General features: G+C 69.7%; 51 protein-coding genes, 1 tRNA gene and 1 pseudogene (2 of these 53 running past the window's edge). 30 read left to right on the top strand and 23 right to left on the bottom strand.

Annotation, left to right across the window (positions count from 1 at the left end; all coding sequences use genetic code 11):
• The 4 genes from AB0M67_RS27740 to AB0M67_RS27725 all read left to right on the top strand — a co-directional run.
• A protein-coding gene (locus AB0M67_RS27740; RefSeq protein WP_365749737.1) for an NAD(P)H-binding protein crosses the window boundary here: on the top strand, positions 1-597 show its 3' portion. Its footprint begins 246 nt before the window's first position; 597 of the gene's 843 nt are visible here — the last part of the coding sequence; the start codon falls outside the window, past its left edge; its stop codon occupies positions 595-597.
• 322 nt (positions 598-919) lie between these two features.
• Positions 920-2,170: a histidine kinase gene (locus AB0M67_RS27735; protein ID WP_365749779.1), complete on the top strand. Its 1,251-nt coding sequence runs from the start codon at positions 920-922 to the stop codon at positions 2,168-2,170.
• Positions 2,167-2,826 (top strand): response regulator transcription factor, encoded by a 660-nt coding sequence (locus tag AB0M67_RS27730; RefSeq protein WP_365749735.1) that lies wholly within the window; start codon positions 2,167-2,169, stop codon positions 2,824-2,826. Before AB0M67_RS27735 ends, AB0M67_RS27730 begins: the two co-directional genes overlap by 4 nt.
• A gap of 126 nt (positions 2,827-2,952) precedes the next feature.
• Positions 2,953-3,546 carry a Uma2 family endonuclease gene (locus AB0M67_RS27725; protein WP_365749733.1) on the top strand — a complete coding sequence of 198 codons (594 nt, stop codon included), beginning with the start codon at positions 2,953-2,955 and terminating at the stop codon, positions 3,544-3,546.
• Between the two features lie 71 nt (positions 3,547-3,617).
• Here AB0M67_RS27725 and AB0M67_RS27720 read toward each other — a convergent pair whose 3' ends face one another.
• Both AB0M67_RS27720 and AB0M67_RS27715 read right to left on the bottom strand, forming a co-directional pair.
• The gene (locus AB0M67_RS27720; protein ID WP_365749731.1) at positions 3,618-5,237 is read right to left on the bottom strand and encodes an ABC transporter permease; all 1,620 of its coding nucleotides are present in this window, start codon (positions 5,235-5,237) and stop codon (positions 3,618-3,620) included.
• A complete protein-coding gene (locus AB0M67_RS27715) occupies positions 5,234-6,169 on the bottom strand; it encodes an ABC transporter ATP-binding protein (RefSeq protein ID WP_365749729.1) in 936 nt (311 codons plus the stop codon). The genes AB0M67_RS27720 and AB0M67_RS27715 overlap by 4 nt, the downstream gene beginning before the upstream one ends.
• A gap of 246 nt (positions 6,170-6,415) precedes the next feature.
• Between AB0M67_RS27715 and AB0M67_RS27710 the strand changes: the two genes are divergently transcribed.
• Entirely contained in the window at positions 6,416-6,856 is a 441-nt protein-coding gene (locus AB0M67_RS27710; protein ID WP_365749776.1) for a MarR family transcriptional regulator, read from the top strand.
• A 58-nt stretch (positions 6,857-6,914) separates the two neighbouring features.
• Here AB0M67_RS27710 and AB0M67_RS27705 read toward each other — a convergent pair whose 3' ends face one another.
• On the bottom strand, positions 6,915-7,808 hold the full coding sequence (locus AB0M67_RS27705) for a diacylglycerol kinase (RefSeq protein ID WP_365749727.1): 894 nt from the start codon (positions 7,806-7,808) through the stop codon (positions 6,915-6,917).
• A gap of 217 nt (positions 7,809-8,025) precedes the next feature.
• Here AB0M67_RS27705 and AB0M67_RS27700 point away from each other — a divergent pair, with 217 nt between their 5' ends.
• Positions 8,026-9,309, top strand: coding sequence for an adenylosuccinate synthase (locus AB0M67_RS27700; RefSeq protein WP_030353207.1), 1,284 nt, complete (start codon positions 8,026-8,028; stop codon positions 9,307-9,309).
• A gap of 85 nt (positions 9,310-9,394) precedes the next feature.
• On the opposite strand, the gene AB0M67_RS27695 is transcribed toward AB0M67_RS27700, so the two are convergent.
• Entirely contained in the window at positions 9,395-9,808 is a 414-nt protein-coding gene (locus tag AB0M67_RS27695; protein ID WP_365749725.1) for a hypothetical protein, read from the bottom strand.
• A gap of 1,241 nt (positions 9,809-11,049) precedes the next feature.
• Complete coding sequence (locus tag AB0M67_RS27690; RefSeq protein WP_365749723.1) at positions 11,050-11,721, bottom strand: DUF4232 domain-containing protein; 672 nt, start codon at positions 11,719-11,721, stop codon at positions 11,050-11,052.
• Between the two features lie 462 nt (positions 11,722-12,183).
• On the opposite strand from AB0M67_RS27690, the gene AB0M67_RS27685 reads away from it, so the two are divergent.
• Positions 12,184-12,861: a DUF4232 domain-containing protein gene (locus AB0M67_RS27685; protein WP_365749722.1), complete on the top strand. Its 678-nt coding sequence runs from the start codon at positions 12,184-12,186 to the stop codon at positions 12,859-12,861.
• A gap of 71 nt (positions 12,862-12,932) precedes the next feature.
• Positions 12,933-13,076, top strand: a pseudogene (locus AB0M67_RS27680) (transposase); the annotation flags it as partial.
• Between the two features lie 35 nt (positions 13,077-13,111).
• On the opposite strand, the gene AB0M67_RS27675 reads toward AB0M67_RS27680, so the two are convergent.
• Positions 13,112-14,155: an NlpC/P60 family protein gene (locus tag AB0M67_RS27675; RefSeq protein WP_365749720.1), complete on the bottom strand. Its 1,044-nt coding sequence runs from the start codon at positions 14,153-14,155 to the stop codon at positions 13,112-13,114.
• A gap of 413 nt (positions 14,156-14,568) precedes the next feature.
• On the opposite strand from AB0M67_RS27675, the gene AB0M67_RS27670 reads away from it, so the two are divergent.
• A complete protein-coding gene (locus AB0M67_RS27670; protein ID WP_365749719.1) occupies positions 14,569-15,255 on the top strand; it encodes a hypothetical protein in 687 nt (228 codons plus the stop codon).
• A 431-nt stretch (positions 15,256-15,686) separates the two neighbouring features.
• Positions 15,687-16,763 (top strand): helix-turn-helix domain-containing protein, encoded by a 1,077-nt coding sequence (locus AB0M67_RS27665; protein WP_365749717.1) that lies wholly within the window; start codon positions 15,687-15,689, stop codon positions 16,761-16,763.
• A gap of 36 nt (positions 16,764-16,799) precedes the next feature.
• Here AB0M67_RS27665 and AB0M67_RS27660 read toward each other — a convergent pair whose 3' ends face one another.
• Positions 16,800-17,783, bottom strand: coding sequence for a helix-turn-helix domain-containing protein (locus AB0M67_RS27660; RefSeq protein WP_365749716.1), 984 nt, complete (start codon positions 17,781-17,783; stop codon positions 16,800-16,802).
• Between the two features lie 281 nt (positions 17,784-18,064).
• Here AB0M67_RS27660 and AB0M67_RS27655 point away from each other — a divergent pair, with 281 nt between their 5' ends.
• Positions 18,065-18,637 carry a dihydrofolate reductase family protein gene (locus tag AB0M67_RS27655; protein WP_365749714.1) on the top strand — a complete coding sequence of 191 codons (573 nt, stop codon included), beginning with the start codon at positions 18,065-18,067 and terminating at the stop codon, positions 18,635-18,637.
• A 44-nt stretch (positions 18,638-18,681) separates the two neighbouring features.
• On the opposite strand, the gene AB0M67_RS27650 is transcribed toward AB0M67_RS27655, so the two are convergent.
• Both AB0M67_RS27650 and AB0M67_RS27645 read right to left on the bottom strand, forming a co-directional pair.
• Positions 18,682-20,634 carry a serine/threonine-protein kinase gene (locus AB0M67_RS27650; RefSeq protein WP_365749774.1) on the bottom strand — a complete coding sequence of 651 codons (1,953 nt, stop codon included), beginning with the start codon at positions 20,632-20,634 and terminating at the stop codon, positions 18,682-18,684.
• A 164-nt stretch (positions 20,635-20,798) separates the two neighbouring features.
• Positions 20,799-21,464, bottom strand: coding sequence for an HD domain-containing protein (locus AB0M67_RS27645; RefSeq protein ID WP_365749712.1), 666 nt, complete (start codon positions 21,462-21,464; stop codon positions 20,799-20,801).
• A 164-nt stretch (positions 21,465-21,628) separates the two neighbouring features.
• Between AB0M67_RS27645 and AB0M67_RS27640 the strand changes: the two genes are divergently transcribed.
• Positions 21,629-22,606 carry a DJ-1/PfpI family protein gene (locus tag AB0M67_RS27640; RefSeq protein ID WP_365749710.1) on the top strand — a complete coding sequence of 326 codons (978 nt, stop codon included), beginning with the start codon at positions 21,629-21,631 and terminating at the stop codon, positions 22,604-22,606.
• Positions 22,607-22,705: 99 nt separating this feature from the next.
• Here the strand turns inward: AB0M67_RS27640 and AB0M67_RS27635 are convergent, their stop codons facing one another.
• Positions 22,706-23,227 (bottom strand): hypothetical protein, encoded by a 522-nt coding sequence (locus tag AB0M67_RS27635; RefSeq protein WP_365749708.1) that lies wholly within the window; start codon positions 23,225-23,227, stop codon positions 22,706-22,708.
• A gap of 33 nt (positions 23,228-23,260) precedes the next feature.
• Entirely contained in the window at positions 23,261-23,683 is a 423-nt protein-coding gene (locus tag AB0M67_RS27630) for a MerR family transcriptional regulator (RefSeq protein ID WP_365749772.1), read from the bottom strand.
• A gap of 154 nt (positions 23,684-23,837) precedes the next feature.
• Here AB0M67_RS27630 and AB0M67_RS27625 point away from each other — a divergent pair, with 154 nt between their 5' ends.
• The 5 genes from AB0M67_RS27625 to AB0M67_RS27605 all read left to right on the top strand — a co-directional run bounded on the left by AB0M67_RS27625 (position 23,838) and on the right by AB0M67_RS27605 (position 30,467).
• Positions 23,838-24,803, top strand: coding sequence for a chlorophyllase (locus tag AB0M67_RS27625; protein ID WP_365749707.1), 966 nt, complete (start codon positions 23,838-23,840; stop codon positions 24,801-24,803).
• 138 nt (positions 24,804-24,941) lie between these two features.
• Positions 24,942-26,351, top strand: coding sequence for an aspartate aminotransferase family protein (locus AB0M67_RS27620; RefSeq protein WP_365749705.1), 1,410 nt, complete (start codon positions 24,942-24,944; stop codon positions 26,349-26,351).
• Positions 26,352-26,458: 107 nt separating this feature from the next.
• Positions 26,459-27,142 (top strand): GntR family transcriptional regulator, encoded by a 684-nt coding sequence (locus tag AB0M67_RS27615; RefSeq protein ID WP_365749703.1) that lies wholly within the window; start codon positions 26,459-26,461, stop codon positions 27,140-27,142.
• A complete protein-coding gene (locus AB0M67_RS27610; protein ID WP_365749701.1) occupies positions 27,139-29,694 on the top strand; it encodes a dolichyl-phosphate beta-glucosyltransferase in 2,556 nt (851 codons plus the stop codon). Before AB0M67_RS27615 ends, AB0M67_RS27610 begins: the two co-directional genes overlap by 4 nt.
• A 122-nt stretch (positions 29,695-29,816) precedes the next feature.
• Positions 29,817-30,467 (top strand): hypothetical protein, encoded by a 651-nt coding sequence (locus AB0M67_RS27605; protein ID WP_351393433.1) that lies wholly within the window; start codon positions 29,817-29,819, stop codon positions 30,465-30,467.
• A gap of 160 nt (positions 30,468-30,627) precedes the next feature.
• Here AB0M67_RS27605 and AB0M67_RS27600 read toward each other — a convergent pair whose 3' ends face one another.
• A complete protein-coding gene (locus tag AB0M67_RS27600; RefSeq protein WP_365749698.1) occupies positions 30,628-31,398 on the bottom strand; it encodes an SLATT domain-containing protein in 771 nt (256 codons plus the stop codon).
• Positions 31,399-31,759: 361 nt separating this feature from the next.
• On the opposite strand from AB0M67_RS27600, the gene AB0M67_RS27595 reads away from it, so the two are divergent.
• From AB0M67_RS27595 to AB0M67_RS27565, 7 genes are all read left to right on the top strand, one after another.
• Entirely contained in the window at positions 31,760-32,095 is a 336-nt protein-coding gene (locus AB0M67_RS27595; protein WP_351393537.1) for a YbaB/EbfC family nucleoid-associated protein, read from the top strand.
• 150 nt (positions 32,096-32,245) lie between these two features.
• The gene (gene recR, locus AB0M67_RS27590) at positions 32,246-32,845 is read left to right on the top strand and encodes a recombination mediator RecR (protein ID WP_365749696.1); all 600 of its coding nucleotides are present in this window, start codon (positions 32,246-32,248) and stop codon (positions 32,843-32,845) included.
• Positions 32,838-33,506 carry a DUF5063 domain-containing protein gene (locus AB0M67_RS27585; protein ID WP_365749694.1) on the top strand — a complete coding sequence of 223 codons (669 nt, stop codon included), beginning with the start codon at positions 32,838-32,840 and terminating at the stop codon, positions 33,504-33,506. The genes recR and AB0M67_RS27585 overlap by 8 nt, the downstream gene beginning before the upstream one ends.
• Before the next feature lie 281 nt (positions 33,507-33,787).
• Positions 33,788-35,059 (top strand): aspartate kinase, encoded by a 1,272-nt coding sequence (locus AB0M67_RS27580; RefSeq protein ID WP_365749692.1) that lies wholly within the window; start codon positions 33,788-33,790, stop codon positions 35,057-35,059.
• A 34-nt stretch (positions 35,060-35,093) separates the two neighbouring features.
• The gene (locus AB0M67_RS27575) at positions 35,094-36,152 is read left to right on the top strand and encodes an aspartate-semialdehyde dehydrogenase (RefSeq protein ID WP_365749689.1); all 1,059 of its coding nucleotides are present in this window, start codon (positions 35,094-35,096) and stop codon (positions 36,150-36,152) included.
• Positions 36,153-36,468: 316 nt separating this feature from the next.
• Entirely contained in the window at positions 36,469-37,131 is a 663-nt protein-coding gene (locus AB0M67_RS27570) for a SigE family RNA polymerase sigma factor (RefSeq protein ID WP_365749687.1), read from the top strand.
• Entirely contained in the window at positions 37,128-38,429 is a 1,302-nt protein-coding gene (locus AB0M67_RS27565) for a hypothetical protein (protein WP_365749685.1), read from the top strand. The genes AB0M67_RS27570 and AB0M67_RS27565 overlap by 4 nt, the downstream gene beginning before the upstream one ends.
• A gap of 53 nt (positions 38,430-38,482) precedes the next feature.
• Here AB0M67_RS27565 and AB0M67_RS27560 read toward each other — a convergent pair whose 3' ends face one another.
• The 3 genes from AB0M67_RS27560 to AB0M67_RS27550 all read right to left on the bottom strand — a co-directional run bounded on the left by AB0M67_RS27560 (position 38,483) and on the right by AB0M67_RS27550 (position 41,818).
• Positions 38,483-39,235, bottom strand: a complete 753-nt coding sequence (locus AB0M67_RS27560; RefSeq protein ID WP_365749684.1) for an SURF1 family protein — start codon at positions 39,233-39,235, stop codon at positions 38,483-38,485.
• Between the two features lie 48 nt (positions 39,236-39,283).
• Entirely contained in the window at positions 39,284-41,065 is a 1,782-nt protein-coding gene (locus AB0M67_RS27555) for a prolyl oligopeptidase family serine peptidase (RefSeq protein ID WP_365749770.1), read from the bottom strand.
• A 111-nt stretch (positions 41,066-41,176) separates the two neighbouring features.
• Entirely contained in the window at positions 41,177-41,818 is a 642-nt protein-coding gene (locus tag AB0M67_RS27550) for a helix-turn-helix domain-containing protein (protein WP_365749682.1), read from the bottom strand.
• A 126-nt stretch (positions 41,819-41,944) separates the two neighbouring features.
• Here AB0M67_RS27550 and AB0M67_RS27545 point away from each other — a divergent pair, with 126 nt between their 5' ends.
• Positions 41,945-42,622 (top strand): hemerythrin domain-containing protein, encoded by a 678-nt coding sequence (locus AB0M67_RS27545; RefSeq protein ID WP_365749680.1) that lies wholly within the window; start codon positions 41,945-41,947, stop codon positions 42,620-42,622.
• A gap of 135 nt (positions 42,623-42,757) precedes the next feature.
• Here AB0M67_RS27545 and AB0M67_RS27540 read toward each other — a convergent pair whose 3' ends face one another.
• A complete protein-coding gene (locus AB0M67_RS27540) occupies positions 42,758-44,074 on the bottom strand; it encodes an FAD-dependent monooxygenase (RefSeq protein WP_365749679.1) in 1,317 nt (438 codons plus the stop codon).
• Between the two features lie 251 nt (positions 44,075-44,325).
• Here AB0M67_RS27540 and AB0M67_RS27535 point away from each other — a divergent pair, with 251 nt between their 5' ends.
• The 3 genes from AB0M67_RS27535 (at position 44,326) to AB0M67_RS27525 (ending at position 48,083) form a co-directional block, all read left to right on the top strand.
• Complete coding sequence (locus AB0M67_RS27535; RefSeq protein ID WP_365749768.1) at positions 44,326-44,607, top strand: twin-arginine translocase TatA/TatE family subunit; 282 nt, start codon at positions 44,326-44,328, stop codon at positions 44,605-44,607.
• Between the two features lie 148 nt (positions 44,608-44,755).
• Positions 44,756-45,112: a metalloregulator ArsR/SmtB family transcription factor gene (locus AB0M67_RS27530; protein ID WP_365749767.1), complete on the top strand. Its 357-nt coding sequence runs from the start codon at positions 44,756-44,758 to the stop codon at positions 45,110-45,112.
• 67 nt (positions 45,113-45,179) lie between these two features.
• Positions 45,180-48,083, top strand: coding sequence for an HAD-IC family P-type ATPase (locus AB0M67_RS27525; protein WP_365749678.1), 2,904 nt, complete (start codon positions 45,180-45,182; stop codon positions 48,081-48,083).
• Positions 48,084-48,147: 64 nt separating this feature from the next.
• On the opposite strand, the gene AB0M67_RS27520 is transcribed toward AB0M67_RS27525, so the two are convergent.
• Positions 48,148-49,617, bottom strand: coding sequence for an LCP family protein (locus tag AB0M67_RS27520; RefSeq protein ID WP_365749676.1), 1,470 nt, complete (start codon positions 49,615-49,617; stop codon positions 48,148-48,150).
• 82 nt (positions 49,618-49,699) lie between these two features.
• On the opposite strand from AB0M67_RS27520, the gene tatA reads away from it, so the two are divergent.
• Complete coding sequence (gene tatA, locus AB0M67_RS27515) at positions 49,700-50,038, top strand: Sec-independent protein translocase subunit TatA (protein WP_365749674.1); 339 nt, start codon at positions 49,700-49,702, stop codon at positions 50,036-50,038.
• 58 nt (positions 50,039-50,096) lie between these two features.
• On the opposite strand, the gene AB0M67_RS27510 is transcribed toward tatA, so the two are convergent.
• The 5 genes from AB0M67_RS27510 to AB0M67_RS27490 all read right to left on the bottom strand — a co-directional run bounded on the left by AB0M67_RS27510 (position 50,097) and on the right by AB0M67_RS27490 (position 54,002).
• The gene (locus AB0M67_RS27510) at positions 50,097-50,339 is read right to left on the bottom strand and encodes a hypothetical protein (RefSeq protein WP_365749672.1); all 243 of its coding nucleotides are present in this window, start codon (positions 50,337-50,339) and stop codon (positions 50,097-50,099) included.
• 130 nt (positions 50,340-50,469) lie between these two features.
• The gene (gene htpG, locus AB0M67_RS27505; RefSeq protein WP_365749671.1) at positions 50,470-52,413 is read right to left on the bottom strand and encodes a molecular chaperone HtpG; all 1,944 of its coding nucleotides are present in this window, start codon (positions 52,411-52,413) and stop codon (positions 50,470-50,472) included.
• Positions 52,414-52,599: 186 nt separating this feature from the next.
• Positions 52,600-52,752 (bottom strand): hypothetical protein, encoded by a 153-nt coding sequence (locus AB0M67_RS27500; protein WP_365749669.1) that lies wholly within the window; start codon positions 52,750-52,752, stop codon positions 52,600-52,602.
• A 57-nt stretch (positions 52,753-52,809) separates the two neighbouring features.
• A tRNA-Pro gene (locus AB0M67_RS27495) sits at positions 52,810-52,883 on the bottom strand.
• A gap of 180 nt (positions 52,884-53,063) precedes the next feature.
• Positions 53,064-54,002 carry a metallophosphoesterase gene (locus AB0M67_RS27490; protein ID WP_365749667.1) on the bottom strand — a complete coding sequence of 313 codons (939 nt, stop codon included), beginning with the start codon at positions 54,000-54,002 and terminating at the stop codon, positions 53,064-53,066.
• A gap of 77 nt (positions 54,003-54,079) precedes the next feature.
• Between AB0M67_RS27490 and AB0M67_RS27485 the strand changes: the two genes are divergently transcribed.
• On the top strand, positions 54,080-54,544 hold the full coding sequence (locus AB0M67_RS27485) for a GatB/YqeY domain-containing protein (RefSeq protein WP_030353246.1): 465 nt from the start codon (positions 54,080-54,082) through the stop codon (positions 54,542-54,544).
• A gap of 265 nt (positions 54,545-54,809) precedes the next feature.
• On the opposite strand, the gene AB0M67_RS27480 is transcribed toward AB0M67_RS27485, so the two are convergent.
• Positions 54,810-56,235 carry the 3' portion of a transglycosylase domain-containing protein gene (locus tag AB0M67_RS27480; RefSeq protein WP_365749664.1) on the bottom strand. Its footprint extends 893 nt past the window's final position, so the window shows 1,426 of its 2,319 coding nt (coding positions 894-2,319); its start codon lies off the right edge, out of view; it ends in the stop codon at positions 54,810-54,812.

Below are 56,235 nucleotides of genomic sequence, written 5' to 3'. Positions count from 1 at the left end.
TTCGCGCCGTTGGAGACCGGACCCGAGATCGTGGAGCTGGCGCGGAAGGCCGGCGTCCGGCGGGCGACCGTCCTCTTCGGTGGTGAGGAGACCCCGCTCCAGCGGGCCGTCGAGGCGAGCGGGCTGGACTGGACGGTGGTGCAGCCCGTCGAGTTCATGTCCAACGCGCTGGAGTGGGCGGAGGCGATCCGTACGGAGGACACCGTGGCCGAGCCGTTCGCCGGCCGGCTGAGCGCCATGATCCACGAGGCCGACATCGGCGCGGTCACGGCGGTCGCGCTCACCGAGGAGGGGCACGCGGGCCGTACGTATCTGATCACCGGGCCCGAGACCCTCACCCTCCAGGACAAGGTGGACGCGCTGGCGGCGGCCCGGGGGCGGGAGATCGCGCTCGTGGAGCTGAGCGAGGAGACGGCGAAGGAGCGGTGGCGCGCGGCGGGCCGGCCCGAGGATGTGATCGACTTCCTGATCATGGTCTACCGGGACACTCCGCCCGAGGGCAGGACCGTGGTGGGCACGGTCGAGGAGGTCACCGGCAGGCCGGCCCGTACGTTCGCGGAGTGGGCGGCGGAGCACGCGGCGGCGTTCCGGGCCTGATCCCGACCGCCGCCGCCTACCGCCGCCTACCGCCGGCCACCGCCGGCCACCGCCGGCCACCGCCGGCCACCGCCGGCCACCGCCGGCCACCGCCGGCCACCGTTTCGAGCGGCTTCCGACAGCTTCCGACAGCCTCCGGCCGCCGCCCACCGTCTCCGGCGCACGTCATCCCTGGTGAGTGCCGGAGACGCGCAGTAGTACCTGGGACGGACGGGCAAGGATCCGCTTCGCTGGTGACGACCCCGTCCCTCCCTCCGCTTACCGTGGCAACGTGACCGAGACAGATACCGGGAAGACCCGGAGCCCCGAGTTCCGCTTGGCCATGGGAGCGCTTGAGGGCATGCGCCAGGACCTCTTCCACGACGCTTTCGCCTACCGTCCGCTCGAACCCATGCGGACGGACGGCCCGATCACCCGCCGGCTGCCGGGCCGGATACGTGAGCACGCGGTCTGGACCCCGCATGTCCTGATCACGGCGTCCGCGCTGATGGTGATGTTCGTCGGCTTCGCCGATGAGGGCAGTCTGTTCGGCTTCCTTCCGGCGATCCCGGTCCTGCTCACCATGGTCAGGCCGGTGGGTGCCCTGTGGCTGTCGATGGCGGTCTCCGCCGCGCTGGGCGCCTTGTCGTACGACGCGTGGCCCTGGGGGGCCGCCAGTTTCCTCGGTTACCTCACCGTGCTGACGGTGGCCGCGATCCGTACCCGCCCGCGCACCGGCGCCTATATGTGGGTGCTCACGGCGGCGTACGCGTTCTGCATGGAGATCCTCTTCAACCGCGGCTACGGGACCGGAGGAGCCCCCACCTCGTTGATGATGCTCTTCCTCTCCGCGCTCGTCCTGCTGACCGTGACCGTGCTGCATGTCCGCCGCGAGGCGGAGCAGGAGGTCGCCGCGCAGCAGAGCGTCACCGCCGTCGAACGCGACCGGCGCACGCTGCTGGAGGAGCGCACCACCATCGCCCGCGAGCTGCACGATGTGGTTGCCCACCACATGTCGGTCGTCGCGATCCAGGCCGAGGCGGCCCCGTACCGCGTGGAGAACCCGCCGCCCGAGCTGGAGCAGGCGTTCGTCACGATCCGGGAGAACGCCGTGGCCGCGCTGACGGAGCTGCGCCGGGTCCTCGGGGTCGTACGGGCGGAGGACTACGAGGCGCCCGACGCCCCGCAGCCCACGCTCGCCGATCTCGACGGACTGCTCGGGAACGTCCGTGACGCGGGGCTGACCGTGGAGAAGACGATCACCGGATCGGTGCGCTCACTGCCGCAGGGTGTCGAGCTGTCGGCGTACCGCATCGTTCAGGAAGCCCTCAGCAACGCGCTCAGGCACGCGCCCGGCTCGACCGCGCGGGTCGAGATCTCGTATGTGCTGGGCGGGCTCGGTCTGCGGATCGTGAACACTCCGCCGCGCGGTCCGGTCAAACCGTCGCCCGGCTCCGGGCACGGCATCACGGGGATGCGGGAGCGTGTCACGATGCTCAACGGCGAGATGACCGCGGACCTCCTGGAGGACGGCGGCTACGAGGTCGCGGCCTTCATTCCGGTGGCCGCCGTGCGGGACGGGGACGCGTCATGACCATCCGGGTACTGATCGTCGACGATCAGGTGATGGTCCGCGAGGGCTTCTCGGTCCTGCTGAACGCGATGCCGGACATCGAGGTCATCGGCGAGGCGGTGAACGGCCGCGAGGCCGTGCGCCAGGTCGCCGTGCTCCACCCCGACGTGGTGCTGATGGACATCCGGATGCCGGAGCTGAACGGTATCGAGGCGACCCGCGAGATCGTCGCGGCGGACGCCGACGCGAAGGTCCTCGTGCTGACCACCTTCGACCTCGACGAATACGTCTACCAGGCGCTGCGCGCCGGCGCCTCCGGCTTCCTGCTGAAGGACGCCTCGGCCCGCCAACTGGCGGACGGTGTACGGGTGGTGGCCTCCGGCGAGGCGCTGCTCGCGCCGACCGTCACCCGCCGTCTGATCACGGAGTTCTCCAAACTCTCGGAGACCCCGCGCGCCCCGGCGATGGCCAGGATCGGTGATCTCACGGAGCGCGAGACGGAGGTCCTGGTCCTGATCGCGCAGGGGCTGTCGAACGCGGAGATCGCCGAGCATCTGGTGGTCGCGGAGTCCACGATCAAGACGCATGTGAGCCGCATCCTGGTGAAGCTGGGGCTGCGGGACCGTACGCAGGCGGCGGTGTTCGCGTACGAGGCTCGGCTGGTGACACCGAGCTGAGCCGAGTCCGAGCGGGGTGGCGAGTATCGGTCATGTGATCACTCGCACGAGTGATCGCACCGGAAAGAACCGTTTCGTCCGCTCGGGGGCACGCCACGCTGGTGTCCACCTGACAGGAGGTGCACCATGACAGTTATGGCAGAGCGCGCGGTCCAGATGTCCGTCGAGGAGTTCGAAGAGATCGCCAAACTCATCGAGAGGCAGTCCGACACCGTCAGGTTGGAGTTCATCAACGGACGGATCGGGTTCAAGGGCGTGACGGATGGCGACCACAGCGAGATCGTCAGGTGGCTGCAGAAGCGCTGCATGCAGGTTCGGTCCGACCTGTGGCTTTATGCGGGGGGCGAGTTGGGGCTGCTGGTCGAGGCATACCGCAAGGGCCGGGCCAAGCCCGATGCCGTCCTTGCCCCGGAGGGGAATTTCGCGGGGCAGGGAGACTGGGCCGACCCGGCGCGCGTCTTGATGACGGTCGAGGTGACGTCGTACGACTCGGACACTGATAAGCGGGACCGGAAAGAGAAGCCTCTCGCTTACGCCGTCGCGGGGATTCCTCTCTATCTGCTGATCGACCGCGACGACTGCACGGTCACCGTCCACAGTCGGCCGGCGCCTGAGGGCTACCGCTGTCGCCAGGTGGCGAACTTCGGAGAGACGGTCACTCTCCCCGACCCCGTCGGTATCGAGCTGGACACCGAGATCCTGAAGCACTACGTGCGCTGACGCGCGCAGCGCCACACATCGGCCCGCCTTGTCCACAGGCTGTGGACAAGGCGGGCCGCCCGCGTCTCCGGTCAGTTCAGCAGGTCGCGGCGGCGCAGCCCCGCCAGGCCCGCCGCCACCAGCGCCACCGCGAGCGCCGTCAGCACCACCGCCGGTGTCCAGGCCATCTCCTCGCCCGGCAGCTTCGGCAGGTGTCCGAACGGCGAGAGGTTCATCACCGACTGCGGCAGCTCCAGCACCGGGCCGATCCAGCCCAGGGCCAGGGCCAGGCCCGCGACTCCCCACGCGGCCACGGCCGCCTTCGGGAAGACCCCGTACAGCAGGACCGCCAGCGCGCCGAGGACCCAGATCGCGGGCAGTTGGACCAGGGCGGCGCCGAGGATTCCCGGCAGATCGTCGCCGTAGCCGAGGAAGAGTCCGAGCCCGCCGAGCACCATGATCAGGACCGCGCCGCCGAAGGCGATCGCCAGATGCCCGGCGGCCCAGCGGAGCCGGCCGACCGCGCCCGCGAGGACCGGTTCCGCGCGCCGGCCGGTCTCCTCGGCGTACAGCCGCAGTACGGACGCGACCACGTACAGAGCCGCGACCATCCCCAGCATGCCGACCATCGCGGCCAGGAAGGCGTCGGTCAGTCCCTGCTGGCCGCCCATCCGCTGGATGATCCGCTGGGTTCCCTCGTTGTCGCCGACCAGATCCGCCGCGCCGTCCGTGATACCGCCGAACATGATCCCGGAGAGCAGGAAGCCGATTCCCCAGCCGAACACGCTGCCGCGCTGGAGGCGCCACGCGAGCCCGCCCGCCGTGTCGATCGCGCCCGTCGCGGGTCCCGGTCGCGCGGGGAGGAAGCTCATGCCGAGGTCGCGCCGGCCCGCCAGGGTGTACGCGAGGACGGCCTGTACGGCGATCGCGGCCAGCAGGACCAGCAGCACCCACCAGCGTTCGTCGGCGTAGGCGCGTACGTTCTCGGCCCAGCCGATCGGGGAGAGCCAGGTCAGTACGGACGAACCGTCGTCGGTCGACGCGTCGCCCGCCGCTTTGAGTACGAACGCGGCGCCGATGACGGCGGCCGTCATGCCCTTCGCGAGCCGGGCGTTCTCGGTGACCTGCGCGGCGATGGCGGCGGTGCAGGCGAAGAGCATGCCGACCCCGCCGGTCGCGAGGCCGAGCGCCAGCGCGCCGGTGGCGGCCTCCCCGTTGCCGACGAGCCCGGCGGTGACCGCCAGGACCAGCGCGGCGTTCGCGATCAGCGCCGTGAGCAGCGCGGCGGTCAGCGGCGCCCGGCGCCCGACCATCGCCGCCGAGAGCATCTCCTGACGGCCCGTCTCCTCTTCCTCCCGGGTGTGCCGTACGACGATGACCAGGCTCATCACCGCCGCGAGCGCGGCGCCGAAGGCGATCATGCGCCAGGAGGTGAGCCCGCCCACGGAGTCGCTGAAGACGGGTCCGTACAGGGCGCGCAGTGAGCCGTTGGCGGACATCGACTGGATGAGATCGGCCCGTTTGGCGTCCGTGTCGTACAGCGTCGAGACGGACTGCGTGACGGACAGGAACGAGGCGCCGAGCACCAGCACCCACACGGGGACGATGATCCGGTCCCGGCGCAGAGCGAGCCTCAACAGCGTCCCGGTGCCGGCGAGTTGCCGGGTGCCGCCGGTGCGTGCCAGCGGCACGGCCAGGGTGGTGGCGGTCATGACGCGACCGCCGGATCGGTCGCGGGCGCGCCCTCGGCCGGGTAGGCGTCGTCGGCCGCGTAGTGGCGCATGAACAGCTCCTCCAGGGTGGGCGGGGTGCTGGTCAGCGAGCGGATGCCGGACTCGGAGAGGGAGCGCAGTACGGCGTCCAGCTTGTCGGTGTCGACCTGGAGCCTGATCCGCTTCCCCTGGATGTCGAGGTCGTGCACACCGGGGAGCCGGCCCAGTCCGTTCGGCTCGCCGGAAAGCTCCGCGCTCACGCTCGTACGGGTCAGATGGCGCAGCTCGGAGAGCGAACCCGACTCGACGGTCACACCCTTGCGGATGATGCTCACCCGGTCGCAGAGCGCCTCGACCTCGCTCAGCACATGGCTGGAGAGGAGCACGGTCCTGCCCCGGTCGCGCTCCTCCTCGACGCACCGCTGGAAGACCCCCTCCATCAGCGGGTCGAGCCCGGAGGTCGGCTCGTCGAGGATGAGCAGATCGACGTCCGAGGCGAACGCGGCGACGAGGGCGACCTTCTGGCGGTTGCCCTTGGAGTACGTACGCCCCTTCTTGGTGGGGTCCAGTTCGAAGCGCTCGACGAGATCGGCCCGCCGGGCCGGGTCCAGCCCTCCGCGCAGCCGCCCGTACAGGTCGATGACCTCGCCGCCGGAGAGGTTCCGCCACAGGGTCACGTCCCCGGGTACGTAGGCCACGCGCCGGTGCAGTTCGACCGCGTCCTTCCACGGGTCGCGGCCGAGCAACTGGGCCGCCCCCGAGTCGGCGCGCAGCAGTCCGAGGAGGACTCTGATGGTGGTGGACTTACCTGCTCCGTTGGGGCCGAGGAAGCCATGGACCTCGCCGGTCTCGACGGCGAGGTCGAGGCCGTCCAGCGCGTGCGTCCGGCCGAACGACTTGTGCAGTCCGGCGACGGTGATTGCCTTCGTCATGTTTCGGAACGTACGCTACTTTCACAAAATTATGAAGTTAAGGAAGCGTAAAAAGCGTTCGGGTTAAGATCGAAGTGGACGCCGAGCAGGGGAGACGATGGGCCGATGAGTAGCGAGGACCAGAGCCGCGAGGGCCGGCCCCGGGGCGCGAGCGGGAGTGAGAGCGGTCAGGCGAGCGGAAGCGGGGACGGTACGCCGCGGGACGAGGAAGCCGTGTCCCGCTTCGTGGAGCGCTTCGCGGCCGACATGACCGAGGCCGGGATGCAGCGCACGGCCTCCCGGGTCTTCGCGGCGCTGCTCGCCTCGGACGACGCGAGCATGACCTCCGCCGAGCTGAGCGAGAAGCTGCGGATCAGCCCCGCGGCCGTCTCGGGGGCGGTCCGCTACCTCACGCAGGTCAGCATGGTCGGCAGGGAACGTGACCCCGGCTCGCGCCGGGACCGCTACCGGCTGCACAACCAGGGCTGGTACGTCACCATCACCCAGCGCGACTCCGTACTGAGCCGCTGGGAGAACACCCTGCGCGACGGCGCCGAGACGCTCGGCCGCGACACCCCGGCGGGGGCGCGGGTGGCGGAGACCGTCGAGTTCTTCGAGTTCCTCCAGCAGGAACTGCTCGCGCTGATGGACCGCTGGAAGGACCACCAGGAGACAAAACGCGCGGCGGAAGCCGGCGGCGCGGGCTGAGGGGGCGGGTGGGCTTGAGGGGGCAGTGAGCGGGCCGAGGAGCGAAGGGGCTATCCGACTATCCGAAGCCCGCCCCCGCCCCCGCTCCGGCCCCCGGACCCGCCACCGCCCCCGCCGGAAGCGTCAGCTGCCACGCCTCCGGCCGGAGCGTCCAGGTCCGGGTCCGTACCGGGCCCGTGACCCGGGTGTCCGCGCGGTAGCGGAAGTCGGCGCCCGAGACCGTGACGGACAGCGCGCTGGCGCGCACCGGCTCCTCCGAGGCGCGCGTACGGATCACGACCTCGGCGCGGCCCCCGCGGGAGGACACCCGTACGCCCTCGACCGGCTCGTCCAGATCGTTCAGCACTATGCCGTCCGCCTCCACCCTCAGCCGGTGGTGCGCATGCGCCGCGAACACCGGCGGGACCGGCCGTACGAGCGTACGGACCAGCGAGCGGCAGGTGTGCCAGACCGATGCCACCGACGCCGCGCCAGGGACCGCGCCCAGGACCGCGCCCGTCGCGGGCAGCGCCGGGATCCGCAGATCCCCCAGCACCACCCCGTCGCTGTCGTCGACCAGCAGATCGAGCCGGCGGGCCGCGCCGTCCAGTACGGCCCTCGCCGCCGCCACCGCGCCCGTGGGCACGCCCAGGGAGCGGGCCAGCTCCACGGAAGCGCCGATCGGCACCAGCGACAGGGCACCGGAGGCCAGCTCCCGTTCCCGGTGGAGCAGGGCGACGGTCCGCAGCAGCGCCCGGTCGTCGCCCACGACCACCGGCCGTCTGCTGCCCCGCCGGGCCAGCGCCCGGGCGAATTCCTCGGGGCCGTCGGGAAGACAGAGCTTCACCCCCGCACCCGCACTGAGCACGTCCTTCGCGATCCGGACCGATTCGCCGTCGGTCCTGCGGGCGAAGGGGTCGATGACCACCAGAAGCTGTCGCGCACCGTTCTCGGCGGGCTCTGCAGCCGACACCTCGGTCCTTCCTCGGGTAGCATCTTTGTGCAAGAGCCCCTTGCGCTATTGCGCCAGGGGCTTCGTCTATTCCGGGGCATCCGGTTCGACGGTCAGGACCGCGTCGTACAACGTCGTGCGGTGTCATACGCGTAGATATGGCGTACACGCGCCGTATGAACGGCGTTTGCGCGCCCCCTGGCCTTGGACATGCCCCGCCCGGAAGGGGTGTACGCCTGTGCCCGCACTTGTGCTGCTCGGTGCTCAGTGGGGTGACGAAGGCAAGGGAAAGGCCACCGACCTGCTCGGTGGGTCCGTGGACTATGTCGTGCGCTATCAGGGCGGCAACAACGCCGGTCATACGGTCGTCGTGGGCGACCAGAAGTACGCACTGCATCTTCTCCCTTCCGGAATCCTCTCACCGGGGTGCACCCCGGTGATCGGCAACGGAGTGGTCGTCGACCCGGCTGTCCTGCTCTCCGAGCTGAGCGGGCTCAACGAGCGCGGTGTCGACACATCCAAATTGCTGATCAGCGGTAACGCGCACCTGATCACGCCGTACAACGTAACCGTCGACAAGGTGACGGAACGGTTCCTCGGCAAGCGGAAGATCGGTACGACCGGCCGTGGCATCGGCCCGACCTACGCGGACAAGATCAACCGCACCGGTATCCGCGTCCAGGACCTCTACGACGAGTCGATCCTGGAGCAGAAGGTCGAAGCGGCGCTGGAGTCCAAGAACCAGCTGCTCGCCAAGGTCTTCAACCGGCGCGCCATAGAGTCCGGGAAGGTCGTCGAGGAGCTGCTGACGTTCGCGGACCAGCTCAAGCCGTACGTCGCGGACACGACACTGATCCTCAACAACGCGATCGACGAGGGCAAGGTCGTCCTCTTCGAGGGCGGCCAGGGCACGCTGCTCGATGTGGACCACGGCACGTACCCCTTCGTCACCTCGTCCAACCCGACGGCGGGCGGCGCCTGCACGGGCGCGGGGGTGGGGCCGACGAAGATCAGCCGGGTCATCGGCATCCTCAAGGCGTACACGACGCGCGTCGGCGCGGGACCGTTCCCGACGGAGCTGTTCGACGAGGACGGCGAGGCGCTGCGCCGCATCGGCGGCGAGCGGGGCGTCACGACGGGCCGCGACCGCCGCTGCGGCTGGTTCGACGCGGTGATCGCGCGCTACGCGACGCGGGTCAACGGCCTGACGGACTTCTTCCTCACCAAGCTGGACGTGCTCACGGGCTGGGAGCGGATCCCGGTGTGCGTGGCGTACGAGATCGACGGCAAGCGCGTCGAGGAACTCCCGTACAGCCAGACGGACTTCCACCACGCGAAGCCGGTGTACGAGTACCTGCCGGGCTGGTCCGAGGACATCACGAAGGCGAAGACCTTCGCCGACCTGCCGAAGAACGCGCAGGATTACGTGAAGGCGCTGGAGGCGATGTCGGGAGCGCCGATCTCGGCGATCGGGGTGGGTCCGGGCCGTACGGAGACGATCCAGGTCAACTCGTTCCTGTAGGAGCTGCTAGTTCCTGTGGGACTCGTGGGACCTGTAGGACCGGGAGGAAAACGGGGTCCCCGGGGGAGAGACCCCGGGGACCCGGTCACACCATCCCGGCGAAGAGGAAGCTACCGGGCTGCGCGGGGTCGGCGACCAGGAGGACCTGGTCGCCGGCGCGCGGGATCGCGAGCTTCGACACGATGGTCTGGAGCGTGACGTGGTCCGCCGCTCCGGCCGGCTGGACGACGAGGTCCACGATGGGGTCGAAGTTGACGAGCTTGCCCGTGTCGCTGATCGATACGACGGCGGCGACGGTGGTGGGCGCGCCCATGGCGATCAACTGCTGAACGCCGGCAGCGGAGTTGTACGCGCCGATCGCCCCCTGAAGCTGGGCGAAGTCCTCACGGCCGACGAACGCGCGTGTGGTCCGTCCATAGAAACCCTTGCCACTGGCCACCTTGTTCGCGATCTCGGCGGCGCGCTCTTCGCGGCTCTTGCGCTTCCCGAAGATACCCATGACGTCCATCCTTCTGCGGCGTGGTGTGTTGCCTGGTGAGATGGACGCTAGGGGCGCGACGGGACCTACCGATCCCAGGTTCGGGGTGGGTGGGGACGGGGGTGGTCGGGGTGGGCTGGGGGGAGGGGTCCCCGGAGGGCTGGGTTCGTGGGGCGGGTTCGTTCCCGGCCCGCTGGCCGGTGGGTGGTCTGCGCGGGAGTGGAGTGGGGCGGCCCGGCCCCGGCTCAGCGGCTGGCTCCCGTGGGTGGCTGGGATTCATGCCCGGCTGGTGGCGGTTCGACTCCGGCGGTGGGTTCGTGCCGAGGGGTAATCGGGGTGACCCGGAGCGTTTGGTGTCGGGTGGGGGCCGCCCCTAGGTTTCAGTTTCGCGGTTGCGGGTTGGGCGTCAAGGGCGCTCCTTTGTCGCGTCGGCTGCGCCGATTGCGCTTCGCTTCACCCTGGACACCCAACCCTCCACCGCAAGTGCAGCTTTGAAGGGGGGCGGCCCGGGGGGAGGGGTCCCCGGGGAAGCTCCCTTGTCCAAAGGTCCGCTCCCGGCTTTCAGCCCGGTGGGCCCTGCGGGGCGCGCGGCAGTGGAGTGGGGCGGCCCGGCACCGGCTCAGCGAGCTGATGTGGGTGGGGTGTTGGGACTCATGCCCCGCTGGTGACACTCCATTGACGGGTGCACCTGTAAGTCGAGGCAGACGGGCCTGTCACCTGCCCCCAATGTCCCACTTTGGAAGGGCTTTGGGGAGTGCTCCGGCGGGTGATGCGTCCTGCGTTCGGTTAAGTCGTCCCCACGACACATCACCTCCTCTGACTGGCCCACTCGGCGCCTCGTCAGTCACAGCCACCCCACCACCCACACAGCCTCACCAGCGGGGCATGAATCCCGACCGTCCACGGGGGTCAGTCGCTTTGCCGGTGCCGGGCCGCCCCATTCCACTGCTGCGCAGACCACCCACCGGCCCGAGGCCGGGAGCGGACCCTCCGCACATGGGAGCTTCCCCGGGGACCCCTCCCCCCGGGCCGCCCCCCTTCAAAGCTGCACTTGCGGTGGAGGGTTGGGAGTCCAGGGTGAAGCGAAGCGGAATCGGCGCAGCCGACGCGACGAAGGAGCGCCCTTGACGCCCAACCCGCAACCGCGAAACTGAAACCTAGGGGCGGCCCCCACCCGACACCAAACGCTCCGGGTCACCCCGATTACCCCTCGGTGTGAACCCCCGCCCCCGCGCCCCGCCCCCGCGCGCAGTTGCGGTTCGTCAGACGATGACGGGGATGGTCTCGGAGGGGTTGGTGGACCAGTTGGTGACGATGGGCTTGTCCACGGTGGCGGTGTCCGGGAGCTTGAGCTCGGCGGGGTTGGGGTCTTCTTCGGCGACGGCGATGATGACGTTCTCGAACTCCGTACCGTCATTGCTGTCGGTGGTCTTGGGGTTGATACCCGTGTATGCGACGGCGGAGCCGGTGAGCTTGATGGGGTCTTCGCCGCCCTGTCCGACAGGGGAGGCGACGCCGTCGGCGTCGGAGCCGAAGGACACGGTGGGGGTGTTGATGTCCAGGTAGCAGGTGATGCCGGACTTCGCCTTGGCGGTGACGCGGTAGTAGCCGCCCGCCTGGGACTCCGAGGTGACCGTGAAGTCCAGGTCGTTGGTGCCGCAGGACTGCCCGTAGCCGCTCTTCCCGCCGTCGCCGGAGTCGGACTTGTCGGTGGAGCCACTGGAGTTGGAGTCGGAGCCGCTGGAACCGGAGTCGCCGGTCGAGGAGTTGTCGCTTCCGCCGGTGCCGGCGGAGGCGGCGGCGGAGGGGGCCACGGTGCTGCCGGCGTCCGAGCCGTCGTCGGGGTTGCAGGCGGTGGTGGTGGCGGCGAGGGCCGTCACGGCCGCGGCGGCCAGGACGAGGCGGGCGGAACGGGCGGCGAGACGCGAGCGCATCTTGATCTCCAGCGGCTGTCGGTTGCGGTGCTTCCTGCTGACACCGATGACACTAGGGCTGGGTCGATCCTGAAATGATCCTGTACATGTCCGGGTTCTGTCTCAGCGACTCCGGTCCAAGTAACAGCGCTGGATTGCACAAACCCCAGCTCATCTGACCGCGTCGAGCCGTGCGGGGCCGGACTGCGGGCGGCCCCGCTCCGGCGCACGCGGACCAGGTGAGGAACCGTGCCCAGGCGTCGGGGCGATGGCGAAGGTGGGGCCTTCGGCGTTCTTCGAGTCACGGACGTGGACGGCGTGGGGGCAGGTCGGCTTCCGGCTCTCCGCGCTCGACGGCCGTGGCGGACCGTGCGGCCAATGCGCCTGTGACAGAACGAAGACGGCGCGGAAGACCGCCTGTAACTCGGTGCGGGATACAAATACTTCCGACCACATGCACCGCACAGGTTCTGGAGGAACACCGTGAAGTACACCCGCCTCAGTGCTCTCGCCGCCCTCGGGGTCGCCGCCACCCTCTCGCTCACCGCCTGTGGCAACGGGGGCTCCGGGAAGGACTCGTCCTCCAGCGTCTCCTCGTCCTCGTCCTCGTCTTCTTCGTCCTCGGACGGTAGCTCGAAGTCGGAGGGCGGCTCGGGCTCCGGCGGTTCGGAGGCGAGCAACGCGAAGTCGAGCTCCGGTGAGGACACCGAGGCCCGCGTCGGCGCCGCGAACGGCGCGACGGAGACCGGCGGTCAGGTCAAGTTCTGCAAGACGGAGGACCTGGCCATCGATGCCAGGGACGCCGCGCCCGACGAGGTCTCCGGCAGGATCGACATCACCATGATCAACCGGGGTTCGACCACCTGCTCGGCGACGGGCTTCGCGGGCGTCGACATCAAGGACGCCGACAACACCTCGAACCCCATCGAGCGCGGCCAGGCCCAGCCGCGTATCACCACCCTGAAGCCCGGCGACGCCGCTGTCTTCAACCTCGCCTACGACATCGACAACAGCGGCGACAGCCTTTCGGACCCGACCAACATCGAGGTGACGCCCCCGAACGAGACCCACACCGTGAGCCTGAACTGGCCTGCGGGCGCGGGGGAGATCAAGGGCGCGTACACCGACGTCGAGGTCTACCCCACGCACACGACCGAGTAGGGACGAGCGCCGCCCCGGCGTCCCGCGAGCAACCGGGTGAGCGGCCTCGTTCGAAACCCATTTCAACGGAATTCCGCTTCGCGCGACAGACTCTCGACTGGACAACCCCGAAGCTCCGCACCCCCGAGACCGGGGACCGCTGGACCTGGCTCCCGATCGTTTCCCACCCCCAGCTCCGGCCGGCCCGGCCCCTCGCCGAAGACCTCCGCCCCCCCCCGGGTCCGCCGGGGGTTGGCGGCTTCGGTTTCTGTCACGGTGTGATGTGGCGGTAGCTGACGACCCCGGACGGGCTGGGGAGTTGTGCGGTGGTGACTGTACGGCCGGTGCCGGGCGAGTGGATGACCTTGCCGTCGCCGATGTAGAGCTGAACGTGCCCGCCGTTGTTGCTGATGATCAGGTCGCCCGGCATCAGTCCCGCGCGGGTTGTGGCTTTGCCGGCCTTCACCTGGCCCCAAGTGGTACGAGGGAGCTCCACCCCGGCTTTCTCCCAGGCCCGCATCACCAGACCTGAGCAGTCGTAACCGCGCGGGCCGGTGCCGCCCCAGACGTAGGGCTTGCCGAGCTGGGTCCGCGCGAAGGCGACCGCCTTCGCCCCCGCCTTCGGTGCCTTCTCGGGTGCCTTCTTCTTCGGCGGGTCGGACTTCGGCGAGTCCGACTTGGGCGGGTCGGCCTCCCGGAACTCCGGCTCAGGCAGCTCCCGTTGTGCTTGCGCTTGCGCTTGCGCGGAGTGCGGGGTCGCTGGGACGCGCAGGGCGTCTCCGGCGTAGATGAGTGTCGAGGTCCCCAGATCGTTCAGCCCCTGGAGGACCTTCACGCTCGTGCCATGAGCGCCGGCCAGGGCGTAGAGCGTGTCACCGGGGCGCAGGGTGACCTTCTCGGCGGCCGTCGTGCCGGCCCCCGTGGTGTCGGCCCCGGCCGGGGTGGCCGGCTTCTTCGGCGTCTCCTTCACGGGCTCGGGTATGACCGGCCCGTACGGTGTCTGCGGCGAGGGAACGGGCGCCGGCCGGACCTCCAGGGACGACGGCTCGGACGGGCCGTGCACTGCCAGCAGCACCCCGCACACCAGTGAAAGCACGAACATCACCACCAGCGAGGCCACCGACCACAGCCTGTCGGCACGGCTGCTCCGAGTCCGCGGCTTGCGGTGCGACACCGGCCCCTTGGCCTGTGCCTGTTTCTGTTCCTGTGCCTGTTCCTGTGCCTCTGCTTGTGCCTGAACCTGTGCCCGCGCCGTCCGCGGCCGCTCGTGCTGCGCAGCCTGCCGCGCGGGCCTGAGCAGCGTCTGCTGCGCCATCACAACCTCCCTCTCGGGCCGCGACCCCCGCGGCTCCGGGATGAGGCTGTATCGCCGTCGTGGTGTCCCGCCAGATCCTCACGCGTCCCGGACAGTCCCGGTCCGTCCGAGCTTCCGAACCCTGTTGGGACAGACCGTCCGACCATCCCCGGACGCCCCCTCTGACCAGCACGGACGATCCCGGACTGTCCCAGCCGCGGCAATCCATTGCCGCAACCCGATCCCGGCGACGACGCTTCTGTCACCGCCCCGCACCGACGGGTGACGCCCTGGTCGAAGGCGTCGCCACACCACTGCCGGGCCGGCCCAGCCACCGGTGTCGACGACCGCAGGCGGGCCAGACAGCAGCCGAGGCGCTTCGAGAGAAGCAGCCCGGTCTCATCCCACTCAGCCCTTACACAAGGAGCATCAGCATGCGCAGCACACGAGCCCGCTCACTGGCGGTGGCCGCTGTCGCCGCAGGTCTGCTGGCCGGTGGCATCACCGCCGGCACCACCGACGTGTTCACCGGCGACAAGCCCACCGACACGATCGCCAACGCGGCTGCGGAAGAGTCGCAGAACCAAGCCAGGACCGCGATGAAGCCGCCGTGGAGCGCGAAGAATCCGCCGTGCATCGGCGAGAAGAAGATCGCGAACAAGAAGTTCGTCAAGACTGTCTACGAGTGGCCGGACGACCCCGCTCACGTGCAGAGCATGCCCGGACCGGCGAAGACCACGTGGGAGTACAAGGTCGACCTCACCGGCAAGGTCAGCGCCACCTTCGGCATGAGCTACAAGGTGATCAACGCCGGTCTCGGGTTCGAGATCAACAAAACCCAGACCGTCAGCAAGAAGGTCGAACTCAACCTGAAGGACAAGACTCACTACCTGGTCCGCGCGGGAAAGGTCTACAAGCAGTACCAGTTCGACGTCTACGAGCAGCAGGCCCAGTTTGCCTGGGTGACCTCGACGGATGCCCGCTGCAACCCCTACACCTGGGTGAAGATCGGCAGCGGTACCGCCCTCAGGCCGTGGACGGACACGTACAGGGTCACGAAGGTCACCAAGCCAAAGACTCCCGCCGGACCCGCTCAGCAGTCGCAGGGGCTTGCCCAGTAAGTACAGGTGTCCTGGGGCAACAGCGCCGCCACCCCGAAGATCCGCGTCATGTCGACCTCGCCCGACGCTCTCCTGTCGAAGGTCAGCTTCTCGTACTGACCAGACCCGGGGAGCGAGCCCGGTCGGACCTGTCAGGCCAACAGGTCCGACCGGCTCACCGGTGTCGACGACCGCGGGCAGTGCGAAACCCGCCGAGGGCGACCCCGCGCAAGGGTCCGCCCGGCTGCCCGGAACTCACTCATCCCAGCAAGTCGGGTCGCCCGGGGGGTGCCTCGCTGTCCTTGACGAAGGACAGCGAGGCACCCCCCGGATCCGCGTGGCCCTCGGTCCGGCAGGGTGCCGAAGCACAGCGGCCGGCGCGCTCTCCTAAGCTGCCCCGTGGATGACTGATCTCCGACAAAAGAGATGGGGGAACCGGCGTGGACGGGGGAATGCCGCAGCCGCACGACGTCAGGAATTCCGCGGAGTTCGTGGCGGTCATGCGTCAGTTACGGCAGTGGGCGGATCTGAGCTATCGGGAGTTGGAGCGCCGCGCGGGGGCGGTAGGGGACGTGCTGCCGCGCGCCACCCTCTCCGGCGCGCTGAGCAGGCAGGAACTCCCCCGCGAGGACCTGCTGCCCGCTTTCGTCCGGGCCTGCGGCGGTGATGAGGCCACGGTCGAGGCCTGGGTGAAGGTCCGCAAGCGTCTGGCTGTCGAGGCCGAGCGGTATGCCTCCGCCGCCGGGTCTCCGGCGGACTCGGCGCCCGCCGCGCAGGACCCGCGGCAGGACCCGCGGCAGGACCCGCACGGCGGACCGGTGGAAGAGGCCCCGGACGGTGCCGACGACGAGGCAGGCGACACAGACACCGCCGAAGCGGCGGGCGAAGCCCGAGAGGCCGCTACCGGTGCGCGGGCCCAGGAGTTGGAGGCCGCGCCTCCCACGGCCGCTGAGCCGGTGGCTGACGTTGACCCCGGTCTCCTCGCCGAGGATGTGGTGCGGGAAGGCTCCGCCACCGCGCCGGGGAGAGCGAACTCCGCCTCAGCGGGGTCGAAGGCGGCCCCGCGCCGTGTCCGGCGGGGAGGCGTGGTCATCGCGGTCGCAGCCGCGATCGTGCTCCTGGCCGCCACGGTCACCGGCATTCTCCGCCCGGGCCGGGACACCGCGGAGCCGCAGGACACCCGGACGAGCGGACCGGCGGTCTCGGTCTCCCCGGAAGACACGGCCAGTCGTTCCCCGGCCGGCAGGGCATCCAGCGGCACTTCCCCGAAGCCCGCCGAGGACGAACCCGTATCCGGCCGGACGCGGGATGTTGTGCGGCCGACCCCGGCCACGAAGACGACGCGCCCCGCACAACCGCAGCCGACACCGAGCTCCTCGACTCCGCAACCGCCCCCGTACGAACCGCCCCCGTACGAACCACCGCCGTCGACTCACACGCCTCCTCAGGATGACGGCGGTGGCGGTGGCGGCGGTGGCGATCCCTTCCCGGAGGAGACCTGCTGGGACGTCACCAACGACTGCGTCTGAGCGTGTCCGCCCTCTTCGCCCGGGTTCCTCGGAGCGTCAGAGGACCTGGTCGTCGATGCCGACGAGCCGGTCGGCCGCCTGTCGGTAGTCCCTCGGCGGAACGCCGTAGGCGGAGTGGAAGGCGCGGGTGAAGGCGGCGTGGTGGCTGAACCCCCAGCGGGTTCCTATGTGGTGGACCGGGACGGTCCGCTGGGCGGGGTCGGCGAGGTCGCGGCGGGCGGCCTCAAGCCGCTGGTGCCGGATCCAGGCGGCGACCGTGGTGGTCTCGTCGTGGAGGCGGAAGAGGCGGTGGAGGTATCCGATGGAGATGTGATGGGCCTCGGCGATGGTGGCGGGGGTCAGCTCCGGGTCGTGGAGTCGCCGCCGGATGAATGACCGGATGCGCAGGATCAATGTCCGGTGGCGTGCTTCGGGCGGGAGCGTGGTCTCGGCGTCGAGGTGATGGGCGAGTACGGCAGAGAAGAGGTCGGCCAGGACCGTTTCCAGCCGAGGCGCGTCCGAGGGCCCGTACGAGTCGGTGTGCCGGGCGAGGCCGGTGAGGTAGTTCGCCAGCAGGGCACCGATGCCCTCGCCTCCCGGCAGCGGCCGGTCGACCAGCCGGCCGACCGTGTCGAGGGGGAAGGGCACAAGCGCCTTGGGGAACTCGACACCGATCAGTCGGACCTCTCCCCGGTCGCCGACCACATCCAGCGAATAGGGCTGTGATGTGTCGGTCATATGCATCTCATAGGGGCCGAATCGCCGCCCGGTCAGCATGCACCGCTTGGTGCCCCGCAGCATCAGCGTGAGGTGGTACTGCTCAGGATCGCTCTGCCGGATCAGCCGGGGTGTGCGCCACATACGCGCCGGCTGGATGGTCGCGGGCCACACACAGAGCCGACCGAGCTGGACGAAACGCATCTCCGCCGAGAAGTCATCGGCATGGGTGCTGCCGAGGTGCGCCGACGCGTGCACTTTGATCATGCTCTCGCGGAAAGCGTCGAACCGGTGCTCCGTCGGCACCTCGTCGGTTCTGAACACCGTCTCGATCATCAGGCCCCCCGACTCTGAACACGGCAACCACCGGATCGGACTCTACGGGCGCGGGGAAATCCGGTTCAAGCGCGGTGGCTTGCGCGGCTGCGCCGTTCCGTCCGAGCCGACAACTTTAGCTTCCTTGACAATTATTTTCGTCGGTCGCATCCTGGAGGGGTGCTGGACGTCGCTGTGAGCGCACGACGAGCACGCCTTCGGGGCCGCGACCACCGTGTGATCGTCGGGGTCCATCAGAAACCCGCGACAACGATCAGAGGAATAAACCCATGCGTACGGTGATCAGCACGGCCTTCATCTCGCTCGACGGCGTCGTCGAGGGGCCCGGCGGCGAACCCGGCTACCGGAACTCCGGATGGACCTTCAAGGACGTCGAGTTCATCCCCGAGGCGTACGAGATCAAGGGGCGCGAACAGGAGGAGTCCACCGCGATGCTGCTGGGCCGGGTCAGCTACGAGGCGTTCAGTCCCGTGTGGCCGGACATGGCGGATTTCGCGCGCTACAGGACGGTGCCGAAGTATGTCGTCTCCACCACCCTCACCGAGGACAAGCTGGTCTCCAACTGGGGCGAGACCACCATCCTGCGCTCCCTCGACGAGGTCGCCGCCCTCAAGGAGAGCGACGGCGGCCCGATCATCGTCCACGGCAGCGCCTCGCTGAACCACGCCCTCTCCGACGCCGGCCTGATCGACCGCTACCACCTGCTCGTCTTCCCGCTGCTGCTCGGCGCCGGCAAGCGCCTGTTCAGCACCGCGGACAAGGACACCCAGAAGCTGCGGCTGATCGAGCACGAGGTCTACGGCAACGGTCTGCAGAAGCAGGTCTTCGACGTCGTCCGCTGACGGCGGCGCTGGGGCTGCCGGAAGAGAAGGCGTGAACTCCCGGCTCAGTTCCCCTTGGTGTACGTCAGCGACTCGCCGCTCGTCGTCACGCGGCGCAGGCTGCCGTCCGACTGGAGCGTCAGTTCCGTCGGGGTGCCCGGGGTGCAGGAGGACATGGGTTCGCCGGTGGTGACCTTGGAGGGGCCGATCCGTAGCGGTCCGTCCGAGGACGGCGCCGAGGCCAAGGTGGCCTCGAAGACGCAGTGGTACGTGCCGTTGCCGGGCGGACCGTCCACCGTCAGGGAGAGGACCGCATCGCCCACCTCGCCCTGCTGGATGACGAGTCGGCGGGCACTGTAGCCCGCGTCGGTGGTCACCCCGCCGGTCCAGGTGCCCACGAACTCGGTGGGTACCTCGCCCTGCTTCTCCTCCTCGGAGGGGGCGGCGGAGGGTTTCGACGAGGGGCCCGCCGGATCGTCGGCCGTGGGCGTCGGGTCGGCCGTACCGCTCACCCGCGAGCTCTTGTCGTCCTTCGTGCCGTCGCCGTCCATGAAGGCGTACACCGAACCGCCCGCGCCGATCGCGACGATGACCGCCACGGCGATCAGCGCGATCGTGGCGCGGGTGCTGCGTGGTGTGGGCCCGGGCTCCGGGGGCGGGGTGTACGTCGGTGCCACTCCGTACGGAGGGGTGGGGCCGAAGGCCGGGGGCTGCTGCGTGTGCTGCTGGTGCTGGGCGTAGTACTGCGGGGGAGGGGGCGGCAGTTGTCCGTATCCCGGCTGCGGATAGCCGTACGGCTGCGGCTGCGGGGTCGGAGCCTGGTTCTGTGCCTGCGCCTGGTTCTGTGCCTGTGCCTGGGGCTGCGCCTGAACAGTCGGGGTCGGCGCGGGCGCCGCAGTCGGCATCACCTGCGTGGGCTTCGGAGCCGGGGCGGGGGCCGGCGGGGTCGGCGCAAGCCGCAGCGTCTGCTCCGCCGGCACCTCCACGTTCGATCCGGGCCTCGGCCCCGGCCCCTGGTCCTGCACCGTGTCCGGTCCCGGTCGCCGCAGCTGGCCCGTCGGGTCCTCGTACTCCAGCAACTCCACCGCGTGCCGCCCCAGCTGGGCCAGCAGCCCGCCGGGCAGCCATGGTTCCCCGCCCGCTCCCGCCCCCGAGTCCGGCGCCTCGCCCACCCGGGCCAGTACGTCCCGTGTCGTGGGCCGTGCGGACGGGTCCTTCTCCAGGCAGCCCCGTACGAGCTCGACCAGGCCCTCGGGCAGTCCGGTCAGGTCCGGTTCCTCCTGGGCGATACGGAACATCAGCGCGTGCGCACCCGTGTCCGCCGTGCCGAACGGGAAACGGCCCGTCGCGGCGTACGTCAGGACCGAGCCCAGGCAGAACACGTCGCACGCCGCCGTCACCCGTTCGCCGCGTATCTGCTCCGGTGCCATGAACCCGGGCGAGCCGATCAGCGAGCCGGTCCGGGTGAGGCCCTCGTCGGCGACCGGTTCCAGCGCGCGGGCGATGCCGAAGTCGATGACGCGCGGTCCGTCGATCGTCACCAGCACGTTGGACGGTTTGAGGTCGCGGTGGATGAGGCCCGCCGCGTGGATGTCCTGGAGGGCGTGGGCGAGACCCGACGCGAGGATACGGACGGAACGTTCCGGCAGCGGACCCTGGCCGCCACCGGCCGCGTCGCCGGACCCGGCCGGCCGGGCAGGCCCGCTCGAAATGACCGTGAGGAGGGACGGACCGGCCACATATCCCGTCGCCAGCCACGGCACCGGCGCTTCCGTATCCGCGTCCAGCACCGGTGCCGTCCATCTGCCGCCGACCCGTCGCGCCGCCGCGACCTCCTGCCGGAACCGGCTGCGGAACTGTTCCTGCTCGGCCAGCTCCTGGTGGACGAGCTTGACCGCGACCGTACGGCCCCGGTCGGAGCGCGCCAGATAGACCTGGCCCATCCCGCCCGCGCCGAGGCGCGCCAGCAGCCGGTAGGCGCCTATGCGTTGCGGATCGTCAGCTGCGAGTTTCTCCATGGCCGGCCGGCCCTTCCTGGTCGTCACGCCTCGGATCATCTCGCATGACAGGGCCGAACTCATCGTCTATCTCGAACGAAACCTCTATGGACCGGTGTTCGCCGGAGTGAGGGACTCCGTTCCGCCCACTCCTCCGCCCACTCCGGCCGGGACCGCGCACCCGCTCACTCGGGCCAGGCCGAGTTCTCGATCACATCCACGAAGTCCGTCCGTACGAACCCGGGCGAGAAGCGCGCCAGCACATCCGCCTTCACATTGCCGAAGGCCGTTTCCGGCCGGTGTTCGATCCCCTCCGTGAACGCCTGGAGGATCCGGCGCTTGAAGTCGGGCCGCGGATGCGCCGCCACGACCTCCTCCCTCACCTTGTCCGGTACGGAGTCCAGCCCCATCCCCAGCACATCGAACTCCACCCCCGCCGTGACCAGCGCGACCTCGGGTTCCATCTGGGACGGGATGCCCGGCGTCGTGTGCAGGGCGATCGCGGTCCACACGATCCGCGCGCTGTCCGGCGAGAGCCCGTGGCCCAGCAGGAAGTCGCGGGCGGCGTCGGCGCCGTCGAGTTCGAAGCGCTGCCGCGAGGCGCGGTAGCTCTCGGTCAGGCCGAGGTCGTGGAACATCGCGCCGATGTAGAGCAGCTCGGGGTCGTAGGTGAGCCCGCGCCGCCGGCCCTGGAGCGAGCCGAAGAGGAAGACCCGGCGGGAGTGGTCGTACAGCAGGGGGCCGGCGGTGTCCCGCACCAGCTCGGTGGCTTCCTTGGCGAGGGCGCTGTCGGGGATCTCGATATCGGCGATGCGTTCCGCTGAGGTCGAGGCCGAGGCTGAGGCTGACATGGCGGTGTCCTTTCGCGAGGGGAGTTTTCCGCGGTGGTGCTTCCGCTTCCACTTCCGTTTCCCACTTCCGCCTTCCACTCTCCGCCCGGTCACGCCTCCCTTGCCATGTCTATCCGGACGTACATCCCACACATATGGCCATGGATCCGGGCTACCGTTGCCGTATGAGTGCGGGAGAGCGCAGAGAGATCACTGTGTTCGTGTACGACGGCGTTCGGCTGATGGATGTCGCCGCGCCGCTTGAGGTGTTCGGTACGGCGGCCGGGCTGGGCGGCGCGTACAGCACGGCGGTCTGCTCGACGGACGGCGCCCCGGTGATCACCTCGACCGGCACCCGGCTGCACGCCGATGTGGCGGTGGCCGAGGTCGGCCGTACGCACACGCTCGTCGTCCCCGGCTCCGACGATCTGCCGCACCGCCCCCCGCCGGCCGGGCTCCTGGACGCGGTGGGCGCACTGGCCGGCGGGGGGAGATCCCGTCGTATCGCGTCCGTCTGCACCGGCGCCTTCGCGCTGGCCGCCGCCGGGCTGCTGGACGGCAGGCGGGCCACCACCCACTGGCGGTACGCGGCGGCCCTCGCCCGGCGCTATCCCGCGATCACCGTGGACCCGGATGCGATCTTCGTACGGGACGGCCTGACGTACACCTCGGCCGGGGTCACCGCCGGCATCGATCTCGCGCTCGCGCTGGTCGAGGAGGACGAGGGCGCCCGACTGGCCCGTGAGGTCGCCCGCGATCTGGTGGTCTTCCTTCAGCGGCCGGGCGGGCAGTCGCAGTTCTCCGTGGCCGCCCGTACGCCGAGCCCGCGCCACGACGGGCTGCGCGGACTGCTGCGGGAGGTGACGGCGGATCCGGCGGCCGACCACTCGCTGCCCGCACTGGCCAGACGCGGCGGGCTGAGCCCGCGCCATCTGACGCGGCTCTTCAACGAGCAGGTGGGCACCACACCGGCGGCGTACGTCGAGTCCGTGCGGCTGGAGGCGGCGAAGGCGCTGCTGGAGGCGGGGGAGACGGTGACGGGCGCGGCGCGGCGCAGCGGGCTCGGCAGCGACGAGTCACTGCGACGGGTCTTCCTGCGGCAGCTGGGCGTGACGCCGTCGTCGTACCGGTCGCGCTTCCGGACGACCACCCCCGCGAGCTGAGTCGACCCGCGAGCTGAGCCGACCCGCGAGCCGAGCCGACCTGCGAGCCGAGCACGACCCGTGACCGCCTGAGAAATCCCGTTGGGATGGTTCCTGTGATCACTGGTAGTCGTCGGGGTGGTCCTGCATCCAGACGTTGATCCGGTCGCGGACGCCGATCAGCTCTGTGCGGTGGGTTTCCAGGTTCTCCGTGGAGGTGTCGCCGTCGAGCGTCGTGCGGAGGCCGGCGATCCACGCGATGGGCTCCGGGAAGTGGTCCGGGCCCTTCGGGTCCGCCTTCATCGCCGCGTCGAGGCCCATCACTTCTTCGTGGACCCTGCCCAGGAAGTACGCGCAGTCTCCCGAGGCCGGTGTGCAGGTGTCGTTGAGCGTGGCCTGGAGGCCGGCGAAGGCGTCACGGACCAGTTCCGGCCCCGGGGACGCCGCCGGGTCCGGGCCGGTGGCGGTCTCCCGCACCGCGTCGTCCGCCGTTGCCGTGACGGACGAGGAACGGGAGGTGTCCCGCGTCCCGACGCCCCCGGAGGTGTCGTCCGCGCCCGCGGAACAGGACAGCAGACAGGCGGTGAGTGACAGTGTGGTTATCGCTGTGCGCCGGACATGCCGGACACGCTTGATCTGCATGAGGCCCCCCTTGCCGTGATCACGTTGTAGTGATCACGGCGACTTTACTGCGGCGGCCTGCGGCAGGGGGGCCGGTTGTCCGGTGACTTCGATTCGGCAGGGCCGGCCTGTGCGCAGTTGGGTGCCGGCTCCCGCGATGACGGAGTCGAGCCTGTTCCGGGCGCTGACCATATCGGCGATGTGACTGTCGATACGGTCCCGTTCCACTGACAGGCGATCCAGCAGTTCCGGTGTGGCGTTCCCGTCGACGACGCACGGCATGAGCTTCACGATCGTTCTGCTCGACAGGCCGGCGGCGTACAGCTGCTGGATCAGCTGGATGCGGTCGACGGCGCTCTCCGGGTACTGCCGTTGGCCCCCGGGGCTGCGTTCCGAGGTGAGCAGGTCCTGTTCTTCGTAGTAGCGCAGTGCCCGGACGCTGGCCCCTGTCCTCGTGGCGAGTTCGCCGATACGCATCATGCACCCCTTTTGCGATCTGGATCACATCGACTTGCATCTGACGTCGGCGTCAGGTTTTAGCGTAACTCGTGCCCCACGCACCACCAACGCAGCAGCCACCAGCCAGCAGCCGGCACCAGCCGGCAACAGCCAGCGAGAAGAGCGCCTTTCCATGACCACCACGTCAGACGCGGTGACGACGAACGTCGCCGCCACCACCACTCCCACCCCCGTCGTCTCGGTCAAACCGATCGTGCTGCCGGCGTCGGCGTCGGCGCGTGGCGCGGACCTGCGCGTACGCGTGTCCGCGCCCGTGACCGGACGCGACCTGCCGATCGTTCTGCTCGCCCACGGCTTCGGCTCCTCGCTGGACGGCTACGGGCCGCTGGCCGACTACTGGTCCGCCCACGGCTTCGTGGTGATTCAGCCCACCCATCTCGACTCCAAGACGCCGGGGACGCCGGGCGTGCCCGCGGACGATCCCCGCAAGCCGCACTTGTGGCGTTTCCGCGTCGAGGACATGAAACGCGTCCTCGACAGCCTCGACGTACTGGAGGCGGCCGTCCCTGGCCTGAGCGGGCGGCTGGACCGAAGCCGCATCGCCGCCGCCGGACACTCCTTCGGCGGCCAGACGGCAGGCATTCTGCTGGGGCTGCGCGTTCGTGACCCGGGGACAGGACAGGCGGAGGACCTGTCCGACCCACGCGTCAAGGCGGGCGTACTGCTGGCCACGGCCGGCAAGGGCGGCGACGACCTGACACCCTTCGCGGCCGAGAACTTTCCGTGGCTGAGGCATCCGGACTTCGGGCACATGACCACCCCCGCCCTCGTGATCTCGGGGGACGAGGACGCGCTCCCGCTGACCGTCCGGGGAGCGGACTGGACGACCGATCCGTACGTGCTGGCTCCCGGCGACAAGAGCCTGCTCACTCTGTTCGGAGCCGAACACTTCCTCGGCGGTATCTCCGGCTACCGGGCCGCGGAGACCACCGACGAGAACCCCGAGCGCGTCGCCTTGATCCAGCGGGTCACCGTGGCCTACCTGCGCCACGCGCTCGGCATCGACAGCACCGACTGGACAGCGACACAGGAGGTCTTCGCCACCCCCCATCCGCTGGGACAGCTGGAATCCAAGTGAGCAAGTGAGCAAGTGAGCACAGGCAGTCCCTCCCCCCGGGCACAGCCCCACAGCCCCCGACAGGATGCCGATCAAAGTCGCTCACTCCATACAAGGTGGCGATACCGTCCCGCTCCCGCGCCTCCCTACCCTTGCCGCATGACCCCTCATACCGACCCTGTCGACCCCGCGGAACGTGTCGACGGTGCAGACCGTGCTCACCGTGCCGACCCGCTGTCCGGTGCCGCGGTGAAGGCCGCCGACCGGGCGCATGTGTTCCACTCCTGGTCGGCCCAGGGCCTGATCGACCCGCTCGCCGTCGCCGGCGCCGAGGGTTCCTTCTTCTGGGACTACGACGGCAACCGCTATCTCGACTTCACCAGCGGTCTCGTCTACACCAACATCGGCTATCAGCACCCCACCGTCGTCGCGGCCATCCAGGAGCAGGCCGGCCGGCTCGCCACCTTCGCGCCCGCCTTCGCCATCGATGTGCGCTCCGAGGCCGCACGCCTCATCGCCGAGCGCACCCCGGGCGATCTCGACAAGATCTTCTTCACCAACGGCGGCGCCGAGGCCGTCGAGAACGCCGTCCGGATGGCCCGGCTGCACACCGGCCGTCCCAAGGTGCTCTCCGCGTACCGCTCGTACCACGGCGGTACGTCCACCGCGATCAACCTGACCGGCGACCCGCGCCGCTGGGCGTCCGACAGCGGCACGTCCGGCGTGGTCCGGTTCTGGGCGCCGTTCCTCTACCGCTCGCCGTTCTACGCCTCGACGGAGGCCGAGGAGTGCGCCCGCGCGCTGGAGCACCTCGAAGCGACGATCGCCTTCGAGGGTCCCGCGACCATCGCCGCGATCATCCTGGAGACGATCCCGGGCACGGCCGGCATCATGACGCCGCCGCCCGGCTATCTGGCGGGTGTCCGCGAGATCTGCGACCGGCACGGCATCGTCTTCGTACTGGACGAGGTGATGGCGGGCTTCGGCCGTACGGGCAAGTGGTTCGCCGCCGAGCATTTCGACGTGGTGCCGGATCTGCTGACCTTCGCCAAGGGCGTCAACTCGGGGTACGTCCCGCTGGGCGGTGTCGCCATCTCCGCCGCGATCGCCGAGACCTTCGCGAGCCGGCCGTACCCCGGAGGGCTGACCTACTCCGGTCATCCGCTGGCCTGCGCCGCCGCCGTCGCCACGATCGGGGTGATGGCCGACGAGAAGGTCGTCGAGCACGCCGCGTACATCGGCGAGACGGTCCTCGGCCCGGGGCTGCGCGAGCTGGCGGCCCGGCATCCGTCGGTCGGCGAGGTCCGCGGTACGGGGGTCTTCTGGGCGCTCGACCTGGTCAAGGACAGGGAGACGCGGGAGCCGCTGGTGCCGTACAACGCGTCGGGCGAGGCGAACGCCCCCATGGCCGCCTTCGCCGCTGCCTGCAAGCAGAACGGCCTGTGGCCCTTCGTGAACATGAACCGTACGCACGCGGTGCCGGCCTGCAACATCACCGAGGCCGAGGCGAAGGAGGGGCTGGCGGTCCTGGACGTGGCGCTGGCGGTCGCGGACGAGTACACGGCGTAGCCGCCGGACCACGCCGGCGAAGGGGGCGGGCGGGTCCGGCCTGCCCGCCCCGGACCCCCGCGTCACCTGGCTTAAGGTGTCCCAAGCCGGACGAGGGGACGGAAAACATGCCCGCCAGCGGAGCTGTGACCCGCAGTACCTTGCGGCAGCAGATCGCGGACGCGCTGCGTGACGAGGTGCTCGCGGGGCGTTTACTGCCGGGCCAGGAGTTCACCGTCAAACAGATCGCCGAGCAGTACGGGGTCTCCGCGACCCCGGTCAGGGAGGCGCTGGTCGATCTCTCCGCGCAGGATCTGCTCGACTCCGACCAGCACCGGGGTTTCCGCGTCCACCGCTTCTCCGTGGACGACTTCCGGCGGATGGTCGACGCGCGCTCGCTGATCGTGGACGCCGTCTTCCGCAGGCTGGAGGGTGAGCATCTGGCGGCCAGGGCGCACGGCGCGGTGCTGGTGTCCGTACGGCGCCGGGCGGAGGAGGCCGCGCGTGCGGCCAGGAGCGGGGATCTGACCATCCTCATCGGCTACGACCTGCGGTTCTGGCGCGAGTTGTGCGCGCTGGTGGCCAACCCCTATGTCGCGGACTTCCTGCACCGGCTGCGTGTCCAGGCGTGGGTGTTCTCGGTGCCGTACCTGCGGGAGGACCCGGAGGTGCGCAAGCGGCTGTGGGGCGGGCATGAGCAGTTGGTCGACGCGCTGACCCTCGGGGACGCGCCGGCGGTGCGTGCCGTGATCGGTGAGTACGACACCCACTCGCTCAAGTGGGCGGACAGGCTGGAGAGTCCACAGCGGTGACCGGTGACATAACGGAAGCGACGCGTGCGGAAGCGGTTGATCTGTCCGTCGTCATACCCGCGTACAACGAGGAGGGGCGGCTGCGCCCCACCCTGGACGCCATCCGCGCCCATCTGCGCGCGGACCCGGACCGCTGGGGTACGTGGGAACTGATCGTCGTGGACGACGGCTCGACGGACGGTACGGCCGCGGTCGCCGTCGAGGCCGCGGCCGACGAGCCGCGCCTCCGCGTGCTGACGGGCGGCGGCAACCACGGCAAGGGCCATGCCCTGCGGCAGGGCGTGCTGGCCTCGAACGGCCGGCGTGTGCTGCTGACCGACGCGGACCTCGCGACCCCGATCGATGAACTGGACCGGCTCGACAAACAGCTCACGGCCGACGGCGGCGGCGCGGCCATCGGCTCGCGCGCGCACCCCGACGCGTGGATCGAGGTACGTCAGCTGGCACTGCGCGAGTGGCTGGGCCGGCTCGGCAACCGGCTGATACGGCTGGTCGCGGTCGACGGCATAGCCGACACCCAGTGCGGCTTCAAACTCTTCGACGGCGCGCGGGCACGGGCCGCCTTCGCCGGCTCCCGGCTGGACGGCTGGGGGATAGACGTCGAGATCCTGAGGTTCTTCCGGCAGTCGGGGTGGCCGGTGACGGAGGTGCCGGTGCGCTGGGCGCATCAGCCGGGCTCCAAGGTGAGGCCGCTGGACTACGGCAGGGTGCTGCTGGAACTGGTACGGCTCAGGGCGGCGCCACGCGCCCCCGGCCAGGCCGGTACCGGCCCCGCCGGCGCCACCGACCGGGACCGTGGCCGTCGTCGCCGTACGGACCTGATCGTCGGCGCGCTCTTCCTCCTCGCCTCCTTCTTCCTCTACAAGGGGCTGTGGGCCGACCTCGACCGCGCCTATCTCGCCGACGCGGGCTCCGACCAGAACCAGTGGGAGTGGTTCTTCCGGGTCACCGCCGACAACGTCACGAACCTGCGCAATCCGCTGTTCACGACCCTCCAGAACTTCCCCGACGGTGTGAACCTGATGGCGAACACCGTCATGCTCGGGCTCTCCGTCCCGCTCACCCCCGTCACGCTCGCCTTCGGACCGACCGTCACCTGGGCGCTCGTCCTCACACTCGGTCTCGCGGCCACGGCGCTCGCCTGGTACTGGCTGTTCGCGCGCCGGCTCGTCCGCGGTCGCTGGGCGGCGGCGCTCGGCGCGGCCCTCGCCGCCTTCGCGCCGCCGATGGTGTCGCACGCCAACGCGCACCCCAACTTCGTCGTCCTGTTCATGATTCCGGTGATCATCGACCGGGCGCTGCGGCTCTGCGAGGGCCGGCGCGTGGTCAGGGACGGGGTGCTGCTGGGGCTCTTCGCGACGTATCAGATCTTCCTCGGCGAGGAGGCGCTGCTGCTCGCCGTGATGGGCACGCTGCTCTTCGCGCTCGCGTACGCCGCGGTGGACCGCGAACGCGCGCGGGCGGCGGTCCGTCCGCTGCTGCGCGGGCTCGGGTGGGCGCTGCTGGTGTGTCTGCCGCTGCTCGCGGTCCCGCTGTACTGGCAGTTCTTCGGCCCGCAGAGCTACCACAGCGTGCTGCACGGGGACAACGCGGGCAACAGTCCGCTCTCCTTCCTGCAGTACTCCGGGCGCGCGCTGTTCGGCGACGACGCGACGGCCGACCGGCTCGCGATGAACCGCACCGAGCAGAACGCCTTCTACGGCTGGCCGCTGATCGCCCTGGCGTTCGGGATCGGACTGTGGCTGTGGCGGGCCGCGGTGGTCAGGGCGCTGGCGTTCACGGCGGTCGCGGCGGCGCTGCTCTCGCTCGGGCCGAGGATACGGATCCCCTTCACGGATGTGGTGCTGACGGGACCCTGGCGGATCCTCGCCCATCAGCCGCTCTTCGAGTCGGTCATCGAGTCGCGGGTGGCGATGATCTGCGCGCCCGCGCTCGGCGCGCTGCTGGCGCTGGCGGCGGACCGGCTCGCGGACCGGCGCGCGGAGGAGCGGAGTCCCGGGCTCGGCGGTGCGGCCCTGGAGGAGCGGCGCAGGCTACGGCTGGTGGCGTACGCGGCGCTGGCCGCGGCCGTGCTGCCGATCGTCCCGACGCCGCTGCCGGTACGGGACCGCCCGGAGATCCCGGAGTTCATCGCGGACGGCACGTACCGCGAGTACGTCGGCGAGGGCGAGACGGTGGTGCCCGTACCGGTGCCGGACCCCGCCAACGCGGAGGCGCTGCACTGGCAGTCGGCGAGCGGCCTCGGCTTCTCCGTGCCGGGCGGCTACTTCAACGGGCCCTGGGGCGAGGAGCGGAGGGGCATCTACGGTGCGCCGGCCCGCTACACCTCGAATCTGCTGCGCGATGTCCGCTACAGCGGCCAGGTCCCGGTCATCGACGCCAAATGGCGCGCGCAGGCCCGTTTCGACCTGGCCTTCTGGAAGGCGGGGGTGGTGGTGCTGGCACCGCAGCCCAACGACGCGGCGCTGTACGAGACACTGGAGAAGCTGCTCGGCGGGCCGGGGAAGCGGGTGGACGGGGCATGGATCTGGGATCTGCCGGCTACCGGATGATGTCTCAACTCCCAACCCCCGCCGACCGGGCCCTTCGCTGATCGTGCCCGTCGCATTACGCTGTCCCGACCATCGCGACCATCGCGAGCACGCGTACGAACCCGTTGGAGAGCGAGCCTCCCTTGGCCTGTGACCTGTGGTTGGTCCCCCTCGTCGATGTGCTGTGCCACAGCCCCGACAACCCCTTCGCCGAAGAGATCGCCGTCTACGACAAGGCGCTCGGTGATGCCGGGCTGCCGTCCGTTCCCGTCTTCGCCTATATGCCGGGCCTCTCGGGGGATGTCGCCCCGGTCGCCGGCTTCGACTACGACGCGCTGCACTTCCTGCGGCGCGCGTATCTGCTCCAGCTCTGCGGCCTCGCGGTGACGCCGGTCGGTGAACTGGGCGGTGACTACGAACAGTTGCTGGAGATGTTCGAGTCGACGGCCCAGCAGTCGCATCTGGTCTGGCACTACGACCACGCGGGTGCGTATGTCCCGGTGGACTACGACGCGCCCCTCTCGAACGAGGAACTTCTCGCGGGCGGCGGCCCGCTGGGCTCCACACAGGGGCTGCTGCGGGAGCTGGAGATCGTCGGCCCGGCGATCGGTATCGACCCGGCGAACCCCCCGGCCGCCCCCGCCCCACCGGTCCGCCCCACGTCCTTGGAGGAACCGGCGACCTCGATCCCGTATGACGACGGCCCGTTCGCCCGGGAACGCCATGTGTGGCTCGGCCTGCACGCGGCGGCCACCAGAAGCCTGGGCCAGGGCTCGATGATCATCTTCAGTTAGGGAGCGCACTTCGGTCAGGGAGCGCACTTCGGTTGAAGGGCGCACTTCGATTGAAGAGCGGAAGAGCATGAGGGCCGGGGGCCGGCACCGGGACGCGAGCCGGCCCCCCACCTCGATCACCGCCCACTGCCGACCGCCCTCCGCCCTCCGCTTCATCTCCTCAGCGCGCTTCTGGCGGTCGCTGCCTCGGCATGTTCGGGCGGGTGCCAGGGGGGAGCGGGAAGCGTCCGGGGGGCGGTACGACGCCCTCCCCGCGCGCCCCGCCCATCGGCACCGACTGCATCATCAGCGGCGCCGGGCCCGAGCGGAACTCGACCATCCAGTCCGCCGTCTCCGCCCGTACCAGCTCCGTCACGTCCTCCGTGAACCGCCGCAGGACGCCGAGACAGCGCTCCGCCGCCTCGCTGGCCGTCCCCTCGGTCGGGCCGAGGACCTCCCGTACACACTCCGACGCCCAGTCGAACTGGAATGTCCCCAGCCTGCGCTGCACCGCCTGCGCCGTCGCGACCGCCCGCATCCAGCCGGAGGTCAGCCCGAGGTACCGGTCGCACCCCACACAGGCGGCGCCCAGCAGCAGCGAGAGGTATCCCCACCCCGCGGCCCCGCTCAGCGCGCCCGTCAGATCCAGCAGCGGCAGCGCCGCGCCCGCCGTCACCGCGAGGGCCGTCGCCGCCCGCAGGGCGCGGGCGCCGCGCCGCTTGCGTACCCGGTCGGCGAGATACCAGTCGACCGTGCGCAGCGCCCCCGTCTCGACCCAGCGGTAGAGCTCGTCGAGCCGCTCCGCGGGCTCCCCCCAGTCCCCGAGCGGGAACGGGCCCCCGGTCAGCTCGCCGTAGAGCGGTGGGCCGCTCCCGTCCTCGCCGGTGGTCTCCGCGGACGGAGCCCCCTCTTCCCGGGCGGGGCCTCCGGGCTGCATCTCCGGCTGGCTCACCTGGGTACTCCTCTACGCTCTGCTGTGACTCCGCGTGACGGACGGTGTGCGCGCGTATGGCCTGCGGCTTGTGATGCGCATGCACTTCCTACCGCCAAATGGTGGTCTGTGTGATCGAAATCCCGGCATTTCCTTCCACGTGGGGCCCGTGATCAGGTAGAGGAGCGGAGAAGCTCTCACTCGAAAGAGTTCGCTTGGGGTTCGTTCCGGCGGGGTAGGGCGAGGTGCTCGGGGACCACGTAGGCTCGCCTTACGGACAACTCGTGCGGATGATCCGTCCGGAAAATCCGTTCCGTAACACGTTCCGTAGCACGTTCAGCAACGCGTGCGGCAACCCGTCGTCGAGATGCCAGGAGTGACCGTGATTCCCGGTGGTGGTCAGCCCAATATGCAAGAGCTGCTCCAGCAGGCCCAGAAGATGCAGCAGGACCTCGCGCGGGCACAGGAGGAGCTGGCGGACGCCGAGGTCGAGGGGCAGGCGGGCGGTGGTCTCGTGAGGGCCACGGTCAACGGCTCCGGAGAGCTGCGTGCTCTGGTCATCGACCCGAAGGCCGTCGACCCCGAGGACACGGAGACCCTCGCGGATCTCGTCGTCGCCGCCGTGCACGCGGCGAACGACAATGCGCAGCGGCTCCAGCAGGAGAAGCTGGGTCCGCTGGCGCAGGGACTCGGCGGGATGCCGGGGCTGCCCTTCTAGCTCACCGGGCCTTCTAGCTCACCGGGCCCGGCCCGTGGCCCGAGCCGTGGCCGGCCCGTAGCGCGGCCCGCTCACCCTCGTCACCCGCTCTTCTAACCCGCGCGGACACCAACTAGCGTATGTACTCACCGTAGTAGGGAAGGCAATCCGTTGTACGAAGGCGTGGTCCAGGAACTGATCGACGAGCTGGGCAGGCTGCCCGGCGTCGGTCCCAAGAGCGCGCAGCGGATCGCTTTCCATATCCTCCAGGCCGAGCCGACCGATGTCCGCCGTCTCGCCCATGCCCTCCTTGAGGTCAAGGACAAGGTCCGGTTCTGCGCGGTGTGCGGCAATGTCGCGCAGGAGGAGCGCTGCGGGATCTGCCGTGACGCGCGCCGCGATACGACGGTGATCTGCGTCGTGGAGGAACCGAAGGACGTCGTCGCCATCGAGCGCACCCGCGAGTTCCGCGGCAAGTACCACGTGCTCGGCGGCGCGATCAGCCCCATCGAGGGCGTGGGCCCCGATGACCTGCGGATCCGTGAGCTGCTTACCCGTCTCGCCGACGGGACGGTCACCGAACTGATCCTGGCGACCGACCCCAACCTGGAGGGCGAGGCCACGGCCACGTACCTCGCCCGCATGATCAAGCCGATGGGTCTGAAAGTCACGCGCCTGGCCAGCGGTCTGCCCGTGGGGGGCGACCTGGAATATGCCGACGAGGTCACGCTCGGGCGTGCCTTCGAGGGGAGACGACTTCTCGATGTCTGACGCAACGCTGCACGCCGTCAATCAGGATCCGGACGACTTCGCGGTCCAGATCGCCGACCAGGTCGAGAGCTTTATCGTCGCCGTCACGGAAGTGGCGAAGGGTGATGAACCCGACAGCGCCGTGCCGTTCCTGCTGCTTGAGTTCTCCCAGCTCATGCTGGCCGGCGGCAGGCTGGGCGCCCACGAGGACATCCTTCCCGACGAGCGGTACGAGCCCGATCTCGGCCCCGAGCCGGACGTCGACGATCTGCGTGAGCGCTTCGCCGTGATCCTTGAGCCGATCGATGTCTACTCCGAGGTCTTCGACCCCTACGAACCGCGCAAGGCGCCCGTGCCGTCCCGTATCTCCGACGACATCGCCGGTGTGGTGACGGATCTGCGCCACGGACTGGCCCACTACCGTGCGGGCCGGACGACCGAGGCGCTGTGGTGGTGGCAGTTCTCGTACTTCTCCAGCTGGGGTTCCACGGCCTCCGCCACGCTCCGCGCCCTTCAGTCCCTGGTCGCGCATGTACGCCTCGACCAGCCGCTCCCGGCGCTGGACGGTCTCGATACCGACCAGGACCTGACGGAGGAGGCCGAGGAGGTCCTGGCGGAGGAGGCCGGGAAGGTGATGGTGGAGGAGATCGCGACGCCGCTGGGCATGCGCACGCTCAGGTGACTCCGGCTCGTCGGCCGGTGAGCTGAGCCGCCATGAGCCGCCGGCCGCGAGGGCCGCGTCCGCCGGTTCGTCGATCTTTCGGCGCGGCTGGGCGCGTGACGTGGGCCACGTTCCCGCGTGTACCGCGCCAACGGGGGCATGCATGCACACCGAGCGGCCGTGTCCGTCTCAAGGTGATCACGGAGTGGGCGGGACATCTCACGATGTGGTATAGCCGGGACGGCCCGCGGTCGGTCGTTAAACTGAGCCGACAGTGACTATGGACTGAGCGAGGAGCGCACGTGGGCCTTGTCGTGCAGAAGTACGGAGGCTCCTCCGTAGCCGATGCCGAGGGCATCAAGCGGGTCGCCAAGCGGATCGTCGATGCCAAGAAGAACGGCCACCAAGTGGTCGTCGTGGTGTCGGCGATGGGCGACACGACGGACGAGCTGATCGATCTCGCCGGGCAGGTTTCCCCCATCCCCGCCGGGCGTGAGTTCGACATGCTGCTGACCGCCGGAGAGCGGATCTCCATGGCCCTGCTGGCGATGGCGATCAAAAACCTGGGCCACGAGGCCCAGTCGTTCACCGGCAGCCAGGCGGGCGTCATCACCGACTCGGTCCACAACAAAGCGCGCATCATCGATGTCACGCCGGGCCGGATCCGTACGGCGCTCGACGAGGGCAATATCGCCATCGTCGCCGGGTTCCAGGGGGTGTCCCAGGACAAGAAGGACATCACTACGCTGGGCCGTGGCGGCTCGGACACCACCGCTGTCGCGCTCGCGGCGGCGCTGGAGGCCGAGGTGTGCGAGATCTACACCGATGTGGACGGTGTCTTCACCGCGGACCCCCGGGTCGTGACGAAGGCCAGGAAGATCGACTGGATCTCCTTCGAGGACATGCTGGAGCTCGCCAGCTCCGGTTCCAAGGTGCTGCTGCACCGCTGCGTCGAGTACGCGCGCCGTTACAACATCCCGATCCATGTCCGCTCCTCGTTCTCGGGGCTCCAGGGCACATGGGTCAGCAACGAACCGCAAGGGGACCACAAGGTGGAGCAGGCCATCATCTCCGGTGTCGCCCATGACACCTCAGAGGCGAAGATCACGGTCGTCGGTGTCCCCGACAAGCCCGGCGAGGCCGCGACGATCTTCCGCGCCATCGCCGACAACCAGATCAATATCGACATGGTGGTGCAGAACGTCTCCGCCGCGTCGACCGGTCTGACCGATATCTCCTTCACGCTGCCGAAGACCGAGGGCCGCAAGGCGATCGACGCGCTGGAGAAGACGAAGTCGACGATCGGGTTCGAGTCGCTGCGCTACGACGACCAGATCGCCAAGATCTCGCTCGTCGGCGCCGGTATGAAGACCAACCCGGGCGTCACCGCCGGATTCTTCGAGGCGCTCTCGGACGCGGGCGTGAACATCGAGCTGATCTCGACATCCGAGATCCGTATCTCGGTGGTCACCCGCGCGGACGAGGTCACCGAGGCCGTGCGCGCCGTGCACACCGCCTTCGGACTCGACAGCGAGTCCGACGAGGCCGTGGTCTACGGAGGCACCGGACGATGAACGCGTCCCGTGGCGCCGCGCGGAGCGCCGCGCGATGAACGGCGGGCCGACGCTCGCGGTCGTGGGTGCGACCGGGGCCGTCGGCGCCGTGATGCTCCAGATCCTGTCGCAGCACGCGGACGTCTGGGGCGACATCCGACTGATCGCCTCATCGCGTACGGAGGGCGGCAAGCTGTCCGTACGCGGTGAGGCGACCGAGGTCGTCGCGCTCTCCGAGGCGGCTCTCGACGGTGTGGACGTGGCGCTGTTCCTCGTACCGGACGAGGTGTCCGCCCAGTGGGCACCCATCGCCGCGGCCAAGGGCGCCGTGGTCGTGGACAATTCGGCGGCGTTCCGGATGGACCCCGGGGTACCGCTGGTCGTCCCCGAGCTCAACCCCCATGCCGTACGGGTCCGTCCGCGCGGCATCGTCGCGAGTCCGGGGTGCGCCACGCTCTCGATGATCGTGGCCGTGGGCGCGCTGCACGCCGAGTTCGGGGTGCGCGAGCTGATGGTCTCCTCGTACCAGGCGGTCAGCGCCGCGGGACAGGACGGCGTCAGCGCGCTGCGCGAACAGCTCTCCCTGGTCGCGGGTACGGAGCTGGGCACGCGCCCCGGCGATGTGCGCCGCGCGGTGGGCGATGCCACCGGCCCCTTCCCCGCCCCGCTGGCGCTGAATGTCGTGCCGTGGTCCGGGTCCGCCGTGGAGGGCGGCTGGTCCTCGGAGGAGATGGCGATCCGTGAGGAGACCAGGAAGATCCTGGATCTGCCGACGCTGCGGGTGTCGGCGACCTGTGTCCGGGTCCCGGTGATCACCGGCCATTCGCTCGCCGTGCACGCGCGCTTCGAGCAGGAGATCACGGTCGGCCGGGCGCACGAGATCCTGGCGACCCAACCGGGCGTGGTGTTGTTCGACAATCCGATGGCGGGCGATTTCCCCACCCCCGCCGATGTGGTGGGGACGGATCCGACCTGGGTGGGGCGGGTACGGCGGTCGCTGGACGACCCCCGGGCGCTTGAGCTGTTCGTCTGCGGCGACAATCTCCGCAAGGGAGCCGCGCTGAACACGGCACAGATCGCCGAGGCCGTCGCCGTGGAGCTGTCGCGGCCGTAACTACCCCGGAACAGGCGCCAAATCAGGAAGCCATAGATCAGTAAAACTTTGTAGAATCTGTGAACGTCCTGTGGGCAATCCTGCGCTCTATGCCCCTTGAACTGGGACGTTGTCGTGTTCAAGGATGCGCATCCGTCTTTCTGCGAGAGCTCTGCAACCGCTGGACGGCTGGAAAGCGTCTCTGCGGTCGCCCCTTTGCGCTGTCGCAAAAACGGGGCATAGGGGGAGATCGGTTACGCATGAGGGTATTTGGTGCAGCGTCAAATGGGGTGGGGTACGCGTACAACCCTGGCGGGGGGAAGCGTGTCCAACTGGCGTGGCAGAGGTTCTCGAATTCACAGCGATCGGCCCGGTGCGCGGCGCGGCAGTGCGTCCGCTCCGGCGGCCCCGCACGCCTGGTGGCATGCCGGTGATCGCCCCCATGCCCGCCGCGCGGCCCGCACGTATACCGCCCCAGCGCGATGGCGCTGACGAGGTGACGGCAGCGGGCACCACCGTCGACCATCTGACCGAGACCTACCGCGCCCACTACCGGTCGCTGCTCGGTCTCGCCGCCCTGCTGCTGGACGACACGGCCTCCTGCGAGGACGTCGTCCAGGAGGCCTTCATCCGGGTGCACTCCGCGCGCAATCGCGTACGTGAGCCGGAGAAGACCCTCGCGTATCTGCGGCAGACGGTCGTGAACCTCTCCCGCTCCGCGCTGCGCCGCCGCATCCTCGGTCTCAAGCTGCTCTCGAAGCCGATGCCCGACATGGCGAGCGCGGAGGAGGGCGCGTACGACCTGCTGGAGCGGGACGCGCTGATCAAGGCCATGCGCGGGCTCCAGCGCCGGCAGCGCGAGGTGCTGTCGCTGCGGTACTTCGCGGACATGACCGAGGCGCAGGTCGCCGAGACGCTGGGGATATCCCTGGGCTCGGTGAAGGCGTACGGCTCGCGCGGCATAGCGGCGCTGCGCGTCGCCATGGAGGCCACGGCATGAGTGGGCGTAAGGACCGGCGAGGATTCGGCCGAGGCGAGAGCCCGGCCGGGGACCATGACGAGTTCCGCGGCGAAGACCGCGCGAACGAGCAGGCCGCGCCGGACGCTCCGTCGAACGACCTGACTGGAAACGGAATTGTGAACAACGGGCCGGAGAATGAGCTGAGCGGCCTCGGTGACACGGGTGCCGACAGGGACAAGAACACCGTCAAGGGCGACAGTGCCGACGACGGCGTGGGTGACGGTGGCGGCGGTGAGGTCGTGAACAACGATCTGAACGGCGTCCTGGACGGGGACGAGCTGGCGCTGCGGCGGATGCTGCATGGCGCCGTGGGCGATCTGCGCCCGTCCGAAGGCGCCCTCGACCATCTCCGCAAGGCCGTACCGACCCGGCGGGCCAGAAAGCGTCAGGCGGTCGTCGGTGTGGCGGCGGCGGCGCTGCTGTTCGGTACGGCGGTCCCCGCCTTCGTCCATGTCGCGAACTCCACCGACGCGATGGACGACCGCGCCGTCAGCACCGGCCATGGCGAGGCGGCCCAGGGCGCCGCCGCAGGCAAGGGCACGACGGGCGGCAAGAAGGACGACACGGACGGTCCCTCCGACAAGGTGTCCGCCGACGAGGACGAGCCCGACAAGGAGAACAAGCCGCCGCATGGCGGTGCCGTGTCGGGTTCGCCGGACGGCGGCAAGGGTGGTTCCGACGACCCTGACGCCCCCTATGAGACGGCTTCCTCGCCCGCCTGTGGCCCGGGCCAGCTTCTGGTCGTGGGGCAGACGGGCGCCCCGGACGCCGGGGGCACGGTCTACGGGAGCTTCCGCGTCTCCAATGTCTCGGCCTCGGGCTGTTCGGTCACCGGGCGCGGCAAGGTCAGCACCCTGGCGACGGGCGCGGCGAACCCGAACAAGATCACCGTCGTGCAGCACACCGCGGGCGACCCGGCGGGCGGGCTGCCCGATCCCTCCCAGGAGGCGGCGGCGCTGGTGCTCCCGCCGAACGGCGCGTACGAGGTGAAGTTCGCCTGGGTGCCCTCGGAGACCTGTCCCACGACCGGCGCCTCGCCCGACCCCAGCCCGTCCGAGGACGGCACGGCGGGCACGACCGGCGACCCCGGTACGGGCCCCGGCACCGAAACGGGCGGATCGAACACGGAGACCCAGCTCACCACCGACGGCGGCACGATGGACGGCGCGGTCGCGGTGTCCCATACGGCGGAGCCGGGCGCCCCGAGCGGCCAGACGAGCATCCCCAACGCCTGCGCCGGCACCATCTACAAGACGGGCGTCCTCAACGCGTCGTAGGGACGCCGGCGTGGTGGCCGAGGGGCCGCGGGGCCACGCGAAACCGGTTCGCGCTACGCGGCGGTCTCCAGCCCCAGCTTCCGGTCCCTGATCGCCTCCGCCTCGCGCCGGACCAGCCGGAACCACATGAAGACCACGAAGCCGGCGAAGACGAACCACTCACCGGTGTAACCGAGGTTCTGGAACGCCTTGAGGTCGAGCCCGGTGTTCTGCGGCACACCCGCGGGCACGGCCCGCAGCCCGTCCGACGCCTTGCTGACGGTGACCCAGGCGTCGTACACGTCGTACGGCACGACGTTGACCAGCGATGCCGCGCTGATCATGGCCAGCTGGCCGCGGGGCAGCCCGCCGCCGGCCCGTACGCCGTCGGAGCCGCTGGACTCGGACGCCTGGAGCGATCCGGTCACGGTGACCTCGCCCGTGGGTGGCGCGGGCACCTTCTCCCCGCTGGGCAGCCAGCCGCGCACCACGGGCAGCGCCTTGCCGCCGTCGGTACGGAGCATGGTCAGCACATACGAACCGTTCTCGCCGTCCAGCTCCCGGTCGGGCACCAGGAACTGATCTCCGTACCGCCCGCTCGCCGTGGCATGCCGCCCCGAGGTCTTCTGGTCGACCGGCAGCAGGGTCTCCAGCGCCGCCGTGGGCCGCGAACCGGGATCGGGCGCCGCCTTCGCGGCCTCGTGCACGGCGACGCGGTCCTCGAAGCGCCCCAGCTGCCAGGTCCCCATGAAAATGCACACGGGGATCGCCAGCAGGACGAAGACGTTGATCCCCAACCAGCGCGGAGTCACCAGGAAGCGATACACCCCTCCACGGTACGGAACGCGACCCGGGCCTCCGGTCCCGGGTCCCCGTCAGCACGCGTCCAGGTGCCTGACGGCGAACTCCAGCTCCAGCCGGACCTGCTTGATCCGCTCCTCCACGACCAGCGAGCCATGGCCCGCGTCGTACCGGTACACCTCGTGGACCGCGCCCCGGGCCGCCAGCCTGTCCACATAGTTCTCCACCTGGCGGATCGGGCAACGCGGGTCATTGACGCCGGCCGAGATATAGACCGGGGCCCGGACGGCGTCGACATAGGTCAGCGGGGACGAGGCCGCGAACCGCTCGGGCACCTCCTCCGGCGTGCCGCCGAGCAGCGTGCGGTCCATCGCCTTGAGGGCCTCCATCTCGTCGTGGTACGCCGTCACATAGTCGGCGACCGGCACGGCCGCGAGCCCCACGGCCCAGGCATCGGGCTGCGTACCGAGACCGAGCAGCGTCAGATAGCCGCCCCACGAACCGCCCGACAGCACCAGCTTCGCCGGATCCGCCAGACCGGAGTCCACCGCCCACGCACGGACCGCCGCGATGTCCTCCAGCTCGATCAGCCCGACCCGGTGCTTGAGCGCGTCCGTCCACTCCCGTCCGTATCCGGTGGAGCCCCGGTAGTTGACCCGGACGACCGCGAAGCCGTGGTCGACCCACGCGGCCGGTCCCGCCGCGAACGCGTCGCTGTCATGCCAGGTCGGGCCGCCGTGGATCTCGAAGACCGTCGGGAACGGACCCTCGCCCGCCGGCCGCTGCACCAGCGCGTGCACCCGGCCGCCCGGACCCTCCACCCACGCGTCCTCCACCGGCACCGAGGCGGGCGCCGCCGGTCCCGGCGGATCGAGCACCACCCCGCCCACCGTGGAGCGCACCTCCGGCGGACGGGCCGCCGACGACCACAGATACTCCACGCTTCCGTCGGGTCTGGCCGTCGCGCCCGAGACCGTCCCGGCCGGGGTCTCCACCTGGATCAGCGCGCTCTTGGCGAAGTCATAGCGCCACAGCTCGCCGCGGGCCTCGAAGCTGTGCGCGACCAGCAGCCCCGATCCGTCCGGATACCACTCGGCGTTGACATCGCCCGGCAGCTCGATGGCGAGCTCGGTCTCCTCGCCCGTCAGCGGATTCCAGACGATCGGCTCCCAGCGGCCCCGCCGCTGGTGGCAGATGAGCAGCCTGCTGTCCCCTTCCACCGGCGCGAAGCCCAGCACCTCCAGGCCCAGCTCGCGCGTACCGCCCTCCGTGTCGTCCAGCTGGGCCACCACCGAGCCGTCCAGCCGCAGCACCCGCACCGCCGAGTGCATCGCGTCGCCGTGCTCGGTGTGCTCTATCGCCAGCAGCGAGCCGTCGTGCGACAGATCCCCGACCCCGGCCGACTCGCGGTGCCGGTAGATCTCCACGGGCTCCTCGCCCGGCCGTACGACATGGAGAGTGGAGCCGTCCTCGTCGGTCGAGCGCCCCACCACCGCCGTACCGTCCCGGCCGAGCGCGAGCCCGGCCGGATAGGAGGGGCCGAGCCCCGGCACCGCGGGCTCGTCACCGGCTCCGTCCGCCCCGGCGGCGAACCGCTGCCGCATCCAGACCCCGAACTCGTCCCCGTCCGTGTCCGAGAACCACCAGATCCACTCGCCGTCGAGCGAGAGCACGCCGTCCGTCGTCCCGTTCGGCCGGTCAGTCGCCTGCCGCTGCTCACCGGTCGCGCGGTCCCACGCGTAGAGCTCATACGTCCCTGTCGCGTTGGAGACGAACAGCGCGCGCTCCGGTGCGTCCTCCGCCCAGTCGGGCAGCGACACCCGCGGCGCCCTAAAGCGCTTCTCCCACTCGGGCATCGAGGCCGCCGCGGGGGCCGCCGGGGGCGCTGTCGAATCCGGTGTCGAACCGGTGATCTCAGTCATGCCCCTATTCTGCGCCCGGCCCCTGACATTCCGTCGGCGTCCCGCTCAGCCTGTGGATAACTCGGACGACTCGGTGAGCAGCATCTTCGTGGCCATGGCTGTCAGCTGCTTCTCGGCCTGGTCCCAGGTCCAGCCGCATTCGTCGACGAGCGTGCGCCAGGCGCCCAGGCCGAAGCAGAACCACAGCACGTCAGCGCACCGCTCGACGGTCATCCCCGGCTTGAGAGCACCGAGGCCCTTGAGGTGTGAGGCGATCTCACGCAGGGCAGAGGTGTAGAGAGAGGTGCCTTCGTCCCAGAGTGCTTCCGCCGCCTCGTGCACGGGCAGCGCGCTGTAGAGGATCGCGATGGATTCGCGATGCTCCTCGTTGCTGAGCCGGGTGCGGTGGGCGAGCAGGGCGATGGCGGAGACGGCGTTGTCGGTGTCCCGTATCCGCCCCACGGTCTCCTGAGCGCCGGAGTGCGCGGCCGCGCGGTGGACGGTCTCCCGCAGTATGTCGAGCCGACCCCCGGCACTGACGTACACCGTCTTGACCGCGGTCCCTGCCTCGCGGGCGATCTCCGCGATGGTCACCTGCGCGAAACCCCGCTCCAGGAAGAGCCGCCGCGCCGCGTCGATGATGTCACGCCGCGTGGCGGCCGCAGTGAGTTCGCGGCGAGGGGAGTGGTACCGACGCCCGCCAGACATACGGACATTTTATGGCAAGTCGCACGTTTATTTCATCACCTTTGGGTTCATTACATAGGGGTTAACCCTATTTTCGAGGGATAGAGAATGACGGTTTCATCCGCTCTTCGAACCGAACGCTCACGCATGTACGAAGAACTCCTCGCCGAGCACACGATCATGCGGCGGGGCGCTGCCCTCGTGGCCGTCTCGTTCGCGAATCTCGCCGACGGCCAGCCCGTCGACGTAAAGACGCTGGTCAGCACCTCCCGATGGCTGATCGAGTACGTCAGGAGTCACCACGGGAGCGAGGACGAACGACTCTGGCCGGCGCTGAGCGACCTGTTTCCCCCCGCCGTCGCCGAGCTCGACCGGATGCTCGCCGAGCACCAGGCGCTCGACGCCGAGCTGCACACCCTCTCCAGGGTGGTCGACGCGATCGCCGCCCGGGAGATCACGGGCGGGCGCGCCGAGGTCCTGGTGGTCGTCAGTGAGGCGGCCATGTCCGGGCTGCCGTCGGCCCAGCGGGTCCACGAGATCCTGACGAGGCACTTCGACGAGGAGGAGCCGGTCCTGCTGGAGCTGTTCCCGCAGGTGCCGGACGCCGAGGTCGCACGAGTACGGAACGGGATCTTCCACGGCGACTTCCGATCCAGCCCGCATCTGGTGCTGGGCCTCATGGAGGACCCGGACCGGATCCCCGGGTACGCGGCCGTGCTGAGCGCCTTCCCGGCGTCGGTGCGCTGGCTGCGCCCGGTGCTGCTGGCGCGCTACCGCTCCACCAAGAAGGCGCTGGCGGTCACGACGTACCTGGACAGGATCTAGATCCTTGTCCGGTCGTGCCCCGATCGTGCTGACTACCGACCGTGCTGACTACCGACCGTGCTGACTACCGACCGTGCTGAACACCGGCCGTGCTGAACACCGACGTCCCAGGATGTGGTCCTGGGGCGTCGGTGTTCAGTTCCCGGAGGCGCGCGAGCGGGCGTGCAGCGTTCGCGCGACCCTCGGGCCCAGCCAGCGCTTGAGCCTGCGCAGCGCCTCCAGCTGCTCGGCCGCCCTGTCGATCCGGTAGTACAGCTGGGGCGGGATATGCGGAAGCAGCGGGGAGTGCCGCTGCCCGAGCAGCGCGAACATCTGTGGCGGGGCGAGATGGATATAGCGGGGAAGGTTCTCGTACCACTGGGCGCTGTAGCGGGCCGCGCTCTGGACGGGGAGGAGGGCGGACCTCCGTTCCCGCTCGTACCGCACGAGGGCGGGCCGCAGTTCCGGGTGTACGGCGTTCCCGGCGCGTCCGGATCCGTCGCGTCCGGATCCGTTGTCTCGGCCGTGGCCGCCGTGGCCGCCGTATCCGCTGTGGTCGCCGTATCCGCTGTGTCCGCGCAGCGCGCCGGCCAGTGAGATGGCGTCCTCCAGCGCGAGTGTCGTGCCCGCGCCGATGGAGTAGTGCGTGGTGTGGGCGGCGTCGCCGAGCAGGACGAGGTTGCCGTGGTGCCAGGTCCGGTTGGTCAGCGTACGGAAGTTCAGCCACTGCGCGCTGCCGTCCGCGTGCGCCCTGCCGATCAGCCGGTGCCCGTCCAGCGGCCGGGCGAAGAGCCGCTCCAGCAGGGCCAGACCGTCCGCCTCGCTCGCCTTGTCGAGCCCGAGGCCCGTCCAGGTCGCCGGGGAGCACTCGACGATGCAGGTGCTGCCGTCCTCGCTGAACCCGTAGGCGTAGCACCAGATCCAGCCGTGCTCGGTTTCGACGAAGGCGAAGGTGAAGGAGTCGAAGACCTTGGTGGTGCCGAGCCAGATATAGGTGTTCTGCCCGGCTGTTGCCTCGGTGCCGAAGTGTTCGGCATGGCGTTCCCGCAGCGCGCTGCCGACGCCGTCGCAGGCCACGACCAGGTCGGCGTCGGGCAGCTCCGCCGCGTCGGCGATCGGGTGCTCGAACTCGACGCGCACGCCGAGTGAGCGGGCCCGCTCGGCGAGGATGTCGAGCAGCTTGCGGCGGCCGATGCCGAAGCCCGTGTCGCCGTGGTGCACCGTCTTCAGATCGCCGACGTGTGCGACCCCGTCGCTCCAGCGGACCGAGCTCTCGCTGATGGCGACGGCGGACTCGGGGTCGTGGACATGGAGCTTGTCGATCAGGCTGCCCCAGTAGGTCACTCCCCAGCCGTAGGTGGACCCGGCCGCGTTCCGTTCGTAGACCGTGATGTCGTGGGACGGGTCCTGCCGTTTCATCAGGATCGAGAAGTACAGGCCGGCGGGCCCGCCGCCGACGCACGCGACCTTCACAGGTGCTCCCGGTTGTCCCGTTGTGACAGTAAGCGATCAATGGCGGACGAAGAGTAGCAGGATGTGGGTTTCTCCCGGTGTGATCGCATATGACCGTGGGGCCAGTGGCGCGGCCCCTCGGCGGCGCGGCGGCGCGGTCCCTCGGTGGCTCGGTGGCGCGGTACGGGCTTGTTGTGGCGTTGTTCCGTACGGGATACTTCTACATCGCTGTAGAAGTCGATCCGATCCGTTACCGGGAGAGAGCAGACCTGATGTTCGGCTTGAGTGAACTGGCCCTGATCCTCATCGTCGTCGCGGTGGTCATCGGGGTGAAGAAGCTCCCTGAGCTGACCCGCTCCGCCGGCAAAGCCGCCCGCATCCTCAAGAGTGAGACGAAGGCCCTCAAGGAGGAGGGCAAGGAGGAAGGCAAGGGGGAGGGCAAAGAGGAGGGCAGGGCGCCCGACGCCGCAGCGCCGGGGGAGCGTCATGTCGTCACGGGTATCGTCGTCGAGCGGACCGACCCGCCCGCGCGGGATTCTCGCGACAGGCCGTAGCCCTAGACTGAATCGCTGGTTCGGGCCTTCGGATGTCCGGGCCTCCGGACGCTCGGGCATTCGGGACTTCGGACATAAGGGCATGAGGACAATCGGGTTGACGGGGTGACGGCCCGCGCGGGACGGGAGAGCGATCGTGACGCCAGGTGTGCCGGCGGGTGCCGGTGGCTTCGAGGACCCTCCTGCCGAAGTGCTGGCCGAGGCCGCTGCCGCGTTCGGACTGCTCGCGTCGTCGGCGCGGCTCCACATCGTGTGGGTACTGGCTCAGGGCGAGAGCGATGTGACCGGACTCGCCGAGCGCGTGGGCGGGGCGCTGCCCGCCGTCAGCCAGCATCTGACCAAGCTGAAACTGGCCGGTCTCGTACGGTCACGGCGCGAGGGCCGTCGCCAGGTGTACTTCGTCGACGATCCGGATGTCGTGACCGTGGTCCGGCTGATGCTCGGACAGCTGACCGACCGCGCGGCGCACGCTCCGGCACGGCGCGTCCGCGACATCACGGCCTGAGCCCGCGGTGTCCGACTCCACGGCGTCCGGCTCCGTGGTGTCTGGTTCGGGCGCGTCCGGTTCCGTCGTGTCCGGTGCGGATGTGTTCAGCGGGGGCGGGCCCGGGCCGGGATCCGGTACTGGTCGCGGTCCGACGGATCCGTGGGCAGCGGGCGCCGACGGCGCCCCGCCGGATCTGACCGCCCTCACCTCCCTCCAGGTGCTGCGGTGGCTGGACAGCGGGCCGCGCGGGCTGACGGACGCGCAGGCCGAGGAGCGTCTCCTCCGGTACGGCGAGAACGCGGTGCCGGAGTGGCGTTCGGCGTCCTGGCCACGGCGTTTCGTACGGAGCGTGCGGGATCCCTTCACCGCCGTACTGCTCTGCCTCGGGGTGGTGTCGGCCACCGTCGCCGCCTGGGGCACCGCCCTGGTGATCCTCTCGCTGGTCGTGGTCAGCTGCCTGCTGCGCTCGTCCGGGGAGCACCGGGCCGACCGGTCCATGGCCGCGCTGCGTGAGCTGGTGGCGACGACGGCGACAGTGCTGCGGCGCGGGAGCGATGAGAGGGACAGGAGGGGCGGGAGGGTCGGGAAGGGCGAGGGGGGCGAGAGCGGCGAGAGGGACGGGAGGGACCGGAACAAGGGCCGTGACGCGCGTGACGCGGGTGGCTCGCGGCCGAGGGAGATTCCGGTCGACCAGCTGGTGCCGGGCGATGTGATCCGTCTCGGCCCCGGCGATCTGGTGCCCGCCGACGTACTGCTGCTGCGCGCGAGCGGGCTGACCGTACATCAGGCGGCGCTGACGGGGGAGTCGGCGCCGGTCGCCAAGTACGCCGTCGACGCGCCGGGCTTGCCGGGCGGCGGGGCAGACGGTCCGGACACGCCGGGCGGCGGGGGAGACGGTCCGGGCACGCCGGGCGGCGCCCGTATGCCTGCCGGCGGCGAGGCTTTCGCGGGGGTGTTCGCGCAGCCGAGGCTGTGTTTCCAGGGCAGCAGCGTGGCCTCGGGCAGCGGCACCGCCATCGTCGTGGCGACCGGGACCCGTACGCGGTTCGGCGCCGCGCGCAGCCGGCCGGGGCGCCGTACGGCCAGTGCCTTCGACCGGCAGGTGAACGGCATCTCGTGGGTCCTCATCCGGTTCATGCTGCTCACCCCGCCGCTCGTCCTGATGGCCAACGCCGCTCTGCGCGGCCGGGGCCTGGAGACGCTCCCCTTCGCGGTCGCGGTCGCCGTCGGGCTCACTCCCGAGATGCTGCCGGTCATCGTCACCACCGCCCTGGCCCGTGGCGCGTCACGCCTCGCGCGCCACCACGCGGTCATCGTCAAACGCCTGCCCGCGCTGCACGACCTGGGCGCCGTCGACGTGCTGTTCCTGGACAAGACAGGCACCCTGACTCAGGACCGGCCGGTGGTCGGCGGGGCGATGGACGCGTACGGCGACCCCGACCCCGAGGTGCTGCGCTGGGCCGCCGTCAACGCCTGGTGGACCCTGCAACTGGCCGATCTGCCCGCCCCGGACGCACTCGACGAGGCGATCCTCGACGCGGCGGACAAGGAACTGGACGAGGGGGATCCGGCGCGGTACGAGGGCGTGGCGGCGCTCCCGTTCGATCCCGTACGCCGCCTCTCCACCGCGGTCGTACGACGGCCCGGCCGCCTCGGCACCCACACGCTCGTCGTGAAGGGGGCGGTGGAAGCCGTACTCCAGCGGTGCGCGCTCGACGACGAGGAACGGAACCGGCTCTCCGCGCTGGCCGCCCGCGAGGCCGACAGCGGGCTGCGGCTGCTCGCGGTCGCCACGGCGGAACGTCCGGCCCGTCAACGCGACTACACCCCGGCCGACGAGCGCGGACTCGACTTCCTGGGTTTCGTCGCACTCCACGACGCACTCGCCCCGACCGCCGCCGAGGCGCTGAAGGTCTTCGCCGCACGCGGCGTCACGGTCAAGATCCTGACGGGCGACCACCCGGGCACGGCGGCGCGGGCGTGTCTGGACCTGGGCCTCGATATCGATGTCGCTGCCGATCTCGCCGGCCGGGGTGAGGTCCCCGCGGCCGGCAGCGCCGCGATCGTCAGCGCCGAACGGATCGGTGCCCTGACCGACGCGGAACTCGCCGAGCTAGCCCGGCGCACCACCGTCTTCGCGCGCTGCACCCCCGAGCACAAGGCCCGTATCGTCGCCGCCGTCCGCGCCGACGGCCACACCACGGGTTTCCTCGGCGACGGCGTCAACGACCTGCCCGCGCTGTACGCCGCCGACGTCGGGATATGCCCGCGCGACGCCGTCGATGTCGTGCGCGAATCCACCGATGTCGTGCTCGCGCGGAAGGACCTCACCGCGATCGAGCACGCGATCGGCGCCGGGCGCCACGCGAGCGGCAATATCGCCACGTATCTGCGGATCACGCTCTCCTCCAACCTCGGCAACGTCATAGCGATGCTGGTCGCGGGGCTGCTCCTGCCGTTCCTGCCGATGCTTCCGGCCCAGGTCCTCGTACAGAACCTGTGCTTCGACGTCGCGCAGCTCGCCTTCGCGTACGACCGGCCGCGGTCCGAGGCGCTGCGTCGGCCGACGGAGCTGCGCTCGCGGGCGTTCCTCCGGTTCATCACGGGCTTCGGACTCATCAACGCCCTCGCGGACCTGGCGACGTTCGCGGTGCTCGCGTCGGCGTTGCACATCGCCGTCAACGTGGACAGTCAGGCGGAGTTCCACTCCGGATGGTTCACCGAGAATCTGCTCACCCAGGCGCTGGTGATGCTGCTGCTGCGTACGAGCGCACGCCCCGCGTACGGGCCCCGGGCCTCGGGCCCCGTCCGCTGGGCCGCGGCCGGGCTCGCCGTGACAGGGCTGCTGCTGCCGCTCTCGCCGCTCGGCCCGGTCCTGGGCATGCCGGCGCTGCCGGGGCTCTACTACGTACTGCTCGGTGTTGTGCTCGGGCTGTACGCGGCCGGACTGGTCTTTGTGCGGGGGCGTATCGGCGGCCCTCAGCCGTAGTGCCACGGAGCTGTCGAGTCAATGGGGCTCATGGGGCTGTAGGAGCGCTCAGCGGTAGTGGTGATCAGCCGTAGGAGAGGTTCGCGCAAGGGTCGTCGTCGGCGGAGCGTGCGCCATCGGCCACGGCCGACGGCAGAGGACCGGGCGGCGCCGATCCCGGCTCCGCCGGGCTGTACGACGTTCCGAGGACGACGCTGATCCCCGCGGCGGACGTCGAAGTGAGCCGTGCGCCCGGGAAGAGGCGTTCGACGGTCCGCGCCTTCTCCTCCTGGCCGGGGCCGTACTCGATCACCGTGGTCGTGTGGTTCTGGATGCTCGCGGTCGCGGTGCCCGTGACGGTGAAGCCATGGTCGGTGAGCGTACGGGCGGCACGGGCGGCGAGCCCCGTAACCGTGGTGCCGTTGTAGACGGCGACATCGATTCCCGCGCCCGAGACGGTCCCGGCGGCGCTCGGGGTGGCGGAGGGGCCGGCGGTTTCCCCGCCCTTTCTGCCGCTGGCGTCCGCGCCGTCGATCGTACGGTCGGCCCTCAGCGCCGCCCAGAGCGCGGACGCGTCAGGCTCGACGATCGCGACGCGCTCCCCCTCGTAACGCCAAGGAATGGTCACGAACTTGGTGTTGTGCAGATCGATATCCTTGAGTGACATCGCGAAGCCGAGCAGCTTGTCGGCGGAGCCGAGTCCCGGGTCGACGGTCATGGAGTGGGTGGCGGCGTCCGCGAGCGGCAGCAGCTTGGCGGGCGTCAGCCCCTGCTCCTTGATCTTCTTCAGCAGACTCGCGACAAAGGCCTGCTGGCGCTTGATCCGTCCGATGTCGGAGCCGTCGCCCATGCCGTGCCGGATCCGTACGTAGTCCAGCGCCTTCTGCCCGGAGACGGTCTGGATGCCCTTGACGAAGATGCGTTCACCGCGGGTGGTGCGGTTGGGGTTGAGGTCCTTCTGGTAGATGTCCTGCGGAACGCACACCCGTACGCCGTCGACGACTTCGGTCAGTTGGGCGAAGCCCTTGAAGTCGACGACGACGGTGTGGTCGACGCGCAGTCCGGTGAGCTTCTCGATGGTGTTCTGGGTGCAGGCGGGGTTGCCCTTGACCGTCTGCCCCACGGAGAACGCGGCGTTGAACATGGCGTTGCTCCGCTGCGCCGTCCAACTTCCGTCCGGCAGCCGGCACGGTGGGATATCGAGGAGGGTGTCGCGCGGGATGGACACGGCGACGGCATGGCGGTGGTCGGCGTAGACATGCAGCAGGAACGCGGTGTCGGAACGGCCGATGTCGTCCTTGCTGCCGCCGCCCAGCTCGCCGTTCCCGTCGGTGCGCGCGTCCGACCCGATGACCAGGACGTTCTGTCCCTTCGACGTGCCCGACGGCCGGTTGTCGGAGAGTCCGCCGGCGCTGAAGGTGTCGATGTTTCCGCTGAGCTTGAGATACATCCAGCCGACACCGGCCGAGGCGAGCACGATGAGGGACAGGGCTATGCCGAGGGCGAGCCGCACTCGGCTCCCCTCTCCGCTCCTTCTGCGCCGGCCGTCCGCCATATGTGCCCCTTCCAAAGTTGTACAGTTGCGCAATGTAGCAACTTACAGATCCATGGGTCGACGAGAGGAAGGCGGGGCGGAAATGTTGCGTAACGGGTTGGAGCCTTGGCACCTGCTGATCGTGGCGATCGTGATCATCGTGCTGTTCGGCTCGAAGAGGCTGCCGGACGCCGCGCGTGCGGTCGGCAAGTCCCTGCGCATTCTCAAGAGTGAGACGAAGGCGATGAGGGAGGAGGGGGAGGGTGCCACGCACCCTGCCCCCTCGACGCGGACGCCCTCAGCGCCGGTGTCCACTGCTCAGGAGTCGACTGCTCGGGCGTCGACTGCTCAGGAGTCGACTGCTCGGGCGTCGACTGCTCAGGCCTCGGCGGCTACCGCGAGTCCAGGTGCCGACGCGAAAGCTGCCGACGCGGCCGGTTGAGCGTGCGGTTGACTCGCTCGGCTCGCTCGACTGATTCGCCTCGCTCGACTGGTTCGACTCAGGGGCTGGCCCGGTCGATCCCGTAGCGCAGCGGCTCGCCCTGTACGCGCGGGTCCCGCCGGTACACATAGACGGCCTCCGCCTGCGCGCCGCCCGCCGGTCCTTCCAGCTCGCAGGGGTATGTCACCTGCACCACGGAAGGCCGGTCGGTGACCCGCATCCGCATGCCGTCCGCGGGCCCGCCGTCGAGCACCGCGGTTTCCCATTCCGTCCTGCCCGGAATCCTGCCCTGATCATCCATGCGAACACTTTAAGGGTTGCGCAAGTTTAGGACTATGGGCAGGATCCGGACATGGGCATACGTCGCGACCGTACGTCGCGGGCCGATCAGCGGTGGAGCTCGACCACCTCGACTACCTCGACTACCTCGACTACAGGGTGCGCTCCAGCCGGTCCGCCATCAGCCTGATGAATCGCGAGGGGTCACTCAGCTCGCCGCCGTCCGCGAGGAGGGCCATTCCGTAGAGGAGTTCGGCCGCCTCGGCCAGTCCCGCGTCGGCGTCCCGCTCGGTGTGGGCCTTCCGCAACCCGGTGACCAGAGGATGCGTGGGGTTGAGTTCGAGGATGCGCTTGATATGCGGCACCTCCTGGCCCATGGCGCGATACATGTTCTCCAGGGCGGGCGTCACATCGTGGGTGTCCCCGACGATGCACGCGGGTGAGACGGTGAGCCGGGACGAGAGCCGCACCTCCTTCACGCTCTCACTCAGTTCCGTCGTCATCCATGTCAGCAGGCCGGCGAACTCCTGCTGCCGCTTCTCGCGCTCGGCCTCGACCTCCTTCTTCTCCTCCTCGGTGTCGAGGTCGACTTCCCCCTTGGCGATCGACCGCAGCTGCTTTCCGTCGAATTCGGGTACGGACTGGACCCACACCTCGTCGACCGGGTCGGTCAGCAGCAGCACTTCGAAGCCCTTGGCCTGGAACGCCTCCATGTGGGGTGAACTCTCGATGGCCGAGCGCGACTCGCCCGTCATATAGAAGATGTGCTGCTGCCCCTCCTTCATGCGGTCCACGTACTGCCGGAGAGTGGTCAGCCCCTCCTTGTCCTGGGTCGACGCGAACGAGGAGACACCGAGAATCGCGTCGCGATTCTCGAAGTCGCTGAGAAGCCCTTCCTTCAGGACCCGTCCGAATTCCTTCCAGAACGTCGCGTAGCGCTCCGGGCTGCCGGACATCATGTCCTTGAGCGTCGAGAGCACCTTCTTCACGAGGCGACGGTGCATCAACTGGATCTGACGATCCTGCTGAAGGATTTCACGCGACACATTGAGCGACAGATCCTGCGCGTCGACGACACCCTTGACGAAGCGGAGGTATTCGGGCATGAGCGCTTCGCAGTCATCCATGATGAACACGCGCTTCACATAGAGCTGAACTCCGCGCTTGTGCCCCTGCATGAACAGATCCTGGGGCGGGTGGGACGGGATGAAGAGCAGCGCCTGGTATTCGAAGGTGCCCTCGGCCTGCATACGGATGGTTTCGAGCGGGTCGTTCCAGTCGTGACTGATGTGCTTGTACAGCTCGCTGTACTCGTCATCGGTCACCTCGTCCTTGGACCGGGCCCAGAGCGCCTTCATCGAGTTGACCGTCTCGACCTCGCGGGGGCGGTCACCATCACTATCACCATCCGGGACCGCGTCCGCTTCCGCGACCGCGTCCGTGGACTCCTTGGCCATCTTGATGGGCCAGGTGATGAAGTCGGAGTACCGCTTGACGATTTCCCTGATCTTCCAGGCGGACGTGTAGTCGAAGAGCTGATCCTCGATGTCCTCGGGCTTGAGCCGCAACGTCACCGACGTACCCTGCGGCGCGTCATCGACGGTCTCGACGGTATACGTACCCTCCCCGCTGGATTCCCAGCGCGTCCCCCGGCTCTCCCCCGCCCGCCTGGTCAGCAGCGTCACCTCGTCGGCCACCATGAAGCTGGAGTAGAAGCCCACGCCGAACTGCCCGATGAGTTCCTCGGAAGCGGCTGCGTCCTTGGCCTCCTTCAACTCCTTCAGAAACTTCGCGGTGCCGGAATTCGCGATCGTCCCGATGAGCTGCACCACTTCATCGTGCGACATTCCGATGCCATTGTCGCGAACGGTGAGCGTGCGCTGCTCCTTGTCGACCTCGATGCCGATATGGAGATCCGATACGTCTTCCCGCAACTCGTTGTCGCGGAGGGATTCCAGCCGCAACTTGTCCAAGGCGTCTGAGGCGTTGGAGATGAGCTCGCGCAGAAATACATCCTTGTTCGAGTAGATCGAATGGATCATCATCTGCAGGAGTTGACGCGCTTCTACCTGGAACTCGAATGTCTCGATAGGCATGTTGCCCGGATTCCTTCCCCGATTACTCGTCAGCGCTGCGGTGAGCCGCCCCACATGATATCCAGCCACCGCGACGCCCACAGGGTTTGTGGCCATCCCTCGCCTTCCGCCTCGACTGTCAAGGTGTGCGGAATTGCCCCCTTTGATCATCTATGTGGCGATATGGATAGAGGTGCCGGACAGGCCCTAGCCATTCGGCGCGGAAGCGCCCTGATCGTCGGCCACGGCCGGAAAAGCAGGTTCGCCCTCGCCGGACCACACGCGGTAGAGACGGCGGATGGCCTCGATGTCCGCGAGATCGGGCGACTCGGACCGGTAGTCACTCAGTTTGTCGCCCACACGAATCAGGGCCGGTTCCCTGTGAAGGAAACCGGCCCTGACCTGGTGTTTCTGCTGTCGGGGTGGCGGGATTTGAACCCACGACCTCTTCGTCCCGAACGAAGCGCGCTGCCAAGCTGCGCTACACCCCGATGTCGCCCGTGTCGCGGCGACATCGATTACTTTAGCCCACCGCTGGCCGGAGACGAAATCCGGTTTCGGGGGCCCGCCGGGCCCCCGCCGGGCCCCCGCCGGGCCCCCGCCGGGCCCCCGCCGGGCCCCCGCCGGACCCGATGCGGGGCAGAGGAGGCCGGGTGGGTGGCGGGGTGTGGTCAGGGGCGGGGTGTCAGGGTCAGGAGTGTGGCTTCCGGGGGGCAAGCGAAGCGGATCGGGGTGTAGCGGTTGGTGCCGCAGCCCGCCGAGACGTGGAGGTAGGCGGTGTGGCCGCCGGAGCGGTGGGTGGAGAGGCCCTTCACGCGGTCCGTGTCGAGGTCGCAGTTGGTGACCAGCGCTCCGTAGAAGGGGATGCAGAGCTGGCCGCCGTGCGTGTGGCCCGCGAGGATCAGTGGGTAGCCGTCGGCGGTGAAGGAGTCCAGGGAGCGCAGGTACGGGGCGTGCACCACGCCGATCGAGAGGTCGGCGTCCGCCTCGGGGCCGCCCGCGACCCGCTCGTACCTGTCCCGCTTGATGTGCGGGTCGTCCACGCCCGTGAAGGCGATCTCGTGGCCGTCGATCTTCAGCCGGCCACGGGTATTGGTCAGACCCACCCAGCCCGCCGCGTCGAAGGCGTCGCGCATCGGCTCCCAGGGGTTGTGCACCGCGTGGACGGCCGGGGCGTTGCCGTTCAGACCGTGTCTGCCCTGGGCCTTCTCGAAGAGGTAGCGGGCCGGATTGCGGAGCTTCGGGCCGTAGTAGTCGTTCGAGCCGAAGACATAGACACCCGGGAACTCCATCAGCGGGCCCAGCGCGTCCAGCACCTCCGGTACGCCCTCCGGGTCCGAGAGGTTGTCGCCGGTGTTGACCACGAAATCGGGGCGCAGCCCGGCCAGCGACTGGAGCCAGCGCTGCTTCTTCCGCTGTCCGCTCACCATATGGATGTCGGAGACCTGGAGAACTCGCAGGTCACGCATCCCGCGCGGGAGCACGGGCACCGAGATCCGGCGCAACCGGAACGAGCGTGTTTCGAAGCCCGCGGCGTAGGCGAGGCCGGCCGCGCCGACTGCCGCGATGCCTGCGGTGATTTTCAGGGGGACCCCGTAGCGTGCGCGCATGCGCCCATCGTCGCAGACGCCGTACGGGCATGAAATCCGTGGGCGGGTCCGGCTCGGCACCTGCCACACTTGGCCTTATGACCAGCCTTAAGTCCAAGCTGAAGGAAGACCTCACCGAGGCCATCAGGGCGCGTGACGAGCTCCGCTCCGCCACGCTCCGGCTGACCCTCTCCGCGATCACCAAGGAGGAGGTCTCGGGTACGTCCGCGCGCGAGCTCTCCGACGACGAGGTGCAGAAAGTGATCGCCAAGGAGGCGAAGAAGCGCCGTGAGGCGGCGGAGGCCTTCGCCCAGGGCGGCCGCGCGGAGCAGGCCGAGCGGGAGAAGGCGGAGGGCGTGCTCCTCGACGCGTATCTGCCGAAGCAGCTGACCGACGAGGAGCTGGCCACGATCGTCGCTCAGGCCGTCGAGGAGGCCAAGGGCGCCGGAGCCGAGGGCCCGCGGGCCATGGGCGCCGTGATGAAGATCGTGAACCCGAAGGTGGCCGGCCGTGCCGAGGGAGGCCGGGTGGCCGCCCTCGTGAAGCGCTCCCTCGCGGGCTAGTGCGGCGCGCGCCAGGCCGTGCGCGGCGCCGGGCCATGCGCGGCGCCGGGCCGTGCGCGGCGCCAGAGCGTGCGCGGCGCCAGGACGGGGGCGGCGGCGTGGGTGGAAAGTCCCGCCCGGCTCGCGGCGTAAAGCCGCGTAAAGCCGCGTAAGGCGACGTGAAGACGTAAAGAGGTAAAGGAAGAGGTAAAGGAAGACGTAAAGGGAGGGGCGCTCCATCCCGTCGGACGGAGCGCCCCTCCCTCATGTCACCGGCTTCCGCGGTTTACGGGAAACCGCCGCCGTCCTGGCCGCCGCCGTCCTGGCCACCGTCGCTGGTGCCGGCGTTCCCGCCATTGGCGCCGTTCCCGCCGTTCCCGTTGCCCTCGGACTGGCCGCCGCCGATGAAGTCCGGCGGGGGCGAGATGCCCGGGAACGGACCATCTCCGTCGCCGCCCCCGCTCGGCTTGTTGTCGCCCCGGCCGCCGTTGCCCTGACCCTGGTTGTTCCCACCGGGCTTCTCGGTGTCCCGGCCCCTGGAGGTGTCCGGGATGTCGACCGTCGTGAAGCCGGGGGCGGGCTTGCCCTCCAGCGCGCCGGACACCGCGTCCTTCCAGATCGGACCCGGGACCTGACCACCGAAGACCTTGTCGTGGTACTCGCCCCCGATCGTGATGTTCTCCATCTCGACCTGCTGGGACGGGCTGCCGACCCAGACCGCGCCGGACATGTTCGGCGTGTAGCCGACGAACCACGCGTTCTTACGGGCGTCCGTCGTACCCGTCTTACCGGCGTTGTCGCGGCTCGTCAGTCCGGCCGCCTCACCCGTACCGGAGTCGACCACACCCTTCAGCAGGGTGTTGATCGTGTCGGCGGTCCTCTCCGACATGGCCTGGGAGCACTTCGACTCCGGCACCTTGAGGCTCTTGCCCGTCGCCGTCTTGATCGAGTCGATGGCGATGGGGGTGCAGTACGTGCCGCGGTTCGCGTACGCCGCGTACGCGCTCGCCATCCGCAGCGGCGAGATGCCCTGCGAGCCCAGGGTGAGGGCCGACGGCGACTCGGGAAGCTTCTTGCCGTCGCCCTGGACCACGCCCAGCTTGGCGATCGTCTCCGTCACGGGGCAGAGACCGATTTGCCCTATCATCTGCACGAAGTACGTGTTGACGGACTTTTCCATCGCCTCCTTCAGCGCGTACGGGCCGACCTCCGACTCGTTCTCGTTCTCGGCCGTGTCGCCCTCGGTGTTGACCCACGGCTTGCCGCTGCACGTCTGGATCGAAGCCGGGTACGGCATCTGGTACGGCGCCGGATACGACTGTGTCGGCGGGACACCGCGCTCGATGGCCGCCGTCGCGAGGAACGGCTTGAAGGTCGAACCGGTCGGGAAGCCGTAGTTCGAGCCGCCCATGCCCTTGTCGACCGAGAAGTTGATCTGGGTCTCGTTCTTCCCGAAGCCGTACGGCTTGGACTGCCCCATGCCGAGGACCTTGCCGGTGCCCGGCTCGACCAGGGTCACCGCCGCGGCGACCTTGTCGCTCTGGTTGACATGGTCCTTTATCGACGCCTGTACCGAGCTCTGGGCCTTCGGATCGAGCGTCGTACGGATCGTCAGACCGCCCTGGTTCCAGACCTTGGCCCGCTCCTTGCGGTCCTTGCCGAAGACCGGGTCGGTCAGGAAGACTTCGCGTACGTAGTCACAGAAGAAGCCC

Origin of the sequence: Streptomyces sp. NPDC051662 (assembly GCF_040681655.1) — a bacterium.
Classification (GTDB): Bacteria; Actinomycetota; Actinomycetes; order Streptomycetales; family Streptomycetaceae; genus Streptomyces.
Note: the sequence above shows the minus strand (reverse complement) of the source record. Positions and strands in the feature narration are given on the sequence as shown.

What these genes read in the sequence shown, in the direction of transcription:
- AB0M67_RS27735 (WP_365749779.1), top strand. Translation starts at nt 920, where the DNA reads ATGGGAGCGCTTGAGGGCATGCGCCAGGACCTCTTCCACGACGCTTTC.
- AB0M67_RS27730 (WP_365749735.1), top strand. Translation starts at nt 2,167, where the DNA reads ATGACCATCCGGGTACTGATCGTCGACGATCAGGTGATGGTCCGCGAG.
- AB0M67_RS27725 (WP_365749733.1), top strand. Translation starts at nt 2,953, where the DNA reads ATGACAGTTATGGCAGAGCGCGCGGTCCAGATGTCCGTCGAGGAGTTC.
- AB0M67_RS27720 (WP_365749731.1), bottom strand. Translation starts at nt 5,237, where the DNA reads ATGACCGCCACCACCCTGGCCGTGCCGCTGGCACGCACCGGCGGCACC.
- AB0M67_RS27715 (WP_365749729.1), bottom strand. Translation starts at nt 6,169, where the DNA reads ATGACGAAGGCAATCACCGTCGCCGGACTGCACAAGTCGTTCGGCCGG.
- AB0M67_RS27710 (WP_365749776.1), top strand. Translation starts at nt 6,416, where the DNA reads ATGACCGAGGCCGGGATGCAGCGCACGGCCTCCCGGGTCTTCGCGGCG.
- AB0M67_RS27695 (WP_365749725.1), bottom strand. Translation starts at nt 9,808, where the DNA reads ATGGGTATCTTCGGGAAGCGCAAGAGCCGCGAAGAGCGCGCCGCCGAG.
- AB0M67_RS27690 (WP_365749723.1), bottom strand. Translation starts at nt 11,721, where the DNA reads ATGCGCTCGCGTCTCGCCGCCCGTTCCGCCCGCCTCGTCCTGGCCGCC.
- AB0M67_RS27675 (WP_365749720.1), bottom strand. Translation starts at nt 14,155, where the DNA reads ATGGCGCAGCAGACGCTGCTCAGGCCCGCGCGGCAGGCTGCGCAGCAC.
- AB0M67_RS27670 (WP_365749719.1), top strand. Translation starts at nt 14,569, where the DNA reads ATGCGCAGCACACGAGCCCGCTCACTGGCGGTGGCCGCTGTCGCCGCA.
- AB0M67_RS27665 (WP_365749717.1), top strand. Translation starts at nt 15,687, where the DNA reads ATGCCGCAGCCGCACGACGTCAGGAATTCCGCGGAGTTCGTGGCGGTC.
- AB0M67_RS27655 (WP_365749714.1), top strand. Translation starts at nt 18,065, where the DNA reads ATGCGTACGGTGATCAGCACGGCCTTCATCTCGCTCGACGGCGTCGTC.
- AB0M67_RS27650 (WP_365749774.1), bottom strand. Translation starts at nt 20,634, where the DNA reads ATGGAGAAACTCGCAGCTGACGATCCGCAACGCATAGGCGCCTACCGG.
- AB0M67_RS27645 (WP_365749712.1), bottom strand. Translation starts at nt 21,464, where the DNA reads ATGTCAGCCTCAGCCTCGGCCTCGACCTCAGCGGAACGCATCGCCGAT.
- AB0M67_RS27640 (WP_365749710.1), top strand. Translation starts at nt 21,629, where the DNA reads ATGAGTGCGGGAGAGCGCAGAGAGATCACTGTGTTCGTGTACGACGGC.
- AB0M67_RS27635 (WP_365749708.1), bottom strand. Translation starts at nt 23,227, where the DNA reads ATGCAGATCAAGCGTGTCCGGCATGTCCGGCGCACAGCGATAACCACA.
- AB0M67_RS27630 (WP_365749772.1), bottom strand. Translation starts at nt 23,683, where the DNA reads ATGCGTATCGGCGAACTCGCCACGAGGACAGGGGCCAGCGTCCGGGCA.
- AB0M67_RS27625 (WP_365749707.1), top strand. Translation starts at nt 23,838, where the DNA reads ATGACCACCACGTCAGACGCGGTGACGACGAACGTCGCCGCCACCACC.
- AB0M67_RS27620 (WP_365749705.1), top strand. Translation starts at nt 24,942, where the DNA reads ATGACCCCTCATACCGACCCTGTCGACCCCGCGGAACGTGTCGACGGT.
- AB0M67_RS27615 (WP_365749703.1), top strand. Translation starts at nt 26,459, where the DNA reads ATGCCCGCCAGCGGAGCTGTGACCCGCAGTACCTTGCGGCAGCAGATC.
- AB0M67_RS27585 (WP_365749694.1), top strand. Translation starts at nt 32,838, where the DNA reads ATGTCTGACGCAACGCTGCACGCCGTCAATCAGGATCCGGACGACTTC.
- AB0M67_RS27575 (WP_365749689.1), top strand. Translation starts at nt 35,094, where the DNA reads ATGAACGGCGGGCCGACGCTCGCGGTCGTGGGTGCGACCGGGGCCGTC.
- AB0M67_RS27565 (WP_365749685.1), top strand. Translation starts at nt 37,128, where the DNA reads ATGAGTGGGCGTAAGGACCGGCGAGGATTCGGCCGAGGCGAGAGCCCG.
- AB0M67_RS27555 (WP_365749770.1), bottom strand. Translation starts at nt 41,065, where the DNA reads ATGCCCGAGTGGGAGAAGCGCTTTAGGGCGCCGCGGGTGTCGCTGCCC.
- AB0M67_RS27550 (WP_365749682.1), bottom strand. Translation starts at nt 41,818, where the DNA reads ATGTCTGGCGGGCGTCGGTACCACTCCCCTCGCCGCGAACTCACTGCG.
- AB0M67_RS27545 (WP_365749680.1), top strand. Translation starts at nt 41,945, where the DNA reads ATGTACGAAGAACTCCTCGCCGAGCACACGATCATGCGGCGGGGCGCT.
- AB0M67_RS27535 (WP_365749768.1), top strand. Translation starts at nt 44,326, where the DNA reads ATGTTCGGCTTGAGTGAACTGGCCCTGATCCTCATCGTCGTCGCGGTG.
- AB0M67_RS27520 (WP_365749676.1), bottom strand. Translation starts at nt 49,617, where the DNA reads ATGGCGGACGGCCGGCGCAGAAGGAGCGGAGAGGGGAGCCGAGTGCGG.
- tatA (WP_365749674.1), top strand. Translation starts at nt 49,700, where the DNA reads ATGTTGCGTAACGGGTTGGAGCCTTGGCACCTGCTGATCGTGGCGATC.
- AB0M67_RS27510 (WP_365749672.1), bottom strand. Translation starts at nt 50,339, where the DNA reads ATGGATGATCAGGGCAGGATTCCGGGCAGGACGGAATGGGAAACCGCG.
- htpG (WP_365749671.1), bottom strand. Translation starts at nt 52,413, where the DNA reads ATGCCTATCGAGACATTCGAGTTCCAGGTAGAAGCGCGTCAACTCCTG.
- AB0M67_RS27490 (WP_365749667.1), bottom strand. Translation starts at nt 54,002, where the DNA reads ATGCGCGCACGCTACGGGGTCCCCCTGAAAATCACCGCAGGCATCGCG.
- AB0M67_RS27485 (WP_030353246.1), top strand. Translation starts at nt 54,080, where the DNA reads ATGACCAGCCTTAAGTCCAAGCTGAAGGAAGACCTCACCGAGGCCATC.